Below are 57,671 nucleotides of genomic sequence, written 5' to 3' on the forward strand. Positions count from 1 at the left end.
GCAATTGTTGGTGATGAACCTCGAAAAGAGGCTCCGGCTTCTTTGGTTCATTTTTTTCAAGGTCCGTTTTGGGCTTGCTCATGGAACTTGGGGGGTTCGCTGAATCGGCTTTTTGAGGGCGTTTTCCCCTGTTCAGCGAACCCTAAATTATTGCTTTCTTTTTTCACTTCACATGGAAGCTCAGTTACTTGTTTTAATATGTCAAGATACCTGTTGATATGATGCTATACCTTATGATTTCGAGGGTTTACTGGTATATTTGATCTGCGAAAGTTGAGTAAGTTGAATTAAATTCCTTCATGTTTCCACTATGGAAGGCTTACGGGACATGATGGATATTTGAAATTTAATTCAATCTATCCCGGCGAAGCCGGAACCAAAAAGAACGGGGAGTTCAATGTAGCGATGAAGTAAGCCCAAAAGCGACCTCTCCCCGCTCCCCTCCCCGGTGCAGTAAATTTTGAGGGCTCATTCGACGGGGAGGGGTCAATCGTTTGAAACCAGGGCCAATGTTTGATGCCAAAAGGTAAGTCTTTACGCGAATCAACTACGGAAAATTCGGCCGGAGAGAAAACCCCAGAAATAGCTTCGCCGGGCCATATCCAGGAAAGATATAATCCGGCGGTTCACGGATGAAAACCGCCGGGGAGGGGATAGGGGGAAAATCAGTAGATGGCTTATATAGCAAGAGAATTTCTAATTTGAAAGACTTTATCACATGGCTTCTAACTATAACTTGAATAAAAAAGTGTAATTTGATACTATAATAGAAAAGGGAGAGGGTCCTAAGACCCCCTCTTGCTTCGGGATTTTGGAAAACGACTCGTGGGCTGGGTCGTTTTCCGCTTTTCAGGATCATGAAGTCCTTTCCAAGTACCATACAGAGCCAGCACTCCTGTCGCCAGGTGACCAGATCGATGAGTACCTTGAGCAGTTTCTCCAGGACCTTCAAAACGGTTTCCAATCCCACCACCTCCTTTCGGAAGTGTATTCAGCCTATAAGCTTTATACAGGCTGAACTAACCTTCGAAAGAAGCGCCGCTCCAAAACCCCTAAGGCAATTATAGCAAATTTTGGATGAAAAAGCAGTCCTCGTTCAAAGCTGTATTATTTCCAATTGCAAACCCATATTCCATAAATTTTTAGGATCTAAAAAGCCTCACTCCCGAATGAGCGAGGTCTTTATCCCTTTTTCAGCTCTCATGTCATTGCCGATCGCCGCACTCCCGGCAGGCTCTACTCCGGATGACAATTGCGGAAATTCAATCCCATGCAACTCACCGGCCGGACCAACCGGCGTGGTTCATGGTTGTTCCATCCCACTACTCTCCCTTGACTTTATGCGGTTTAACTGTACTTCCCCGACTTATCCACAGCCAAAATTCATTAACCCCATTCAACAATCCCGTTTATCCACAGGAATAGAACACTTATTCACAAAAAGAACTCATTTATTCACAAAATGAGCTTGTTCAACGACTGAATGAGCTCATTCTTCCGAAAAAGAGCTCATTCAGTCACAAAATGAGCTCGCTTATCCACAAAAAGAGCTTGCTGAATGACTGAGCGAGCTTGTTTATTCACAAAAAGAGCTCATTCATTCACAAAACAAGCTTGCTGAGCGACTGAACAAGCTCTTTTTCCACAAAAAGAGCTTACTCGGCGATTGAAAGAGCTCTTTCAGTCACCAAAAGAGATCGGTGATTCACAAAACGATCTCTTTCAGCTCCTCAACCCAAACGTTGATCCACAAAATTTTGACTAGGCCTAGCCCATCCTTCAGCGGATATTGATGTGCATCGCCTGATAGCGGCGGCGCAATTCCGAGGGGGTCATGCCGCGCTCCTTCCGGAACTGGCGCAGGAAGTGGCGGAGCGAGGCGAACCCGGTCTGACTGGCGATCTGCTGGACCGGCTGGTGGGTCTCCTGGAGCAATTGTTCGGCCAGCTTCAACCGCTGCTGCAAGATGTAGTTGCCCACCGACATGCCCATCACCGACCGGAACTGGCGGCCGATGTAATCGGGGTTGTGATTGAGATAGCCGGCAATGGATTTGACCGAAAGATTGGGGTCGGTCAGCTGCGCATTGATGGTGCCGACCGCCTCGTAGACCAGGCTGGAACCGGCCGAAAGGGTATCCGGGGGATGATAGGAGTTGATCGTCTCTTCGGTGATCCGGATCAGCAGGTTTTGAAACAGCAATTGAAACTGCCATTTCGTGTAGGAGGGCCGTTCCTGTTCGTTCAGGAGTTCGCGGAAGAGCAAGGCGATGCGGTCGGCGTCGCCCAGGTCCAATTCCATGGGTATCAACGCCGCCTCGTTCAGACGCAGGCGGGTGACGATCTGGTTGCTGAGGATGGGAGCGACCTCTTCCGCCGAGAGCAGGCTCGGCGGGCCGGGCAACCGGAAATGCAGCCAGTAATAAGAAGCCGGCGCGGCGATGGGCGCGGCGCCGTCGTGCAGGTGCTCCGCCGGCAGCAACACCAGCCGGTTGGGCCGGATCTCCAGCGGGACGCCGTTATCGGTCAATGTCACATTGCCTTTCCGCCCCAGAATCATCACGGACGAATCGAGCCGGCGGCGCGGGTGGCGCCAGCCCGACGGAAGAATGGCGCAGCCGCCGTTGTCGGCGTGCGGCGCGGGTTGAAACGGACAAAAAAGATAGGGCATGCGGCTCCTTTCCAGAATCCTTGTGGAATCCCCGACCGGAGGCCGGGGGTTCACAAGTGCAAAACTCGGATATACCTAATGAATTACCGCATGATACTCAACGGAGCCATGTCAAAAAATGATACCTACGGAATTGAAGCTGAAATTCTGAACTGAACTCACCCCCTCGGTCCCCCTCTCTTTTTAGGCGGTTTACCAGGCCTGTCTTGTCAGAAAGAGAGGGGGCGGGTAGGGTCAATCAAAATCCGCCAAAAGTCGCTAGGGGGTGAGTTCGATTTATCCATCCGCCTACTGAGCTATATATGTTGCAACAAGTCTTTGTACATTCAAAATCATAGCAACATATTTCCTTGATTCATAGATTGAACTTCACGACTTTGTTTGGTTTCGGTTTCGCCGGGATAACCGGGATAAGATGAATAGCTTGAAACGAAAAGCACGGTTCGGCCAAGCTCCCCCTTAGCTACCGAACTGCTCACAATCCAGCTTCGCGAGAAAGACCGTCTCCCATGGCCGCCAAACAAAGCGGAAAAAGACACTTCCGCGTTCGTTCCATCATCCCTATTATACATAAGATCTTTGGAATAGCGAAATTCTTTTTTGCCCGGTTACGCCGGGCCGCGCTCCCGATTCCGTCGGAATCCGTCACATTTTGTCATGGTTTGGGAGATTTCTTTCCGCAGCCAGCATGAGTATAATAAAATCGTAACAAATATGTTACCGTTAAATGAAATGGGCCATGGTTCAGCCGCTCAAAGGGTTGTTTCCGGACGGAATTCCCGCTGGCCCGCTGCAGAGGGAAGGCGGGAATCGAAAAAGAAATGGGGGTACAAAGTTGATGAAGAGAAGTTTTATGGTTGGATTGACATTCTTGTTCATCGCGGTACTGGTCATGCCGGTCATCTCCGCCGCCGGCCCGGTCAAGCTCACTTACTGTTATTGGGGAAGCCCCGCCGAGGACAGGGTGTTGAAAGAGGCCTTCAAGAATTTTGAAGCCGCGCATCCGGGGATCACCGTCGAGCCGATGTATATCCCGGGCGACATCACCGGCACCGAATACGCCGCCAAGATCAAGGCGCTCTCCCAAGCCGGCGAGCTGCCCGATCTCGGCTACTTCCGCCCCGATCACTTCGGGAGCTGGGCCACGGCCGGACTGTTCATGAATCTGAGCCCGCTCATCCAAAAAGAGAAGCTGGAGAAGGCCGTTCTGCCCCAAGTCTGGCTGAAGGTCAAGAACAAAGTCTACGGCTCCTATTCCGCCGCCGAATGCCAGGTCCTGTTCTACAATAAAGACGTCCTCCAAAAGGCGGGCGTGCCGCTGCCTCCGACCGATTACCGCAAAGGCTGGAGCTGGAATCAGTTCGTCGAGTACTGCAAAAAGATCACCACCGACCGGAACGGCAAACATCCCGGCGAGAGCGGCTTCGATCCCGGCAAGATCACTTGCTACGGGGTGAGCTACCAACTGTGGCACGCCATGCTGCTGCCGGCGATCTGGAGCAACAACGGCGATTTCATCTCCCCCGACGGCAAACAATTCAAGCTGGACCGGCCGGAGTCGGTGGAAGTCCTCCAAAAACTGGCCGACTTGATCAATAAAGACCACGTCTTCGCCTATACCAATCCTTCCTCGACCTCCGGCGCGGGCCTGCCCGCTCCGCCGGTGATGCTGGCCAACGGGCAGCTCGGCTTCTACGTCACCGGCCAATGGGAACTGCTGGACCTGGCCAAAATGAACTTCCCGCTGGGCATCGGCGCCCTGCCGATCTTCAAAAAGCCGGCCCAGATGTATGTCAGCGGCGCCTCGGTCATCTTTAAGTCCACCAAGCATCCCAAGGAAGCCTGGGAACTGCACAAATGGATGATGAACCCCGACAAGACGCTGGACCTCTACACCAGTGGCCTGTGGCTGCCCACCAAAGCCTCCTGGTACACCAATCCGGCCGACCTGAAGAAATGGACCGACAATCCGGTTCATCCCGCCGGATTCAAGGAAGCGGTGCTGGATTCGATGCAAATCGCCCGGGTGCACATGGAAGTGAAAGTCAAGAACTTCCCGCGGATCTGGGGCGAGGCGGTCGCGCCCGAGCTGGATCTGGTCTGGAGCGGCCAGAAAACCGCCGCCGAAGCCATGAAAGCCGCCAAAAAGCGGGTTCTCAGCCTGAAACTGTTGCAAGGCAATTACTAAAAGCGTTGTGATAAACCTCGTCCGAAGGCCGAGGCGATCACAAAAGCTCAGAGAAGCAGGTGATAAAGTGTTGAAAAGGTGATATTCGAATTTGAGAACTTTATCACCTGGCTTCTGAGGATCTTCCGCCCAGAACCCCGGGATGCCGGATGGCGTCCCGGGGTTCTTCTAAAAGCGTTGGGATCCCTAGCCACGGACTAAGGTCATCAAGCGATAATTACATATTCTGGAGTCAAATACTATCCACCCAATATACGGCTAAATATGAGAAAGTCTAAGATGTCTAAAACCAACCTCTCCCCCGGCCCCTCCCCGACGCGGCAATTCTGGCTGTCTTGTCGGCGGGGAGGGATGACGGAGCTTGAAACTTGGGTCCTTTGAAAGCTGCATTCAATGAACTAAAAAATGGGCCTGAGTTTCGGGCGATTCACCTCTCCCCGTCGAATACTCTTCTTCGAATCGGCATCGCCGGGGAGAGGCCGGGAGAGAGGTCGCTTTTGGAGTTCGTAGCTTGTCATGAAATATATTTTCCTTTTCATTCCACAATAGCTTGATGAGATTGAGCCGCAGGCTAAGGTCATCAAGACGTCGACCAGGCGATAAATCACTTGTAGCCGGGGCATTCATGCCCCGGTTGGCCCGGATGCACTCGCGATGCTTCAGGTCCCCGGGTTCATTCAATTCCAAGATTTGTAGCCATAACTTCATGATATTGCCCTAGCAGGCTAGAGTGAACAAAAAAACTATGAGAAGCAAGGGACAGAGTCGGTTTTAAACCTCTTCAGCTCGAATCCATTGGAAAGCGACTTTACATCCCGGCTTCCAAAACTCCGGCGCTTCATCAGCGCGGTTGCCGGTCTCATCCCGGGGCTGGTGCGGCGCCTCGTCCGAAAGGGTGGTTTACTATTGGAGACTGAAATCAACAAACGTAATTTGAAAAGGAGCGGCTTCCTCTCCCGGCAGCAGAACTTATGGGGGTGGCTGCTGATCTCCCCGGCCGTCCTCGGCTTGACCTTCTGGGTGGCGTTTCCGCTGGGGTTGAGCCTGGTCACCAGCTTCCTGCGCTGGGACATGATTCTGCCGCCCGAATTCGTCGGCGCCCAGAATTATGCCGACATGTTCCACGATCCGTTATTCTGGCGGTCGGTCTGGATCACCCTCTATTTTACCTTGGTGGGGGTTCCCATCCAGATCGTCGGCGCCTTCCTGGTGGCGATGCTGCTGAATGCCCGGGTCCGGGGCATGAAGTTCTTCCGCACCCTGTTTTACATCCCGTCCCTGATCCCCATCGCGGTCACCTCGGCCCTGTGGCTGTGGCTCTTCAACCAGCAGTTCGGCCTGTTCAACCTAATCCTTGACCGGCTGGGACTGCCGCCCCAATTGTGGGTCTTCGGCCCGGAAACAGTCATTCCCAGCCTGATCCTGATGAGCCTCTGGGGGATCGGCAGCACCATCATTATCTTTTTGGCGGGCCTCCAGAGCATCCCGGCGGAGCTATTGGAGGCGGTGGCCATCGACGGCGGCAAAGCCTGGCACCGTTTCCTTCACGTCATTCTGCCGCTCAGCAGCCCGGTGATCTTCTATAATGTGGTGATCGGCATCATCGGCAGCTTGCAAACCTTCACCCAGCCCTACCTGATGACCAGCGGCGGGCCGGCCAACGCCTCGCTCTTTTATGTGCTGCACCTGTACCGTCAGGCCTTCATGTACTCCAACATGGGTTACGCCTGCGCCATGGCCTGGTTCCTGTTCATCGTCACCGCGGTCATTGCCGGCGTCATCTTCAAAACTTCATCCCTTTGGGTATTTTACGACGGGGAGGGCAAAAAGTGATGGTTTCAGGGACCAAACAGCTTTCCAAGGCTTGCATCTACGGTTTGTTGATCCTGGGGGCGTTTTTCGCGGCGGCGCCGTTTCTGTGGCTCATCCGCAGCTCCTTCATGACGCTGAAGGAGATCTTCTCCATGCCGCCGCAATGGCTGCCGGCCGAACCGCAATGGCTCAATTACGGAAACGTCTTTACCATGCTCCCCTTCGGGCGCTTCTTTCTGAATACGATCCTGATCGTGCTGCTGAACCTGGCCGGAACCATACTCAGCAACACCATCATGGCCTATGCCTTCGCCCGGATCCGCTTCCGGGGGCGGACCATCATGTTCGGCCTGTGCATGGCCACGCTGATGCTGCCTTCCGCCGCCACCATGATCCCGTTGTTTATCGAGTGGAAATGGCTGGGCGGGCTGAATACCTTCCTGCCCCTGACCGTGCCGGCCTTTTTCGGAAACGCCTTTTATATCTTTATGCTGCATCAATTCTTTAAAACCATCCCCATGGAGTATGACGAGGCGGCCTTTGTGGATGGCGCGGGCTATCCGCAGATCATCTTTCAGTTGATCGCGCCCATGGCCAAGCCGGCCCTGGCGGTGGTAGCCATCTTCACCTTTATGAACTCCTGGAACGATTTCATGGGCCCGCTGCTGTACCTGAACAATCAGGACCTGTACACGGTTTCCCTGGGATTGAAGATGTTCCTGTCCATGTTCCGGGCGGAATGGAACACCTTGATGGCCGCCTCGACCCTGGCGGTCCTCCCGCTGGTGCTGCTATTCTTCGCGGCGCAGCGCTATTTCATCGAGGGACTGACCATGGGCGGGCTCAAAGGCTAAAACAAATACCGACGACTGGAGCAGACTTTCATGAAGAACCGATTGCATACCATCCCCCTGAAAGCGGTTACGGTCCGGGACCATTTTTGGACGGAACGGATCGCCCTGTTGGCCCGGGAGGTCATCCCCTATCAATGGGATGCCTTGAACGACAATATCGCGGGGGCCGAACCGAGCCACGCGGTGGAAAACTTGCGCATCGCCGCCGGAAAATCCGACGGCCGGTTCCAGGGCATGGTCTTTCAAGACAGCGATGTCGCCAAATGGATCGAGGCGGCGAGCTACAGCCTGATCGCCCATCCCAACCCCGGGCTGGAAGCAGTCATCGATGAGCTCGTCGAACTCATCGCAGCGGCCCAACAGTCCGACGGCTATCTGAATACGTATTATACCGTGGCCGAACCGGACCAGCGCTGGAAGAACTTCTCCTTCGGCCACGAGCTATATTCCGCCGGTCACCTGGCGGAAGCGGCGGTCGCCTACTATCAGGCCACCGGCAAACGCAAACTGCTGGACCGGGTCTGCCGCGCCATCGACTATATCGACTCGGTCATCGGCCCCGAAGCCTCGAAGCTGAAAGCCTATTGCGGCCACCCCGAGATCGAGCTGGCCCTGGTCAAACTGTACCGGGCCACCGGCGAACAGCGCTATCTGCGGCTCTGCCAATACTTCGTCGACGAGCGGGGCCAACAGCCTTGTTTTCTCGAGGCCGAACCGGCCTTCGGCAACGGGACCCCCGATCCCTGGTTCGCCGCGGACTACCATCAGGCCCACGCTCCCGTCCGCGAACAGCAGGCGGCCGACGGCCACGCGGTGCGGGCCATGTATCTCTATGCGGGCATGGCCGATCTGGCGCTGGAGACCGGGGACCCCGGCTTGATCGCGGCCCTGCGGCGCTTATGGGAGAACGTCACCGGACGCCGGATGTACATCACCGGCGCCATCGGCTCCCAAGCCCACGGAGAACGGTTTACCTTTGATTATGATCTGCCCAACGACACCGCCTACGCCGAGACCTGCGCCGCCATCGGCCTGATCTTCTGGGCTGGGCGGATGTTGCTCCTGGAGCCCGACCGCCGCTACGCCGACGTGCTGGAACGGGCGCTCTACAACGGAGTGTTGAGCGGGATTTCCCTGGACGGCCGCAAGTATTTTTACGTCAATCCGCTGGAGGTGCAGCCGGAAGCGGCGGCCCGCCGTTACGACCTCCGGCACGTCCGGCCGGAACGGCAGCAGTGGTTCGGTTGCGCCTGCTGCCCGCCGAACATCGCCCGGCTGGTCACCTCGCTGGGACAGTACCTTTATTCCCTGGACGACCAGACGCTCTATGTCCATTTGTACGTCGGCAGCCAGATCCGCGTCGCCCTGAACGGCACGCCGGTCGGCCTGGAGCTGCGCACCCGCTATCCCTGGGAAGAACAGGCGGTCCTGGAGGTGGAACCGGAGCAGCCCGCCGAATTCGCCATCGCCCTGCGCATCCCGGGCTGGTGCCGCCATTTCGAAATCCGCCTCAACGGCCAGCCGCTGGAAAACCCCCCGCTCGAAAAGGGTTATCTGAAGCTCTCCCGCCGCTGGACCCGGGGCGACCGGATCGAGCTGCGCCTGGCTATGCCGGTCGAATTGATTCGGGCCCATCCCCGGGTGCGGGAAGACGCCGGGAAAGTCGCCATCCAGCGGGGGCCGATCGTCTATTGTCTGGAAGAGGTCGACAACGGCGGCCGGCTCTGGGATGTCGCGCTGCCGGAAGGGGCCCAACTATCCTGCGAATTCTCGGAAGAGCTGGGCGGCATGGTCGCCATCACCGGCCAGGCCCTGCGCTCCGACACCGAGCACTGGGGCGAGGCGCTGTACCGCCCGGCCGGCGGGGGCTCCCAAGCGGCGCCCATCCGCGCCGTGCCGTATTGCCTGTGGGGCAACCGCAGGCCCGGCGAAATGACGGTGTGGATCGCCCAAAAATAAGGTCGCTGGATGGAGCCGCCGCAGTGGTATAATGGGATCGGGCCGTGTTCACCGCGGCCTCCCGGTTCCGGCGCTTATTTTCGGAAAATCACCACTGGCAAAGGAAGTCCGCCATGCATCACCCGTCGCACATCGCCCCGGTTCTGCGGGCGATCCCGCACACCGCGGTGACGATCGCCGATCGCTTTTGGACGCCGCGCTTGGAGAATAACCGCCGGCGCTCCTTGTTTCAGCAGTATCATTATTTGAATGAGACCGGGGTCCTCGCCAATTTCCGGAACGTCCACCAGCCGTGGGACGGGATCTATCACGGCTTGTTCTTCAGCGATTCCGACGCCTATAAATGGCTGGAGGCGGCCGGCTACTCCCTGGCGACCCACCCCGATCCCCGGCTGCGCCGCCTGACCGACGAGCTGATCCGGCTCATCGCCGCCGCCCAAATGGCGGACGGCTATCTCAACACCTATTTCCAGCTGGTCGAGCCCGAAAAACGCTTTACCAACTTCGGGGTCTGCCATGAGCTCTATACCGCCGGCCACCTGATCGAGGCCGGCGTGGTTCATTTCCAGGCCACCGGCCGGCCGGACCTGCTGAATGTCGCCCGCCGCCTGGCCGATCTGTTGACCCGGACGTTCGGTCCCGGCAAGCTGGAGGCGGTCGACGGCCACGCCGGGGTGGAGCTGGCTTTGATCCGCTTGCACCGGCTCACCGGCGCCGCCGCTTACCTGGATCTGGCGGCTTTCTTCATCAACGCGCGCGGCCGGAGCGATTCCCGGCTGCGCCTGGAATTGGCGCAGCTGGAGCGGATCGCGGGCCGGCCGGGGAAACCCGGCCAGAACAACCGGAAACACTTCGGCAGTTATGAAGCGTACGACGGCCGCTATGCCCAGGATCACCTGCCCGTCCGCGAGCAGAGCGAGGCGGTGGGCCATGCGGTGCGGGCCACCTATCTCTATTGCGCCATGGCCGATCTGGCCCAGGAGACCGGGGACTCCGCCCTGCTGGAGGCGCTGCGGCGGATCTGGCGCCATGTGACCGCCCGCCGCCTCTACGTCTCCGGCGGCATCGGCCCCTCCCGGGCCAACGAGGGTTTCACCCGCGACTACGATCTGCCCAACGATACCGCCTGCGCCGAAAGCTGCGCCGCGGTCGGAATGGTCTTCTGGAACCATCGCATGCTGCAGCTGACCGGGGAAGGCCGTTTCGCCGACCTGATGGAACGGGTGCTTTACAATGCCTTTCTGGCCGGCGTGTCGCTGGACGGCGGGAAATATTTTTACAACAACCCGCTGCAGAGCCAGGGCGACTGCCACCGCCGGGAATGGGACGAGTGTGCCTGCTGCCCGCCGAATATCGCCCGGCTCCTGGCCTCGCTGGGCGGCTACATCTATTCCCTGTCCCCCGGCGGCCTGGCGGTTCATCTGTATATCCAAAGCAGCGTCACGGCGCGGCTGGCCGGCGGCGCCGAATTCACCCTCCGCCAAACCGGCGACTATCCCTGGGAAGGGCGGATCAGTCTGGCGCTGGAGCTGGCGGAGCCGGCCGATTTCGAATTGCGGTTGCGGCTCCCGGGCTGGTGCCGTTCCCATCAGCTCCGGATCAACGGCATCCCGGCCGATCCGCCGCTGGCCGAGGGTTATCTGGTCATCGCCAGGCGCTGGTCCCCGGGCGACTCCCTCCTCCTTGAGCTGGCAATGCCGGCGGAGCGGGTCCAGGCCCATCCCCGGGTATGGCAGAACGCCCAAAAGGTCGCCTTGCAACGCGGGCCGTTGCTGTATTGCCTGGAAGCGGCCGACCACGCGGTCCCGGTGGAGCAGATCCTTTTGCCGGAAAACGCCCCTTTGACCGGTAGTTTTTACCCCGATTTATGCGGCGGGGTCGTGGCCCTCGAAGGGGAGGCCCTGGCTCCCAGCCTGGAGAATTGGGCGGACCGGCTCTACCGGTTCGCCGAACCGGCCGTGGCCCTCCGCCCCGTCCGGTTGCGGGCGGTTCCCTATTATTGTTGGGACAACCGGGAACCGGGAGCCATGACGGTCTGGATTCCCCGCCTGAATCCGTGAGGACCCTTTAGGGTCCTCCCACTTTGTAGCCGGGTGATGAATCGCCCGACCGGCGTTCATTTCAGGGGAAAACTTTTGCCACGATCGCGCGATGACATTGCCCTCCGGCCCACCGTTTGAGCGCGGCTGACCGCAGTGGTAAGATAGGGTTAAAAACAGCAAGGAGTGAAGCAGAATGCGCAGCGAAGCGGAAATGATGGGACTGATTCTCCGGGTGGCCGGGGCCGACGAGCGGATCCGGGCGGTGGCGCTGAACGGCTCCCGCGCCAATCCCCGGGCTCCCCGGGATCTCCTGCAGGACTACGATATCGTCTACCTGGTGACCGAGGTGGAACCGTTCACTCAGGACCCGGGTTGGGTGGATGTCTTCGGCGAACGGATCATCATGCAGACCCCGGACACGATGACCCTCATGCCATCGGATTCGGACGGGAGATTCCACTACCTGATGCAGTTCCGGGACGGCAACCGGATCGATCTCACCCTGATCCCCCTGTCCCAGCGGGAAGCGTATTGCCGCGAAGACAGCCTCACCGTCATCCTGCTGGATAAGGACGGGAGCCTACCGGAGCTCCCCGCCCCGGACGACACCGCTTACCGGATAAAGCCGCCGTCGCCGGTCCAGTTCGCCGATTGCTGCAACGAATTCTGGTGGATTGCCGTTTACGTGGCCAAAGGGCTATGGCGGCGCGAGATCCTCTACGCCAAAGAACATCTGGACGGCTACCTCCGCCCGATGCTCCGCCTGATGCTGGAGTGGCAGGCGGGCATCGCCACCGGTTTTACGGTGAGCGCCGGAAAATGCGGCAAGTACCTGGAGCGCTATCTACCCGGGGAGAGCTGGCGGGCGCTGCTGGCCACCTATGCCGGGGCCGGCTATGCCGAGACCTGGGAAGCGCTCTTCACCGCCTGCGGCCTGTTCCGCCGGACCGCCCGGGAGGTGGCCGGCCATTTCGGTTACGCCTACCCCGAGGCCGAAGATGAACGGGTGAGCGCCTATCTGCGGCGGATCCGGGAGTTGCCCCGCGGCGCCGTCAGTCCCGATTAGCTCGGACCGAAGGGCAGGGCGCTCTCTTCAGCCAGAGGATGCGGGGAGGGGAGCGCCTCTTCCGCCCCGGCCAGCGGCACCCGGAAATCAATGGCCGTCCCGCCGTGGAATTTGCTGCGGATCCGGATGGCGCTGGCCGGGCCATAGGTCAACAGCAACCGCTTATTGGTGTTGTAAAGGCCGATGCTGGGCCCGTCGTATTTGGCGGAGTCCAGATTCCACCGGATCTGTCGCAGCTTTTCCCCGGTCATCCCCAGGCCGTTGTCGATCACCGCGATCCTCAGGAACGCGCCTTGCCGCCGGATCTTGATCTTGATCAGGCTCGGGCCCGGTTTCTCCTTGATCCCGTGATAGATGCTGTTCTCCAGCAGCGGCTGGAAGAGCAGGCGGATGATGGGCAAGGTTTTGACGTCCTCGTCGTACTCCCAGATGATATCGAACTTGTTGCGGTAGCGAATCTTCTGGATCTCGAGGTAATTCTGGGTGTTGTGGATCTCCTCTTCGATCGTGACCTTCCGGCCGGGCGACTCCAACGAGTAATGGAGAATCTCCGCCAGGTCCTCCAGCATCTCGGTGGCCTCGTTGGGCTTGCCGGTGAACTGAAAGATCTTCCACTTCAGCGTCTCCAGGGTATTGAAGAGAAAATGGGGATTGATCTGCGCTTGCAGCGCCAGGAGCTCCATGAATTGCAGCCGGTATTTCCGCTCCGACAGCTGGATCTTCAGGTAGTTCTGCTCGATGAAGGTCTTCAGGATATTGTGCGTGATATAGCTGTATTCGTCCTTGATCGTCGAGGGAAACCTGGGGAACGGCCGGCCGTTCCGAACCGCGTCGATGATAGCGATGATCTCCTGGACCTGGTGGTGGTTCTTCTTGGTCAGGTAGTAGGTCAGGAGCAGCCCCAGGCCGAACGAGACCGCCAGAAGCAGCGCGGTCAGGCTTTGCAATTCCGTCGGCACCTTGTACAGCACCTTGTGGGGGATCACCGAGATATAGCGGAGCCGGTACTTCTCGGAATCGATCTGGGAGACCGCGTAGGAGACCCCGCCGAAGCGCAACGGCGACGAATCGCGCTTGGCGACGCACCGGTCGACCCACTCCCGTTCCAGGGAGTCCACCGGTTTGTTGCTGAAAACCACCCGGTCGTCCTCGTCGACGATCAGGAAGACCTGGCTGGGGGGGATCTCCACTGTCTCGAAGGACTGCCGCAAGTAATCGGTATAGATGTTCAAGACGATCACGCCGATGCTCTTCTTCGACCCGGAGGTGGAGTAGACCTTGCGGTAGATCGTCCAGACCTCGGTGGGGTTTTTTTTGAAGGGATACTCCCGGACCTGCCGGGCCTCGGACCAGAAGTTCAGGCCGTTGGACTGGTTCCGGAGATAGCTCTGATACCAGGTCCGGTCGAAGAATCGGTCCACGCTGGTCAGGCCGTCGATGGTAGTCAGCATCTTGCGCTGCCGGTTGTCGAAATAGACATAGATCGAATGGATATAAGGCCGGGCATTAGCCGGAGCGCCGATGAAATTGGCGATGGTCTGGAGCGAATGGTAGTCTTCCAAGCTCACCTTGGAGTCGGAGGCGTCGAAGATGCGCTTCAAGGCCACCAGGATCTCCGGGTTCATGCCCAGGCTCAAATTGAGCGAGTCCAGCTCGTCGAAGATCAGGTCCAGGTTCTTCTTGGTCTGCTGCAACAGGTTGAAGTTGTTCTGGTTGATCTCGTCCTGCACGTAATGCCGGGTGATGATGATGGAAAAAGCGCCCAGCAGTAACAGCGGGATCAACAGCGGCACCAGAAAGAGGATCAGATTCTTTTTAAAGGTATTGGTTTTGATCTCCATTCCACAACCTGCTTTGCCATAGATTCGCCGCGCCTGCCCGCGCTCGGGCCGGGAGGGGCGTTACGAAAAATTCCGGAACTCCTTGGGGGTTTTCCCGAAATACTTCTTAAAGGTGCGGGTAAAGTTCTTGGGATTGCTGTAGCCGACCATCTCGCTGATCTCATAGGTCTTATAGGCGATATCGTTCAAAAACCGGGCGGCCCGCTCCATGCGGACGGCGATCAGAAAATCCGAAAAATTCTCGCCCGTCTTATCCTTAAAGAATTTACTCAGATAAAACGGGTTCATGTGGACCAGTTGGGCCGCCTCCTCCAGCGTGGCGGTTTGGAAATTATCCTGGAGATAGTTCTTCACGGTCGCGATCACCTTTTCGTTATAGCCGATCCCCTCGCCCGCCTTCTCCGCCGGCTCCTTGGGGGCCTTTTCCCGATCGAGTTCGGCCTTGATCTTGGAAAACGACTTGATCAATTCATCGTATTTGGTGGGCTTAATGATGTAGTCCTTGACGCCGTACTCCAGCGCTTCCCGTGCGTAATCGAACTCCCGGTAGCCGCTGAGCAGCAGGATCTTCACCTGCGAGCCGCGGGCGTTCAATTCCTTGGCCAGTTCCAGGCCGCTCATGAAGGGCATCCTGATATCGCACAGCAGGACATCCACCGGGCAGCTTTCGATATATTCCAAGGCCTGCAGGCCGTTCTCAAACTGGCCCGCCACCTCGAAGCCCAATTGGTTCCAGGGGAAATAATTGCATAAGCCCGCCCGGATCTCCGCTTCGTCATCCACGATTATCAGTCGATACACGCTCTTCCCCTCCCATGATGGCCCCCGCACCTCCGGGCCTGCCGCGATGCATCCCGTCCCTCGCAAAAATTTGAATTGTAACGGTTTAATCATTCAATATTTAGCATCGACTCCCGCAAATCCTGCTTTCGGATATTGGAAGCATTACCAAACACAATTAATGATACTTTTTGTTAAAAAAAGATACGCCGTCTCCGAATCGCCCTAACAAATGATACCTTATCCAAAGCCCGGCCCCTTAAATCCAGCCGAATAATTTGTTACGATTACATCAACAAATATTAAGGGAGGTAAGGTCTTGAAACATTCATTCAAAGCGATCCTGGTTGTTTGTCTCTTCGCAGTGCTGTTCGGCAGCATGTCGAGCTATGCCGCGCCGCAGAAAACCTTGCGGTTCATGTGGTGGGGCGGCGAAACCCGGCACAAAGCCACCATTGACGCCATTGAACTGTATATGAAGAAAAATCCCGGCGTCAAGATCATCGGCGAGTACGGCGGCTTCAGCGGCTACCAACAGAAGCTGCTCACCCAATTGGTGGGCGGAACCGCCGCCGATATCATTCAGATCGACCAGCCGTGGGTGGCCGATCTCATGTCCCAGGGCGATCTCTTCGCCGATCTGTACCGGTTCAAGGAGCTGAAGCTGAACGGTTTCAACAAAAACTTCCTCAAGAGCCAGTGCGAATGGGATAAGAAGCTGGTGGGATTGCCGACCGGCATGAACGGCCTGATTTATGTGGCCAACACCGATTTCATGGCCAAACACAAGATTTCGCTCAATACCCGTTGGGACTGGGATAAGCTGGTGGAAGTCGGCGCGAAGGTCCACCGTCAAAACAGCAACGATTATCTCTTGGACATGGACCTGACCCAGATTCAACAGATGATCATCATGCACGTCAAACAGCATACCGGCGCCAAGTACTGGATCAATGCCGACTATACCCCCGGCTTTGACAAAGCCGGCCTGGCCGCGGCCTTCGCCTACTATCAAAAACTCCAATCCAGCGGCGCCATCTTGCCGCTCAAGGATTCAATCCTTTTCAACCTAAAGTCCGAGCAGAACCCGAGATGGGCCAATGGCCAGATCGGCATCAATCAGATTTACGTCTCGACCATCGCCCAATACTATCTCGACGGCAAAATGAAGCTCGAAGCGATGCTGCCCGCGCTGATGAGAGGCGCCAAGATCTCCGGCATCACCGTCCGGCCTTCGCAATTGCTGGTCATCAACAAAAAATCGGGCAATGCCAAAGAAGCCGCCCACTTCCTGAACTGGTTCTTCAATAGCAAAGAGGCGGCCGTCGCCCTCAAGACCGAACGGGGCATCCCCGCCACCACCTCGGCCATCAAGACGCTGGAACAGAATAAGCTCCTCGATTCCAACATGGCCAAAGGGATCAACCTGGCGGTGAAGAACGCCGGTCCTCCCGAGAACGACCTTTCCACCAACAAAGAGCTGACCACCACTTTCGAGGAGTACATCCAGCTGGTGGGCTATAACAAACTCTCCCCGGACGAAGCTGCGACCCAGATGCTGCGGGACACCCGGGCCAAGTTGGCGGAGCTGAAGTCGCAACGGTAAGCTTTTCCCCCTAAGTCAAGCAGTCGTTTCAAAGGATAGGTGCTGTCTCCGTCAATGCTGACAGCACCTATCTTATAAAATGCCAAAACGGTAGCCAAAGATTCAACCATCCTCTCCGGATGGAAACACCCGACAAACCCCCGGAGCCCAAGAAAGCCCTGCCGTGAAGTATTCGGTAGCAGCGGCAGCGACCTGAGGAACACCTCAACTCCGGATCAAGAAAATAGGCCGCAAGCCCCAGGGCTGCAACCTATTTGGAAATGGAGCAAAGCGATGAGTTTAGCAAATGCCGGCAAAAGCAAGGTAAAAAAGGCGCACCAGTACATCGGCTTGGCCTATATCGCGCCGTGGCTGATCGGTTTCCTGACGTTACAACTCTACCCGTTTCTGATTTCGTTCTGGTACTCGCTGACCGACTTGAATCTGTTCCGCGAGCCCCGTTTTATCGGCCTCGACAACTTCATCCAGATGTTCACCGCCAACGCGGATTTCTGGCAGTCTTTCAGGGTGACTTTCATCTATGTTCTGGCCGCCGTTCCCGCTAAAATCGCGTTTGCCTTGATCGTGGCCATGATTATGAACCAAAAGCTGCGCGGGATCAATTTTTTCCGGACCGTCTATTATCTCCCGTCGATCCTCGGCGGCAGCGTGGCCCTGGCGATCCTCTGGAAACTGCTGTTCATGAGCGAGGGCGTGGTCAATCATTACCTGTCCTTCCTCGGAATTCCCGGCCACAATTGGCTGGGCGATCCGGGTATGGCGCTCACCACCATCAGCCTGCTCCAGGTCTGGCAGTTCGGCTCCTCGATGGTCCTGTTCCTGGCGGGCTTGAAACAGATCCCCGCCGAACTGTACGAGGCGGGCCGGGTGGACGGCGCCTCCCGGCTGCGAATGTTCTTCCACATCACCATTCCGCAGTTGACGCCGATTATCCTGTTTAACCTGATTATGCAGATGGTGAACGCGTTCCAGGAATTCACCGCCGCCTTCGTCATCACCAACGGCGGACCGTTGAAATCCACTTATCTCTACGGTTATATGATCTACCAGTACGGCTTCGATTATCTCAAGATGGGATACGCCTCGGCCTTATCCTGGGTCCTCTTTATCGTGATCATGATCTTTACCGTGGTGATCTTTAAGTCCTCCTCCATGTGGGTCCATTATGAAGATGCGGGTGATTTTTAATGCAGAAAAAAATAGTAGCCACCGCAACCACTTATATTCTCATCAGCCTGCTGGGTTTGCTGATGATCTACCCGTTACTCTGGTTGGTCAGCGGTTCTTTCAAGTCGAACGCTGAGATTTTCAACTCCTTTCAACTGATTCCTTCCCGAATCAATTTCGACGCGTATATCCGGGGCTGGGTCGGGTTGGGCCAACAGACCTACAGCAACTTTTTTATAAACACCATCAAGATGGTGGTGCCGTCGGTCTTCTTCTGCCTGCTCTCCAGTTTTCTGACGGCCTACGGCTTTTCGCGGTTCCGCTTTCCGTTCAAAAAGCCCTTGTTCGCGCTGATGATCGCCACGTTGATGCTGCCCAAGACGGTCATCATCATCCCCCGCTACATGATCTTCAAGAACCTGGGCTGGCTGGACACTTTTCTGCCGTTTTACGCGCCGGAGCTCCTGGCGACACAGTCCTTCTTCATCTTCATGCTGGTCCAATTCATGCGGGGGCTCCCGCGCGAGCTGGATGAATCGGCGGAGATCGACGGCTGCAACAGCTTCCAGATTCTCTACCGAATCCTGTTGCCCCTGGCCAAGCCGGCGCTCTTTTCCGCCGCCATCTTCGATTTCATCTGGGCCTGGAACGACTTTTTCAACCCATTGATCTATATCAGCAGCGTCGCCAAATATCCACTGGCCCTGGGGCTGCGGATCGACCTCGACGTCGGAGCGGCGGTCAGCTGGGACAAGGTGATGGCTATGTCGGTGGTGACCATGCTGCCTCCGATCCTGATCTTCTTCTTCGCCCAGAAATATTTCGTGGAAGGCATCGCCACCACCGGCTTAAAAGGTTGACCTTCGAATAAACTTGGAAATGTGAGGCGCAGAAACATGAAGTTTGATAACAGGAAAGTAACCGACATCCGTATCGCCTACATCGGCGGCGGCTCGCGGCTTTGGGCCTGGAATCTCATCTCCGACATGGCTTTGGAAGAAGCGCTGGGCGGATCGGTCCGGCTGTACGACATCGATTTTGAAGCCGCTAAGGAGAACGAGGTCTTCGGCAACGAGCTGTCAGAGCGGCCCGAGGCCAAGGGAAAATGGCGTTATGAAGCGGTCAATACCCTAAAGGAGGCCCTGACCGGCGCCGACTTCGTGATCATCTCCATTCAGCCGGCGACTTTCAAAGAGATGGCCTCCGATGTCCATCTCCCCGAAAAGTACGGCATCTACCAAGCGGTGGGCGACACTGTCGGACCGGGCGGCCTGGTCCGGGCGCTCCGCACCATCCCCGCCTATGTCGAATTCGCCAACGCCATCCGGGACTACGCTCCCCAGGCTTGGGTCATCAATTACACCAATCCGATGACGCTTTGCACCCGGACCCTGTACGAAGTCTTCCCCCGGATTAAGGCTTTCGGCTGTTGCCACGAGGTCTTCGGCACCCAGAAACTCCTGGCCGCGATGCTCCAGGAGATGAATCTCGCCAGCGTCAGCCGCAGCGAGATCAAGACCAACGTGCTGGGCATCAACCATTTCACCTGGATCGACCAGGCCCATTGCCAGGGCATGGACCTCTTCCCGCTCTACCGGGAGTTCGCCGACAAGTATTACGAGTCGGGCTTCCGAATCCCCGGCGAGGAGGAATGGGACGCGACCCCCTTCCGCTTCGCCCACCGGATCAAATTCGACCTCTTCAAGCGCTACGGCATCATCGCCGCCGCCGGCGACCGGCATCTGGCGGAATTCCTGCCGCCATGGTATCTGAAAGATCCCGCGACCGTGAAACGCTGGAAGTTCAACCTGACCACGGTCGATTTCCGCATCAAGCGGTTCGAGGAATTCAACGAACGGCGCAAACGAATCATCGCCGGCCAGGAAGTTTTCCCATTGGAATCCTCCGGCGAGGAAGGGATCAAACAGATCAAAGCCCTGGTCGGTCTGGAAGAGCTGGTGACCAACATCAACTTCCCCAACCGCGGCCAGATGGAAGGGGTGCCCGATGGCGCGGTGGTGGAGACCAACGCCCACCTCTCGGACAATTCGGTCAAACCGGTCGTTTCCGGGAGATTGCCGGATGATGTCCAAAGCCTGGTGGCCCGGCATATCTATAATCAGGAGACCATTCTGCAAGCGGGTATCCGCAAGGATGCCGACCTGGCCTTCCGCGCCTTTATCAACGACCCGCTGGTCAATATCGACATCAGCAGCGCGAAAGAGCTTTTCCAGCAGATGCTGTGGAACACCCGGGAGTACCTGCCGGGCTGGAATCTTTGAAGAAGGCGAATTTTTTGCGAGGAACGATGAAAACCAGAGCGGCGGACCGCTCTGGTTTTCATTTCCATCCGCGGACGGCGGTCATGGTTTAAAAACCGGTTTTTCCAGCGGCGGACCCAGCCGGCCGATCCAAGGGTCGAATTCGGGATAAACATTCCAACCGCGCCGTACATCGGGGTGGTTCTCAAAGTACCGGTCCAACGCGGCGTTCCAGGTCTGATCCAGTTTTTTCAGTTCAGCTCTGGGGTCTCCGCCCCGGGTCAAAAGTCTCCGCAAGACGAGGAAGGGATTGTCAGCCGGAGCTTTCCAACCTGGCAGATTCGGGTAGGTTGCGATATAATCCTGATTCAAGCTATCGACGAACGCTCGAAACCCCTTCGAGGCCGGCATCCTTTTGACATACTTGCCCACGGAGGGGTCGGGATCGATGCACGCGCCCCGCTCGTAAAACTTGGCGCGGATCTCATAGCGGTTGAACCACTTCACGACTTCCCAGGCCTCGTATTTATGGCGACTCTGGCCGTTGATGCTCCAATGGCCGCCGATCATCATCGCCCGGGGTTTGCCGTGGAACTTGCCGTCGTAGGTCGGAATCGACGCGACCCCCCAGTCGCACTTGGCGGGAAACTGCTCGTTCAGAATCCCCACATCCCAGGCCTCGCCCATGAACATCCCGATCCGGCCTTCCGCGAACTGCGCCCGCAGCGCGTCATTGCTCAAACCGGCCGCCCCGGGAAACAGCGAACGGTCTTTCTCCAGGTCCAACAGCAGTTGAAAAACCCGGCCGTAGCCCTGAATGGCCCAGCGGCCGTTCTGCCAGTCCCAATACGCCCGGTCGCCGTTGGCCTCCGCCCATTGTCCGGGCATCCACTCCAGCCACCAGGAATCTCCGCCGCAAAAAGCGAAGCCATAGATCCGGCCCTTCCCGGCGGCGGTGATCTGCCGGGCGACCGCCCGTAATTCGGCGTAAGAGGCTGGCGGCCGTTCCGGATCGCGGCCGATCAGCCGGAAGAGATCCTTGTTATAGATCAGCCGGGAGTTGATCACCTGCGCCGGAATGGCGATCACCCGGCCCCGGTAGGTGGTCACTCCTTCCATCCAGTACCAAGGGGGCCATTGCTTCTTCCATTCCCGAAAACCGGGGAGATCGTCAAACCAGGTCTGCGCCCCGGCCTTGAAAGGATCGGGATAGCCGGTGATGAAGTTGCTGCTGTAAAGGTCCGGACCTTCGCCGGACTTCTGGGCCTCCTGAAAGATCTGCGAGGAATCGTCCCCCAGGATCCGCAGGTATAATTGGATGCCCTTCTTCCGGCCAGTACCGGCGTTGAATTCGTTCACCAAATATTTGAGGAGATTCGCCATATGGCGGTGGTGCGACCACATCGTCAGCTTCACTTCGGGCTGCGGCGCCGCCCAGGCCAGGGCTTGGGCCGGCAGCAGCAGGGCCAGCAGCAGCCAGCGCCACCGGCCTTGGAATGGTTTCCTAGCGGAAAGACCCGCATCGGTCATCCTCAGATCGACCCCCTCAATATCGCCGGATTCGTCTTTCCCGGTCCAGCAAGTTTTTTTCCAACCTTTTATCTTTCATTGTATACGAAGTTATCGCAAAATAAAATACCGGACCCTTCCGGGACGGCTGTTGCTGCGGCTGCCGCCGTACGATAGCGGCATTTCATAGCAAAGAGGGCTAACGCCCACAGCGTTAGCCCCGTGATGGATGACTGATCTCAAAACCCTTATTTCTTCTTGCTCTTGGCCTGCCATTCATTCAGCTGTTTTTGGGCCTCGGCGATGATCTTGTCGATGCCGGCGGCTTTGAAGCGGGCGATCACATCCGGCAAGGTCTTGGGATCGGCGGCGCCGCAGACCAGCGGTTGCACGCCGGAGATCCAGACGTTCATGCAAGCCGAAACTTCGTTTCGGACCGGAGTGCTGTCGAAGTTGAAGCCCAGGCTCTTGGCAGAGGTGGAAGAAGCGTTAAACTTCTTGAAGGCGTCCCATTTCTTCTGGTTCTCGCCCTTCCAGAAATAGTTCAGGTACTGGTTCCCGAACATCCAGGGAGTGCCCGGTTTGTACCCGGAATTCTGGGCGGTGACGCCCGGGGCGTAGTCGATGACGTTGGCGGATACCTTCACATAGTGCTTGCCTTGGATACCGAAGTTGATCAGGTTGTTCAGATACTTGTCGGTATTGAACAGCTCCAGGAACCTCAGCGCCAGAGCCGGGTTCTTTGAGGTCTTGGAGATGGCCTGCATCGAACCGGTGCAATCGCGGGTCTGGACGACCGGGTTGGTCAGCTCCACCTGGACGCAGGGAATGCCCCAGGAAGCGGCCCGTTCCTCATCGGCAAACGGTTTCAGGGATTCGATCTTGCTGAAAACCTTGCCGGCTTTGATGTCGGTGACGAACTCGGTGACGGTGGCGGCGTCGGCCGGAACGTAACCGGCTTGATACCATTTGCGCGCCAATTCCAGGTAATCCTTGAACTCCTTGGTCTCCAGCAGATTGAAGACCTTCATATCCTTGCTGTCGTTATAGAGCGCGGCCGGGATATAGTCGTCGGCGAACCGGTCATAGTCGAGGATCCGCATGGCATTCTCATTGCCGAGGTTTTGGAAGGGGATGATGCCCGGCTCCTTCTCCTTGATCACCTTCAGCATCGGCTCGATGTCCTTCAGCGTTTTAATGCTGGAGATATCGAATTTATATTTGTCGATAAAATTCTTGTTGATCCAGAAGCCCCATTGGTGCGCCAATTCCTTGTTGGCCGGAATGGCGTAGTTGCGGCCATCAATCGCCGAACCGGAGATGAACGCCGGATGCAGCTGAGCCCGGGATTTGGGGGCGTACTTCTTCCAGAGGTCGGTGATGTCCAGGAACGCGCCGCGGGCGACGTTCACCTTGTAGAGATTGGCCCAGGAAGCGGTGAAGCAGATATCGTACGGTTCGCCGGAAGCGATAATGGTCCGCAAGCGGTTGTCGTACTCATCGCCCCAGGTGTAGCATTGGAGCTTCAGCGTGGCCCGGAGCCCTTTCTTTTGAATGTACTTGCTGGCCGCGTCCTCGATCAGCTTCACATCCGGTTGCTGGCCGTTGCCGATGAAATACCACTTGATCTCATACGGCGCGGCTGCGAAGGCACTGGCTCCCAGAATAAATACTCCGACCAACAGCAACAAGGCGAGCATTCTATGGATGCGCTTCATGAAAAAATTCCTCCCTTTCGGTTTTTTATCGCTACACCGGATGATGACGACCGCCCCCAGCGCAGGGATGCAACCGCCGGAATCGCTGAATCCATCGAACCGGCGGTCGGATTCCGGAGCGGGACGCCGCCCAACGGTCCGGTTTTAGCCCTTGATAGCGCCGACCGTCAAACCTTTCACGAAATACTTCTGGAAGAACGGGAAGGTAATGACGATGGGCAGGACGCTGATGACCACCATCGCCATCCGGGCGGCCTCCGACGGCATGGTCGCCATGATATCCCCGGCCCGGCCCCCGATATTGCTGGAATTCTGCATTAAATATTGCATCGAGGTCTGGACCTGATACAACAGATAGGCCAGCGGGACCAGCTTAGGATCGTTGATATATAGCGCGGCCAGGAACCAGTCGTTCCAGTATTGCAACATGGCGAACAGGCCGATGGTGGCGATGCCCGGCAAAGCCAGCGGGAAGACGATCCGGAAGAAAGCCATGAATTCCCCGGCGCCGTCGATCTTCGCCGATTCGATCAGGGAGTCCGGGATATTGGTCCGGTAAAAAGTGCGCAGGATGATGACCCAGAAGGCATTCATCAAGTACGGGAAGATCAAGCCCCAGAGGTTATCCTTCAAATGCAGGACATTGACCCCGATCAGATAGGTCGATACCAGTCCGCCGTTGAAAAGCATGGTAAAGATCAGGAAGAAGGTGAAAAAATTCTTATACTTAAAATCCTTGCGGGAGATGGGGAAGGCGTACAGTGCCATCACCACCACGCTGAGGGCCGTCCCGATCACCGTGACCAGGATGGTGATAATGTAGGCGGTGATCACCTGATTACCCATGGAGATGATGAACTGGTAGGCAAAAGCGCTCAGTTTCTGCGGCCAAAAACTATAGCCGTTGATGGCCAGCATCCGCTCATCGGTGAATGAAACCGCGATCACCAGCAGCAGCGGCACGATACAGAGCAGCGAATAACAGAGCAGGATGGCGTTGAGGATGAAATTGGACTTGGGGGAGATGCTGTTCAGCCGGTTCAGTTCGGTCTTGGTTTGCTTGCCCATGCGGTTACCTCCTAAAGGATGAGTCCAAAGGGAAAGTCGAAAGTTCAAGGTCGAAAGTTCAAAGTCAAGGGTCCAAGGTCGAAAGTTCAAGGTCGAAAGTTCAAGGTCAAGGATCCAAGGTCGAAGGTCCAAAGTCAAAAGTCCCAGGTATAAAGTCCCCCAGCGCCGGTTCCCTTCCTTTACTTGTACACTTTTGACCTTATGACTTTTTAACTTTTAACTTTGGACTTTAGACTTTTAGACTTTGGACGGATTCCTTACGACTATCAATTGCTTTCAAAATATACTCGATTCGGGGTCGATCTTCTTTACGGCCAGGTTCGCCAGGACGATGGTGATGAATCCCACCACCGACTGGTAGAGCGCGGCAGCCGAGGACATTCCGATATCACCCATGCGGATCAGGGTATTGTACACATAAACATCGATAGTCTGGGTGACGGGGTAGAGCAGCCCCGAATTGCGCGGCACCAGGAAGAACAGTCCCAAGTCGGTGTTGAAGATCCGGCCGACGAAGACCAGAAACATCACGATGATCACCGGCATGATCTGGGGCAGCGTGATGTGGGTGATCTGGTGCCAGCGCCCGGCGCCGTCGATCCGCGCCGCCTCGTACAGTTCCTGGTCGATGGCCATGATCGAGGCCAGATAGATGATACAGTTGTTGCCGATCCACTTCCACCCGTTGACCAGCACGATAATCAGCGGCCAGTACCGGGTCTCGTTGTACCAGGAGACCGGCGGAATCCCGAAGAACTTGAAGATCGTCATGTTAATGAAGCCCTTATCCGGACTGATGTAGGCATAGACCAGATAGGTGAAGACGATCCAGGAGAGGAAGTACGGCAGGAACATGGCGCTTTGATAGAACTTGGCCAGTTTGCGGCTGAAGATCTCGTTGAGCATGATCGCGAAGGCGATCGCGATGACGGTACAGGAGAAGATGAAGGCCAGATTGTATAATAGCGTGTTGCGAATAATCGTATAGGCGTCCGGCGAGCGGAACAAAAATTCAAAATTCTTCAAACCCACCCATTCGCTCTTGAACAGGCTGATGATGAAGTTGCCGTCGGAGAAGTAGAAATTTTTAAATGCAACGATCGAGCCGAACATCGGCAGATAATTGTATAGGAACAGCACCAACGCCCCGGGCAGCAACATCAGAAACAAGGCCTTGTTCTTCTTCAACTCGTACCAAAATCCGCTCATCTTTGGAACACCGATATTCATCATGGATGTTTCCAATTTGTTCACATTGCTTCGCTCCCATCTCTACAAAGTTGCGCGCCGCCGCCAAATCCACCTTGCCTTTTATCAAGCTTGCGGCATATTCCCGTGTTTCATTTCCGTTTCATCCATTACGGAAGACTTAAATCGGTTTTAATTCCAAGTTAATTATGACACAGAATAAAAAAACGCCTAGGCGGAAATTTCCTAGGCGTTTTGAATGAAATGGCGACCGGTAAGTTACGCGATGTTGAGATTTTCTCGACAACGCAATATAACCTCAGCGGTGGTGCCGCCACCGGGCTTGCTGCGCAGATTGATGTAACCGCGATGCGCCTTGACGACGCGGTGGCAATAGGTCAGACCCAGTCCCCAGTTAGTCTTGGCCGGCTTGGTGGTGAAAAAGGGCCGGAATACCTTGTGCAGATTCTCCTTGGGGATCCCCGGCCCGTTATCGGTGATCCGGACGCAACCCCATTCATACTCGCGGCTGATCTCGATGACCAATTTTTGCGGCTCCCCGCCCTCCGGGCGGCCCGCCATGGCGTCCAGGGCGTTCTGGATCAAGTTTTCCAACACTTTGAGCAGATTCTCGTGGTCTCCCCACACCCATATCTTGCCATTGGCGTACCGTTTGGACAGAATAATGTCGTCCATGGCCTGGCAGCAATGGCAGTTATGCAGCGCCTGTTCAACCAGTTCCTGCAGGGACAGCCATTGCGGATTGACTTGCAGCCGTTTGGCCTGGGCATGCAGTTTATCCAGGCCGGTCAGGGCGTCCTGGCAAACATCCATGGCGGAGCGGATCTGGTGCCGCGCCTTGGCGACCGGCTCGCCCGCCACCCCTTCCAGTTGCAACTGGGCCATATTCATCGCCATCTGCGCCGCCAGAAACTGGTTCTTGAAAGAATGCAACGCCAGGCGGACCGCTTGATTGGCCAGATTGATCTGCTGTTCCAGCTGCCCCGCGCCGATCCGCCAAGTCCCCAGGAAGCCGTAGCGGAGGATCGCCAGGAGCACCATGCTCATGACGATCATCGTCGCCAGGGGGACGGCCTTCAGATAGACCGAATCGAAGACCGGGTATTTGGAGCCGGTCGGCAACAGTGAGGTGGCCATGGTATAGGCATTCAGAACCGTTCCCCGGCCCAGGCAGAAGAGGAGCAGGAAAAAGACGCTCAGGATGAAGCTGCCGATGCCCACACACAGTGCCTGGACCCGTTTCTGCACAATCGTCGAATGAAAAAAGACCGTCAGAATGCGTTGCACCGCCCAGACCAGGGTGAAGATCATAAGGGCCAACGCCACCAGGTCGATGAGGGATAGTTGCTGCTCCCAGCGGCCGCGGGCCGCCGGATCGTTCAATAGCATGGCTCCTCTCATATAGACCGCGTAAAGGTGTTCGGGATCGTAATTCCAGAAGAGAAACGCGTCCACCAGGCAGAACACCCCCAGGACGAAGGCGTCGCCAAAGCTCCAGCGTTCAAAGGAGTAAGAAAAGGCGAAACCCACCACAGCAACGATGAAGCCGATGGCGCTCCACAACCGGAAACGCATGAACTCATAGAGCGACAGATTCTCCAGCAAGCGCCAGGCCCAGTTGGGCTGGTCCAGGGGCAGGCTGAAGATCCCGTCCAGCTGGTAATTGCCGAAGCGGGGGATCAGTCCGGCCAATCCCAGAATGCAACACCCGAAGGTGAACAGGATCAGGCTCAGCCAGACCGCTTGATACCCGCGCAAGATGCGGCCGATGATAAACAGCGCAAAGATCAGGAAAATCATTGCAATGAAAAGCACGGCCGTTCCTCCTATAAAGAGCGGTGCCGGTAACCGATTTCGCAATTTACAGCCGGCGGCGGCGCAAGAGTCCAGCGCCCGCCGCCGCTTCTTTCTATCTGCAATGACATGAATCCTAAGATTCGAATCGGATCATTGCATATAGTATAATTGAAAAATTTTCCTTTGAAAAGATTGGATCTCGAAGAGCCGACGCCCGGATGCCGCCTCGAACTTTCGGGCGAGCGGCTCAGGCATGGGAAGGCGTCGTCGGCTCTCAGCCGCTTCCCAAACCACCTCCAGCGGACCGGTCTTCCCGGCGCGAATCCATATCACTGTCATTGTAATCAAAAATCTCCGGCGATGCTCGCCAGAGATTGCGATGGACTTCTCAAAAATTGCTTTTTCGAAGGAGAACGGGCCCATCCGTCCGCTCTTCCTTCCCGCTTATTCCGTTTCCAAAAACCGTTTCCGGTATTGGCTGGGAGAACATCCTTTGAGCTGTTTAAAGACCCGGTTGAAGCTTTGGATGCTGTCGAATCCCGATTGCAGCGCGATATCGATCACCGGCTCGGTGGTCGTTCCCAAGGAACGGGCGGCCCTGGCGATCCGGTAATGATGAAGGTACTGCAGAAACGTCATGCCGGTCGCATCTTTAAAAAACCGCGTGAAATGAAAGACGCTGAAGCCGGCGGCGGCGGCCGCTTCCGCCAGTTGGACGGGTTCGGCGTAATGGGCGGCGACAAACCGGAATACCAGCTCCAAACGTTCCAGCTGTTTCCAATGTTTATCGCTTTCCAGCCGGGAGTGACGCTCCAGGGGAACCCGCCGGATTAAACCGGTGTACAGATCACACAGCCGGGCCATCATCGCAATTTTGTAGCCGGCCTCCCGCGCGGTATATTCCCGGTCCAACGCCAGGATCTGCTCCTCCAAATCGCGATGGAGCGCCGCCGCTTCGCCAAAATCGAAGACGCCGGACGCCGGCCCCCGGATGAGCGGCACCTGCCAGCGGTATTCCTGAAACTCTGGCGAAATGCTCTCCAACATCGCCAGGTCGAAATGGATAATGATCTTGCGGATGGCGCCGGAGTGCGGCAGAAAGTAATGGACTTCGCCCTTGCCCGCCAGGAAGATGTCGCGGGAGCGCAGCGTGTAGATGCGGCTATTCAGGCCCATATCCACCATGCCTTCCAGGACATAGACGATCTCCAGCTCTTTGTGCCAGTGCGGCGGAAATTCGCTTTCGTCGTCGATGAACATGTTGAACGGAAATTGCTGATCCACCAAGTTCTTTTGTTGCGTCGCTTCCAAACGGTACCGCCCCATCGTTACGAATCGGAGCCCATAGGACCGGCACGGACCCGGACGCTCCCAAGTCCATTAAATCACAAATCCCGGCCGGTGTTAAGACTGAGGTTTCGCAGCGGCCAAACTCCCGATCCATTCGGTGGCCTTTAATACCTTGGCGAAGCGCGACGCCTGAGTCACCAGGATCGCCCGGTGCAGTTCCTCAGCGGTCACGCTGCCGGCCGAATTGGCGAAAGCCAGGGTCCCGGTGGCGTCAGCCAGGAATTCCACCCGGTAGCCCAGGTGAAAAGCCTGCCTGGACGCGGTATCGCAGCACATCTGGGTCATGTAGCCGCAGATCGTCACCGTGTCCGCCCCCTCGTCGCGCAGGATGGCTTCGAGGCCGGTTCCGGTAAAGCTGCCGGGCAGATGCTTCTCAATGCGGTAATTCACCGCTCTGGCCGCCAACTCCGGATGCAGCTCCCAGCCGGAGCTGCCTTTGCGGAAGGTGGCCGCCTGGGGATCCCTGGAAGTATGCTGTATGACGATCACCGGAATGTGGTTCGCCCGGGCCGCATCGACCGCTTGCAGAATATTGGCCAAACTTCCCTCGGGGTAGGTAACCAGCCGCTTTTCGCTAAAATACTCATTCTGGACATCGATCACCAACAAAGCGCGTTTCATCGACTGCTCGCTCCTTTTTCACTATTTTTCCGTTGGCTCCGGTGTTATACTTATTCTAACGGAAAAGGCGCTTGGACCGCCCAAGAATGCGGGAAGAAAGACTTGGCTGATGAAAGGATGGCCGGACCGATGCTTGATAAAACCGATCGGGAGATCATCGGGTGTCTGAAGGAAGATGCCAAGCTGCAGCTGCGGGAGATCGGCGAGCGGGTCCACCTGACCGGTCAGGCGGTGGCCAACCGGATCCAGCGGCTGGAGCGTCAGGGAATCATCAAGGGGTATACGGCGGTGCTGGACGAGAACAAGCTGGGGATGGGCATCACGGCATATATCACCGTCTTCATGAAGACCGCCGATCACCGCTCCTTGCAGCAATTCCTGCAAGCCAGCCCCGGCGTCAGCGAGGCCCACCGGATCAGCGGCGACGGCTGTTACCTGCTGAAAGCGGCGTTCGCTACGGAACAGGAGCTGAACCAGCTCCTCGATCAGCTCCTGCAATTCGGCAATTACCGGCTCAGTATCAGCATCGGGAAGATCAGATAATAGCTATTGGAAGATCCGGAGCGCCCGGGCCAGCGTCCCGGCGTCGCCGAACGAACCCGCCTTGGTGACGAGCGGCAGTCCCGCGAACGGGCCGCCCCGCAAACTGCCGAGGCAGACTCCGGGAGCAAGCTCGGCTCGGACCGCCAAGCCCCAGCCGTCCAGCGCCGCCACGGCGGCGGCCGCGATATCCCCGCCGCTCAGGTAGAACGCCTTGAATCGCCCGGTCTCCGCCAGCTTCCGGGCGACCGCTCCCAAGCCGGCGGCCAGCGCCGAGGCGTCCACCGCTCCCGGATCCAGCGCCGGGTCGGCATCCAGCCGGACCAGTACCCCCTTTTTGCCGGAAGCCAGCGCCTGCCCGGCCGCGGCGGCGATCCGCTCCGCCTCCGGCGGCCGCTTCCCGATGGCAGCGAGCGCAATCCGTTCCGCCTCGATCTCGGCCAGCCACGGCAGATCCGCCAGCGCCCGCTCCATCTGCAGCCGGGCGTTCCGGCTCTTGCTGCCGATTAGCGCCGCCACCGGTCCTACCAGATCCGCTTCAAAGGGAGTCGCCGGTGCCGGTCCGGGAAAGAGCCGGCGCGCCAGGGCCCCGGCCAATCCCGCCGTCCCGCAGGGCAGAATAGCGGCGGACGCCAGGCAGAGCCGGGCCAGCATATCGAGATGCTCCGCCCGGGTGGCGTCGGCCGCCACGATCCGGCAGCCGGCGGCGATCTGCTCATTCAAGGCCGCGGCCGCTCGCTCCGGTCCTCCATCGATCATGGCGAGCGGCAAGTAGCCCACCCGGTGGCGGCTGGCGGCAGCCAGCAAGGTGGGGAGGTGGGACTCCCGCACCGGCGTCACCGGGTCGGCCGCCATCTCCGTCTCATGCACCGGCACGCCGTTCAACAGCTGATAGCCGCCGGCGGTGATCCGCCCGTTCTCCGGCAGCGCCGGAGCCACCAGCGCCGTCCATCCCCTCCCCAATCCGTCCAACATCGCATCCAGCTCCGGACCGATATTGCCCCGCAGCGCCGAATCAATCTTCTTATAAAGCAGATCGCCGGCGGCCGGGCCCAACTGTTGCAGGGCGGCGCGAGTCAGCCGGTAAGCTTCCTCCCGGGGCACCCCCCGGGAATTGACGCTGAAGGCCACCGCCTGGCAGGAGTCCAGGCGCTCCTTGGGAAACAGCGGGTCGAAGAGCGTGAGCGACCGGGCCCCGGCCGCGGCGAAACGAACGATGCTGTCATTGGCCCCGGTAAAATCATCGGCGATGATCCAGACGGCCATCGTTTACGCTCCTTCGGCCAGCCCGGCCAGGCGGACCGCCAGGCGGATGGCATCGACCATGCTTTGGGCGCTGGCTGTACCCCGCCCCGCCTGGTCGAAAGCGGTGCCGTGATCCACCGAGGTCCGGATGATCGGCAGCCCCAGGGTGACATTGACCCCGGCGATGTTCATGCTTCCGCCGTCGCAGGTGAACCCGGCCAGTTTCAGCGGAATGTGTCCCTGATCGTGATACATGGCGATGGCGAAGTCGTAGATCCCGCTGCGCGCCTTGACGAAAACGGTGTCCGGCGGTACCGGCCCTTCCACCGCGATCCCCTCGGCGGCGGCCCGTTCGATGGCGGGGATGATCTCCCGCAGTTCCTCGTCGCCGAAGAGCCCGCCCTCGCCCGAGTGGGGATTCAATCCGGCCACGCCGATCCGGATCCGGGGCAATTTCAACTGTTGGCCGGCGGCGTAGGCCAGCTTGATCACCCGGTAAACCCGTTCCCGGGTGACCAGATCGCAGGCTTTCCGCAATGCCACATGGGTGGTGACGTGGACCACCCGGAATGAACCCTCTGCCAGCATCATGGCATAGTCGGCGGCGCCGGTGAGCCGGGCGAAGATCTCGGTATGGCCGCTGTAATGATGGCCGGCCTGATTGAGCGCGGCCTTATTGAGGGGCGCGGTCACTACCGCCGCCACCTTTTGCTCCAGCGCCAGCCCGATGGCTGATTCCAGATACTGATAGGCGGCCCGGCCGGCCAGAGGCGATATCTGACCGTAAGGAATCAAGGCCGGATCGGCATTCCCCAGATCCAACACTGTAATGCTCCCCGCCTCGGGCTCAACCCCGTCGAGCGCGGCCACGCTTTTGACGGGCATCGCCAGTCCGCAGACGGCTACTGCCTGCCGGATAAACCGGCTGTCCCCGATCACCAGGAGCCCGGCCGGAAGTTTGCCCGCCAGTTCCTGCAGCGCTTTCACGGTTACCTCGGCGCCGACCCCGGCCGGGTCGCCCATGGTCACGGCAATCCATTGTTGTTTCATCTGTTGTTTCATCTTCACTCACCCGTCCGTCGATTTTTTCGCCAGAAGCTTCCGGTAGAGGGCCAGCGCGTCGACTGCGGTTAACGGCCTGGGATTGTTGGCCAGCAGCCGTTCCTGCTTCATGGCCTCGGCAGCCAGCTCCGGCAGGCATTCCGCTTCGATGCCCACTTCGTCCAGGGTCTGCGGCACCGGCAAGGTATGGACATATTCGAAGGTCAAGTCCACGATGTCAGCGGCGCTCTCCAGCGGTTTCACGCTCTGGAGGTATGGCGCCAACGCCATCAGCCGCTCGGCGCAGGCCGGCAGATTGTACTCCAGGATCCAGGGCAGCAGCATGCCGTTGGCCACGCCGTGGGGCACGCCCCGCTTGCCCAGCGGGTAGGATAAGGCATGGACCGCCGTGGTGCCGGCGATGGTCAACGCCAAACCGCCCAGGAAGCTGCCCAACAGCATGGCGCCGCGAACTTCCAGGTCGGCGCCGTCCGCCACCGCCGCTTCGATATTCTCGCTCAGCAGTTTGATGCCATGATAGGAGTAAGCCAGACTGAATGGATTGGCATGGACCGAGAGCGCGGACTCGACGCAGTGGCAGAGCGCGTCCATTCCGGTGCTGGCGGTGATGGCCGCCGGCAATGACAACGTCAGCTCGGCATCGAGCACCACCCAATCGGGGATCAGTTCCTTGCTGATTACCGCTTTTTTGACGCCGTCGGCGCTGTCCTTGACGATACTGTTGGGCGTCGCCTCCGATCCCGTCCCGGCGGTGGTGGGGATCAGCCCCATCCGGGTGCGGCGCGGGCCGAGCAGGTCTTTGCCGAAGACCTCGGCCACGGTTTCACGGGAGCCATGTAAAGCCGCCACCACTTTGGCCGTGTCCAGCGCGCTGCCGCCGCCGAGTCCGATCACCAGATCGTAACGGCTGCGGCGGCTGAATTCCAGCGCCGCATCCACCATCGCCGAGGTCGGCTCGCCGCTCAGTTCCCCGTAGATATCGGCTTTGGGAAACAGCCGGGTGATTTTGGCGATATTTTCGGTATGTAACAAGCCCCGGTCGGTGATGATCAAGACCTTCCCGGCTTCCCGATCCCACTCCAGCCGCGCCAGGGCGCCGGCACCGACCATCACTTGGGCCGGAAAGGCATTATTGATAAGATAAAAATCCATGGTCTGTTCTCCTTTGCCACGTCAATCGGACGGACCGGCATTCCGGGCCGGCCGCCGGCCTGATGCAGGGGGAACCCTGCACCGACTATCGCACCCCTTGATAATATTGCTCCAAGGTCCTGCGGATCTCCGCCTCCGCCTTCGCGCTCAACCCCGAAAACGGCCTCCGGCAGGGGCCCACCGGATAACCCAGCAGGTTGGCGGCTTTTTTGACCACCGTGTTGGGATTGCCCAATTTCAGACAGTCCCGGATCGGCCGGATCGAATCCTGAACCTGCTTCGCCCCAGCGAAATCCCCTTGCCGCCACAACTCATAGATCCGGGCCATGGTCGCCGGGAACAGATTGGCGATCCCCGAGATTCCTCCCGTCCCGCCCGCCTGGAGGGTCCAGAGGATCAGCGAGTCATTGCCCGAAAGCACCGCGAACCGGCCGGGAGCGGTGGACTCCAGGTAGCGCAGGATATTGTCGAAATTGCCGCTGCTGTCCTTCACCCCGACGATGTTGGGGAGCTCCGCCAGCCTGGCCACGGTGGTGTAATCAATGGCGTTGCCGGTCCGGGCCGGGATGTTGTACAGCACGATCGGCAACCCCACCGCCTCAGCCACGCTTTTAAAATGTTCATACAACTCATCCTGGGAGAGCGCCGCGAAATACGGCGTGATCACCGACAGGGCGTCCACGCCCAGGGCCGCGGCCTTCCGGGACAGCTCGATCGTCTCGCCGGTCCCGACGCAGCCGGTTCCGGCATACACCGGCAGCCTGCCCCGGTTCTCCGCCACCACGATCCGGATGACCGCCAGTTTCTCGTCCCGGCTCAGGATATAGCTTTCGCCGTTGGTGCCCAGACAGAACAGGCCGTGGACTCCAGCGGCGATCTGCCGGTTCACTTGTGCCCGCAACTCGGCTTCGTTGATGGTTTCATCCTCGTTCAGCGGCGTAACCAACGCCGCAATGATGCCTTCCGGTTTGAACATGTCTTTCTCCACCTTCCGGTTCCAAAGATTTCTCCGAAAAAACGGCCCGTTTCAAGCCCGGGCAATAGTCCGCCATTGGTCGACGCCGTCCGCCGTCCGGCGCAATTCGATGGAACACTGCCAGTCTTTACTCGGGGACGGATAATCGCTGCGGCAATGCGAGCCGCGGGATTCGCAGCGCAGCCTGGCGCCGCGGACCATCAGCCAAGCGGCTAAGACGCTCTGGCGCGCCAGGGTATCGGGCTTCGCTTCCAGAAGCTTCAGGATGTCCCGCAGCTGCCGCTCGCCCTCGGCCAGCCGGCTGCCATGGCGCTCCGCGCCGAGGACCTCGCCGACGATCTGACGCACTTGCGGAATGAGCTGACGCCGGAGTTCGGGACGATGCTGGAAGGCTGGCGCCGGTCCGCCGCAAGCCTTGTGATGAGGCGGGAAATCCCTCCGCAGCACGCCTTCGGCTCCCAAGATCCCCGAGGCCAAAGCCTGGCTGGCGGCGTTCCCGGCCATCCGGCAAGCGCCATGCATGCCGCCCATGGCCTCGCCCACCGCGAACAGGCCGGCCACGGACGTCTGATAGTCGGAATCCACCCTCAGGCCACCGGAATGACTGTGGGCCATCGGACCTACCTCCAGCAAATCCCGGGCCGGATTCAGGCCGGCCTGGACGATCCGGTTGTAAAACCAGGGATACCCTTGCAGCACCGTCGTCGGAATATGCCGCAGATCAACGTAGACTCCGCCGTGGGGCGATCCCTTGCCGGCGGCCAGCTCTTTCCGGATCGCCTGGTTGATCAGAGATTTCGGGCTGCCCGCCTCTCCCTGGGGTCGCTGTTGCAACAGGAAGCGTTCGCCCGCATGGTTCAGCAAATGGGCTCCCTCTCCCAGCATCGCGGTGGGGCAGGGTTCGCCCCTGGCCGCGGCCGGCCAGTAAAGGACCATCGGCTCGAACTCCAGAAACTCCAGGTCGATGAGCCCGGCACCCGCTTCATAGGCCATCGCCAGCCCCCGACCGTCGATGTCCCCCGGATAGGTGGACTCGGGAAAAAGATTTCCGCAGCCGCCCCAGGCGGCGATGACTGCCGGAGCGTACAACTCGCGGCAATGCGAGCCGGCTTCATCAGTCACGGCAATTCCGTAAACCGAACCATCTGCCACCAGCAGCTGAACGCAGCGGGTTTGCGAATAAAAAGTCACGCCGGCCGCGGCGAGAGCCGCGCCCAGCTTGGCGACGATCTGCTCACCCAATAAACCCGAGGTTTGACAGAGCGAGCGCGGATAGCGGGAACCGGAGGCATGCCTCCGGCGCGGTTGCCCGTCCTCCGTGGCAAACTCAACCCCCCAACGCATCAACAGGTCGACGCCGCGGAGCACGGCTTGGCACATCTCCTCCACTAGCAGCCGGTCATTGATCTCATAGCCCGCCGCCAACATATCCCGGGCGTGTTGGGCGACAGTATCGCCCCACGGGTTGGGAGCGACCACCGCGTTCATGGCCGCTACATACGGACTCCCGCCCACCCCCAGACTCACCACGGCGATCCTCTTCTCGCCCTCTTCCACCAAGCGGGCGGCAGCGCTCAGCCCGGCCAGGCCCGAGCCGACAATGATAATCCGATAGGGTTGTTCCAAAATCAAGTCCCCCTTTGGTCGAGAATTGTTCAGGCTTCCGCGCCGGTTCAATTAACCTTTAATTGCGCCGGCTCCGTAACCTTTGATTAATGAACGCTGCGTCACCAGGAAAATAACGACCGCCGGAATGCTCACAATGATGCTGCCGCTCAAAATATACTCCCAATACACATCGAAAGATGTTACGAAGCTTTCCAGGCCCACCGGGAAGGTGCGTTTGGCGTCGCTATTGATGAATACCAGGGCAAACAGGTATTCGTTCCAGACATACGTAAAGGTAAAAACGATTACCGCGATGATCCCCGGGATTAACATCGGCAACGCGACGTGAAACAGCGCCCTGACCCTGCCGCAGCCATCAATAAAAGCCGACTCCTCCAATTCGATGGGGAGCGTTTCAAAGAATGAGCATAGGACCCAGATACAATACGGAAGGCACAATGCCACGTAAGCCAGGACCAGGCCCGAGAGCTTATCGGTGAGTTTCAGTTGGACCGCGATCAGATATAAGGGGATCACCAGCAGTATCGATGGCAACATATACGCGAACAGCGAGAAGACCGAGAACAGTTTGCGCCCCCGGTACTGAAACCGGGTCAAGCTGTATGCGGCCGATACTCCGACCACCGTGCTGATAACGATCGCGCCGATGGAGATCCAGATGCTATTCATCAGGAAGCGGACAAACTCCGTTTCACGGAAGACGCTGAAATAATTCTCCAATGTCCAACGCTTCGGGAGAAAAGTCGGGGGAATGGCGAAAAACTCGACTTTGGGCCGGAGCGAAGAGAGGAGCATCCAGATGATCGGACCGATCGAGAAAAGCACTAGGCCAATCACAAGCAAATAAAATACGGCTCTGCCCAATCTTTTTGAAGCATTCATGCGCTAGACCCTCCCTTTCGACGCCTGGCTGGTCGTTCGGATATAAATCAGAATAAATGCCAGTACAATAAGGAATTGGATGATCGCGTTCGCCGAGCCCCTTCCAAGCTGCATTCCTTCAAACGCATAGCTGTAAGCCTGGACCGGCAGCGTAAGCGTGCTGGTGCCGGGGCCACCTTTGGTCAAAAGCAGGATAATATCCACTTTATTGAACATAAACAGGCTGCGCAGCAGAATCACCACCGCGAGCACGCCTTTGATCTCCGGGAGCGTTATGTACCAGAATTTCTTCCAGGAATTTGCCCCGTCGATACTGGCGGCCTCGTAGAGTTCCTGCTGGATGGTTTGCAACCGGGACAACACGTTAATGGTTACAAAGGGGAAATAACGCCAGATTCCGATAAAAACGATCGAGGCCATGGCCAGCGAGGAAGTGCCCAGCCAACTGATGGGTTTTTCGATGACGTGCAAGGACATCAGCAAATAATTGACGAAGCCGTATTGCTCATTCAGCAGCCATTTCCACATCAAGGTCACGGCGACTGTCGGCATAAAAAAAGGCAACATCACAAAGGCCCTGGCTAAGCCGCGTCCTTTGAAATCGGCGTGCAGAATGAGCGCGGCCGCCACTCCGATCACGACTTGCCCGGCGATCGTGGTGACCGTCCAAATGAGACTCAACTTAAACGCTTGCCAAAAACCCGGATCATACAGTATTTTCAGATAGTTTTGAAAACCGACATACACTCCCTGAGTCTCATAGATCAGTTGCCGGTAAAAGCTCAACGTGAACGAATTTACCAAGGGATACACGATCAGAATTGCCATGAAAATTATAGCCGGTACCAAAAATGCGATCCCGATGAGATGATCCTTTTTATACACCGCATCCACCCCATTATCGGGATCGGGCGTGAAAACGCCCGATCCCTGTTTCCAAGTTTTGATTCGCTAGCTATCGGAGCATTGATCCGATGCCGCGATATCCTTTCAAACATCAAACTTATTTGATGCCGAACATCTCCCGCCAGGCCTCACCCGTGGCGGTGAGCGCCTGCTTGGCGGATGACTCTCCGGATATAAAGCGGTTCATCTCCCGCGAGAAGGTCGGATCGGCGGTAGCCCGGCCCACATAGGGATCGACGATGCCCGGATGCCGGAAAAGAAAATCGGTGCCGTATTTAAAGGAATAATCCATGGATTCTTTCACCAGGTCCTTCCATTTGGCAATCGCCGGATCCGCAAAATAATCGGGGTTTTTCAACCAGCCATTGCGCACCGGCAAGCTATGCCCGGGGGCGGAACCGACCAGGAAGGCCAAGTACTGTTTGTCCTGCATGTAGAAGGTCACGAATTCCTTGGCGGCTTTCACATTTTTGGAAGTTTTAAAGATGATGAAATTGTTGATCGCAGTATGGGTAAGCGGTTTTTTGCTCTCGTTCCCCGGACCGTAGGGAACCGGTACGATCCCGACTTTGGGAGCGAGTCCCGGATTGTAGCGGTCGATATTGAGCAGCATCCGCCCCGGATAAAGGGCCATGGCCGCCACGCCGTTGGCAAAATTGACGGAGACGTCCTTATACGTGGTATTGGCCACGCCCGGCGGCGAGAATTCCTTCAGCTTGCCCAAGAACTCCAACGCCTCAACGGCTTTGGGGGAATCGATCGCCACCCGCAGTTTGGAATCGAACAATTCGGCGCCGTTGGCCCACAATAAACAGGCAAAGTCATAGCTGACTTCCGGAGGAGCTCCGGTGACCGAGATGCCATACTGATCGATCTTGCCGTCATTGTTGGTATCCACGGTCAACGCTTTCGCCGCTTTCAGCCATTGATCGAAAGTGGTCGGGGGCTTGATTCCGGCCGCTGTGAAAAGGTCTTTCCGATAATACAGCAACCGGACTTCCTGCGCGGCCGGGATGTCATAGATCCGGCCCTTGCTGTTGACGGTCACGAATTTGCGGGGAATATCGCCCAATTTCTTAAACACGTCGTCCATCGTCACCAGCTGACCCTGATCCACCAGGGGCGGCACAAACTTGGGCGAACTGTAGGCCAGATCCGGGGCAGTTCCGGCCCGCAACATCGCCGACAACTTCGGCAGGACATCATTCAAATTGGCGTGGGTCAATTTGACTTTTACGCCCGGATGGCTTTTTTCAAAAGCAGCGATGATGCTATTGTCTACCTTAATGGAACTGGGATCGGTCTCCGGCGACAAAAAGGTGATGACCGCCGGAGCGGCGAAAGTCTGCGCGGTCAAGAGCAGCACCAGCGTCAGCAGACCCAACAGCGACATTTTTTTCAACATGTTTTTCCCTCCCTCGAATTGCTACCTCTTTTTTTACAACCCCTTGACTGATGGCTCCTCTTCCATCGCCCCCTTTATCAAAAGTTTCTTCTAATGGGTTTGGGTTTGTACTGTCGTAACAATTTGAACTTCATTATAAATTGTCGACAATCAACAAGCATATTGCAAAAAAAATAACGGTAAACCGGGAGCGCTGTCTTTGACGGGCGGTCTTTAGGCCGGAAGGCTATTTCAAAGCCGGGATTCGTCCGGCTCCTTTTCGGGGTTCTCTTTTTCTTCATCCCCGGCCAGATATTCCAATAACAGGTTTCCCGAGGTAATGATGTGGGCGCGGATCGTCTGCTCGGCCGCTTCGGGATTCCGCTCCCGAAAGGCGTCCAAGATCGGCTGATGGGCATTCATTTCCCGATTCAGCTGCGAATGGGCCACGAGGTTCCATTTCGACATGATCATGTATAAACGGGTCTGGACCCGCACTCCCTCCAACATCTTGATTAATTGGGCATGATCGCAGCGATGGCAGATCAAGTCATGGAAAGCCAGGTCCGATTCGATGAAGGCCAAGGCGTCGTTTTTCAAGGTCGCTTCGCCCATTTTGAAATTGAGCAGATACAACTGATTCAAGTCGGCCTCGGTCAGCCATTCGGTGGCGAGGCGGGCGGCCAGCCCTTCCAGGCAGCTGCGGAGGAGATAGACTTCTTGAACATTCTTGGGATTCAAGGGGGCGATATAAGCGCCCTTGCGCGGCAGAAACTTGATGATATCCTGCGCCACCAGCTCGCGGATGGCCTCGCGGACCGGAGCCCGGCTGATCTGCATCTGCTCGGCGATATGCTGTTCGATGATACGGTCGCCGGGCTTCAACGAGCCGGAAACGATGGCGTTAATGATCGCGTTGATCACTTCAATATGCAATAAATTGCTTTTCGGGGGATTGAAAACGGTCATCTGAAAAACTCCCAATATAAAATTGTCGACAATCTACATATTCATTTCGAGCCGCTTCTCAAAATTCCTGCCGGTTACAAAAATTTTGTTAAAAAACGTTACCATCCGACTCCCAGGGGCTAAAGCACGGAATGACATCAAAAAAGAGCGTCACGCCCGGCCAAACAAAAAGCCCCGGAACGGTTGCTCCCGGAGCCTTTATTTCAGCTTCTTCCAGTCCTATGGCATAATCTGCGCCAATAACTTCCGGATCTTCAGGGCCAATTGCAGATTGAAACAATCTTCGGCGCTGCTCATGCTGAATCCGGAAATGCTCTCGATCTTCTGCAGCCGGTAGGCCAGGGTGTTGCGATGGATGAACAGCCGGCGGGCGGCGGTGATCTGGTTCCCTTGTTCCTCCAGGAAGACCTCCAGCGTCCCCAGCAGGTCGGTGCCGTTCAGCCGGTCGTACTGGACCAGCTCCCCCAGCATCTCCCGGAAAATGCTCTCCAGCTCCGGGCGGTTGTCATAGCCCAGCAAGATCCGGTAGATGCCCAAATTCTGATAGAAGCGGGTCGAATTCTTGGCCCGGTCCCGCTTGGCCACTTGCAACGCCTGCTCCGCCTGATGCAGGCTTTTTTTCATCTCTTTCAGCTCGCGGTAGCAGTTGCCAATCCCCACGCTCACGGTGAGTCCCAGCCGCTCGGCCACGCCCTTCCGGATCTGGTCGACCAGTTTTTTTACGATGTTGTCATCGTCCACCGGAGCGGGCAGCAAAATGATGATCGAATCGCTGCGCGGCATGGATAGGGCTTTCAGGTTGTAACGGGCCAGGGCGTTCTGGACCACCTTTTGAAACCGCTGTTTCAGCTCGATGACTTCCTTCTCTCCCCCCAGCGCCCGGCTCTTGAGGAAGCTCTCAAAATCGTCGATATCGGCGATCAGCACCCGGTGCGGTTCGGCCAGATTATAGCCGTACAGCGCGGTGATCTGCCGGAAATTGTCGGAGGAATCGAAATGGCTGAAGAGGATGTTCTCCAGCAGGTTATGGAGCGACCGTTCTTCCATCTCCTTCATAATGATGGCGCTGCAGATCTCATGAGTGACCTCGACCAGCTTGACCTCCCACGGCAATTCGAAGAGGGGGATCTTCAGCTCGTCGGCTGCGTTCGCGGCCGCCGCGGCGATGCTCTTGACATACGGCCCGGTGAAGACGACCAGGCCGGCGATGTTTTTCGCCGCCACGCTCCGGATCAGCTCCGGCAGCAGTTGCGCGTCCTCTTTCAGGCCGATCCCGGTCAGAAAGAGCAATTCGCCGCCGTTGAGCCAGGTCGATACCTGCAAGGTATCCTCCAAAACCTCGACGGCATAGACCCAACGCACATTGCGGTCCAAACCGTCCGCCCCGGCCACCAGGCGGATCTTTTGCAGGGAGGGGAGATTGATGATATCGCCACAACGAACAGCCATTGGTTTTCCTCTCAGGTTGCGGGATTTCCGTGATAATTTATGTTGAAGGCCGATGGGAGGCTATTCCTGCCTCCCACACCCTCCAGGACCAAAGAGTGTAGTGGGACACCCTTTGGATTCCGCCCAGTTGGATTCAGCTTTTCCATTCATGGGGCCTCATCTTTAGGGCGTCCTGCCCCTGAGAACCGAGGTTCCAAGCCCTCCTCATTCATCCGGGGTTCTAGCATGCCGTCGCCATCCATGACACTCTGACTGGCAACCAACTGTAGGCTCCCGATGACGACCGCAGTTTTTCATCCTCGAAATATGCGCCGTCCGCCTTCTTACCTGAAAGCAGGGGTTTACGAAAGTTATGATTTTGATCCTAAATTGAGTTTAGCAGCACAAACTCACGAATAGCACCCGTCTCCATGGAGGGAGACGGGTGCCGCTTCTTTTCCCGGAGGAAAAACAGCGGTCGCCCCGCGGAGGGGACATCGAAAGCCAAGACCCGGTTGCCAGACAGAAGGCCAGGGATGGCGAAGACGATGACTCGGATGCATAAAGGGAGGTCTGGAAGCCGTAGGTTCCAGCGCCTTTTTGGTTACTTTTGGGGCGCTCCAAAAGTAACCCGCCGCCGGAACCGTGGGCATACAGAAAAAACCTTCTTAAACTCCATAAAGTTCTACCAGGATTCAATCTTTGATCGTAATTTCAAACATTTGATCTTTAACTTCCACATCAATCACTCCACGCACTGCCCGATCGCCTCTTCCAAAATATCCATCGCCAGCTCCACCTGTTCCGCGGTGGCCACCAGCGGCGGCAGGAAGCGGATGACGTTGCCGAGCATGCCGGCGCCGAGCAGGATCAGCCCGCGTTGCAGCGCCAGTCCGATCACCTTTTTGACGATGGCCGCGTCCGGTTCCTTGGTGCGGCGGTCTTTGACGAATTCCACGGCGCGCATCGCGCCCAGGCCCCGGACGTCGCCGATGACGCTGTAACGTTCCTTCATCCGTTCCAGCCGGTCCGCCATGACCGCACCGATCCGGGCCGCCTTGGCCGCTAGATCCTCTTTCTGAATGAACCGGATCACTTCCAGGGCGGCGACGCAGCCCAACGGGCTGCCGCCATAGGTCCCGCCGATCTCGCCCGGATCCGGCGCATCCATGATCTCGGCCTTTCCGACCACCGCGCTGATGGGCACGCCGGCGCCCAGCGACTTGGAGAGGGTCATCAGATCCGGCTCGATATCATAGTATTCGGAGGCGAAGAGCTTGCCGGTCCGGGCGAAGCCGGTCTGGATCTCATCCACCACGAAGACGATCCCGTACTCGCGGCAGAGCGACTGGACAGCCGGGAGAAACTCCGGTGGGGCGACGATGAAGCCGCCTTCGCCCTGGAGCGGCTCGGCGATGAGCGCCGCGATGTTGTCCGAGGCCAGCTCGGTTTTTAACAGATGGCGCAACTTTTCCACGCAGGCCATGCCGCACTGGGGATAACCCGTCCCCGCGCTACAGCGGTAACAGTAGGGGGAAGGGATCTTAAACGTCTCCGGGCAAAAGGGCCCGAAGCGGTTCTTATAGGGTTTGACCTTGCTGGTGAGGGTCATGGTCATGTAGGTCCGGCCGTGGAAAGCGTTCTCCAGCGAGAGGATCCCGGTCTTCCCGGTATAACGGCGGGCGATCTTCACCGCGTTCTCGACGGCCTCGGCGCCGCTGTTGGCGAACATCGCCTTTTTGGGGAACGCGCCCGGAGTCAGGCCGGCCAGCCGCTCGGCCAGGGCCACATACGGTTCGTACATCGCCACATGAAAACAGGGATGGAGATACCGCTCGGCCTGCGCCCGGATGGCTGCGACCACTCCCGGGTGGCAGTGGCCGACATTCTGCACGCCGATGGCGGCGGCGAAATCGATGAAGACATTGCCGTCCACATCCTTGAGCAACGCGCCGTCGGCTTCGGCCACGAACACTCCGGTACTGTTGCTGACGCCCCGGGCCACGAAATCCCCCCGTCTGGCCGCCAGCTCCCGCGACTTCGGACCCGGCAACTGGGGCGTCACGATCTGGGCGAGTTTTTCATTGATCATCAGTTATGCACCTTCAATATGCGAATTTATTCGGACCGGCCGCGCGATCACGGGCCGGTCCCAACCCAATTTCATTCCTGCGAAGCCGAAGCCTTCCGCCAGTTCCCCGGGGACCCGGCATCACAGACACTTCAAATAGAGCGCCTTGATCTCCTCCCTGCCGGCGGCCCTGGGATTGTTGCCCAAGGCATAGGCCATGGTGCGCAGGCTGTTTTCAGAGAGCCATTCCACCTGTTCCCAGGTGACCCCCAGGTCGCGGAGGCGCGGCGTGAGCCGCAGCCGTTCCAATAGCCGCCGGACCGCGTCGACGCTCAGGGCCGCGGCCGCGGCGTCGGTCCTGCCGGCGGTGTCTTCGCCCAGGGCCGCGGCGATGGCCTTGAACTTTCCGGCCGCCGCCTCCAGGCTGAACTCCATGAAGGGAATCAGCATGGCGGCCAGCCCCTGGCCGTGAGTCACGTCCAGCAGGCCGCTGACCGGATGCTCCAGCCCGTGCAGCAGCGCCACGCCGGCGCAATCGATGACCATGCCGCCCAGGGTGTTGGCCAGGGCCACCTTCTCCCAGGCCGCGACATCGCCAGGGTCCTCATAGACGGCCGGCAGGTTCCGGCCGATCAGTGCGATGGCTTGCAGGGCCATGGCGTCGCTAATGGGTTGGGAACGCCGGCCGATGAAGCCCTCCATGGCGTGGCAGAGCACATCGATACCGGTGGCGGCGATCAGCGCCGGCGAGAGCGTGGTCAGGAGTTCCGGATCGATGATCGACGCTTTGGGGTAAATGAAAGGCGACTTCAGTGACTTTTTGTCCTTGGTCGCCGGATTGGTGAAGACCGCCAGGCTGTCGCCTTCGCTGCCCGTGCCCGCCGTGGTGGTGACCGCGACGATGGGCAGCGCGCCCGCGCCGGGCTTGCCGAAGATATATTCGCTGATGTCGCCGGGATTGACCGCGGCGAAGGCGATCCCCTTGGCCGTATCCAGGGCGCTGCCGCCGCCCAGCCCGATAACGACGTCGCAAGCCTCGGCCCGGGCCAGTTCCGCTCCGGCATGCACCGTGGTGGTCAGCGGGTTGGGTTCCACCCGGTCGAAGACCACGGTCGCCAGCCCGGTCCCCTCCAGCAACGCCAGGCTCCTGTCCAACAAGCCGGTGGCCCGGGCGCTGTGCTTGCCGGTGACGAGCAATGCCTTCCGGCCGTATCCGGCGGCGATCTCGCCCAGCCGTTCCAACTTGGCGCGGCCGAAGATCAGCCGCACCGGCAGATGATATTCAAAGTCCATCCAGTGAACACTCCTAACCGATAGCTGTCGCCGGCGTTTCCGGTCGAATGGAAAGCCGCGACGGATTTTATCTCTCCCAACAATCTCCCTTCCCTGCGGAGCATGGCGGCGACCGCTCAAAGGATTCCCCCGCCAGGGCTTTGAAGTGTGAAATTCCAAATTCCAGGCCGGAAACCGTTGCTTCGGAAGCCGCCGTATCTCGGAACTGCTCCATCCCGCCGGTTTCACTCCTTCGTCCTTCATCCCGGCCCACCTAATATATTAGTAAATTCCCTCTCATGTAAGGTATGGTCTTTCGTCCAACTCGGATCTTCTTCATCCTTGTTAGGATGAAAGCCATCCTTGTAAGGGATGCCGCGATCCTTTTATCGGATCTTTCGATCCTTGTAAGGGATGTCATGATCCGTGTTAGGGATGGTTTTCATCCTTGTAAGGGATCCGCTGATCCTTTCAGAGGATCTTCGGATCCTTTCTTCCCGAAAGATCATCCTAGATACCCGGAGGCTTCGGGAACCATCCCCAAGGTTCCGGGATAGGGGACCGAAGCTTCGGGATGCTTCCCCAAGGTTCCGGGAAAGAGGACGAATCCTTCGGGAAGCCTCGACAAGCCTTGCGGATGCTTCCCCAAACCTTGGGGAAGCATCCCCGGTTTCCATCCCGGCGAATCGGGCCGATCCCCTCCGGCATCATTCAGACCCAATGCCAAACCTGGTTCGCGGCGCGGACCGCCCGGCCCGGCAGGGCCGTCTCCCGGACCGCGCCTTCCTCGGCCACCACCACGCCATTCACGATGACCGCCCGGATGCCCGCGGGGGCGGCGTCGGGCTGCCCGAAGCCGGGATAGCCTGCCCGGTCGGCGATAGTCTCCGGGTCGAAGATGACCAGGTCGGCGTCGGCGCCGACCCGCAGCCGGCCCTTGTTCTTCAGGCCGAGCCGTTCGGCCGGGAGCAGCGTGCAGCGGCGGACCGCCTCCAGCAGGGACAGCGTTCCGGTCTCCCGGACCGCCTTCTGGAAAAAGCGCGGAAAGGTTCCCACATCCTGGGGATGGCCGTTACCCGGCCCGGGGCGCCCCACCGCGCCGTCGCTGGAAACCATCACGTACTCCGGCAGCAAGGCCTCATAGACCTCGGCCTCCCGGCCCGCGAAGGCCACCACCACGTCCCGGCCGCGGCCGGCCCGTAACTCCCGGTAGATCGCCTCGGTCAACGGCTTCCCGGCGTAGGGGCCGGTGGCCGCGTACAAGTCCTGATAGCCGCAGCCCCATTTGGCCACGCAGCCTTCGTCAAAGACCGCGCTGCCGATATAGGTGGCGAAAGCGTGGTACATCCCGCTGTCGGCGGTCACGTCCCGGCCCCCGGCCACCGCCGCGTCGAGCATCCCGACCGCCTCGGTCATCATTCCCATGCCCAGCTGGTACGCGAGATGGGAGATCTGCAGCGCGGCTCCGGTCCGCTCGTTGAGTCGCAGCGCTTCCCGGAGCGCGTCGAGCCCGGCCCAGCCGTCGGTGCGCAGGTGGATGGCGACCAGTTTGCCGTGGCGGGCCGCCAATTGGCTCAGGGCCAGCACCTCCTCCCAGGAGGAGCCCGGCGCGTATTCCAGGCCGAAGGAGATTCCGGCCGCCCCGGCCGCCAGCGCCTTTTCGGCCAGCGCCAGCATGGTCCGGATCTGCTCCGGCGTGGCCGGCCGCCGGGGATTGCGGGCCCCCGCCGCCTCGCGCAAGGCGAAGGAGTGCCCGACCAGCATCGCCTGGTGAATCGGGAAGCCCCGCCGGTCGAGCCCGGCGAAGCAGTCTTCCAGATCCAGCGGCCCCATGCCGCAGTTGCCGCCCACCGTGGTGGTCACGCCCTGCCCGGCCATGCGCCGGGCCGAGTAGGGATGGCCGTCCACATGGGCGTGGATGTCGATGAATCCGGGACAGACCGCCCGCAGCCCGGCGTCGATCTCCCGCTCCCCCGCCAGCTCGGCGCGGGTCAGGGCGGCGATCCGCCCGTTTTGGACGCCGAGATTGCCGACCGTGACCCGGCGGCGCTCGGGGTCGATCAACGTCCCGTTCCGGATCACCAGCTCAAAATCGCTCATGGCGACCGCTCAGTTCTGCTTGATCTCCGACCAGATCTGGTCGTAGACCCGGGTGGCGGCGCCCACGTCCTTCAGGTACTCGCCCTTGTCCAGCTCCGCCTGGGGCGGATTGGCGGCGACATCCTCCCGGTACGTCTTATCCACATACTTCATGGCCGCCTGGTTGGGATTGGTATACGGCAGTTCCTTGGAGATCATCGCGCTCGTCTGCGGGTCCAGCAGGAAGTTGACGAACAGCTCCGCCTCTTTCTTATGGGGCGAACCCTTCGGAATGAAGAAATTGTCCTGCCACAGGTACATTCCTTCGGCCGGGAAGACGATCTGGATGTTCTTATTCTCCCGTTTGGCCAGCGACGCCTCGGCGCTCCAGATCATGCCCACCGCGGCCTCGCCGTTGATGAGCAGCGTCTTGGGGCTGTCGCTGTCATAGGCCTTGATATTGGGGAGCACCTTGACCAGCTCGGCCTGGGCTTGCTTCAACCGTTTGGGATCGGTCTCGTTCAGCGAGTAGCCCAGCTTCTTGAGGGCCATGCCGATGATCGCCCGCTGGTCGTCCAGAACCACCAGCGCATCTTTGAGCCGGGGATCCCAGAGGTCCTTATAGCTCTTGATCGGCCATTTGACCTTGGCGGTATTGACGGCGATCAGCGCGGTGCCGCACATGTAGGGCACGGTGTACTTGTTCCTGGGATCGAAGAAAAGGTTCTTGCGCAGCGGCGCGATATTGGCGAAATTGGGAATATTCTTGAGGTTGATCGGCTGCAGCAGCAGGTTCTTCTGCTTCAGCATGATCTGGATCATGTAATCGCTGGCCACCGCCAGATCGTACTGGGAGGCGCCGCCGGCCTGAATCTTGGCCAGCATCTCCTCGTTCGACGAAAAAGTGCTGTAATTGACCTTGATGCCGTACTTCTGCTTGAATTTATCCAGCACCGACTGGGGCATGTAGTTGGACCAGTTGAAAAAGTTCAGTTCCTTGGCCGCGGCATGGGCCGTTCCGGTCCGGTAGCCGGCGGAGAAAACTCCCACCGCCAGCAGCATCCCCGCCAACAGGGCCCCCCAGACCCGCCGTCTGGTCTTCATTGCGCATTCGCTCATCTCGATCCCTCCATTAAAATAATTTGAAGTGTATTTTCGGACAGATGCTAAACCGTCAGATTCGCCAGTACCTTGGCCAGCGTCTCGCAGACCCGGTCGCACTGTTCCCGGGTGATGGTCAGGGGCGGTTCGATCCGGATGGTCTTGGCGTTGATCAGCGTCCCCGCCACCAGCACGCCGTTGTCGAAGAGTCCCTTGGAGGCGTCGTAGCCGATCTGGTCGTCCACGAATTCGACGCCGATCAACAAGCCTTTGCCCCGTACCTCCAGGACCTTGTCGGGATAGGGCTTCACCACTTCCTTCAGGTTGGCCAGCAGGTAGGCGCCGGTCTCCAGCGCCCGTTCCGGCAGCTTCTCCTCGATCAGCACGTTGATGGTGGCGATCGCCGCCGCGCAGGCCAGCGGATTGCCGCCAAAAGTCGTGGTATGCAGGAACGGATTCTCAAACAAACAGGAGAAGACCTCCTCGGTGGCGATGGTGGCGCCCGCCGGCATCACCCCGCCCCCGAACGCTTTGGCCAGGCAGAGGATGTCCGGCACGACTCCGTAATGTTCGCAGCAGAACATCTTGCCGGTCCGGCCCATTCCGGTCTGGACCTCGTCCAGGATCAGCAGCGCCCCGAAGCGGTTGCACAGGTCGCGCAGCTCGGCCAGGTAATTGTCGGGCGGCAGGATCACGCCGCCTTCGCCCTGGATCGGCTCGACCAGCACCGCCGCCACATCGTCGCCGGTCATGGCGCAGGCTTGCATGGTCTTGTACATCATGTCGATATCGCCGAACATCACATGGCGGAAGTTGGGAATGAACGGCATGAACGGCTTGCGGAAGGCGCCCTTGGCGGTGCCGGAGAGCGAGCCCAGACTCTTGCCGTGAAAGGCCCGGGTGGCGGCGATGAAGGTCTGCTTGCCGCGCCGGTTCTGATAGGCCTTGGCCAGCTTCAATCCGGCTTCCACCGATTCGGTGCCGCTGTTGGTGAAGAAACTGTATTTCAGATCGCCGGGGGTCAGATCGGCCAAGATTTTGGCGAGGATCGCCCGCAACGGGTCGAGCAGGTCCTGGCTGTGCAGGGGCTGCCGCTCCATCTGGGCCTTGACCGCCCGGAGCACCTTGGGATGGCTGTGGCCCACATTGTAGATGCCGAACCCGCCCAGACAGTCGATATACTCCTTGCCGCCGATATCCGTGAAGCAGCTGGGTCCGGAGTCTTTCCACTCCACCGCCGCGTATTGGCCGCCCTTGGTCACCGATTTCCGGTACTCCAGGAAACCGGGGTTGACATGCTCCCGGAACCCGTCCACCGTCTGGCGGGTGATCCACGCGCCGATCTCCGGCGTGACCTCCTTGCGTTCGATAATCTCCAGCACCTTGGCGGTATACTCTTGAATCTCGCGATAATCGGTACTGCTGCTCAAACTATCCCATCCTTTCCAATTTGAAACCATTGCGGTAGCCCGCGGAAAAAGCTACGCTTCCTTCTTATACCGGATGCTCTCCGCGATCACCACCACGCTCAGCGTAATCACCAGCATGATGGTGGACAGGGCGTTGATCTCCGGCGAAACTCCGAATTTGACCATGGAGAAGACCTTCAGCGGCAGCGTGGTGCTCTGGGGCCCGGCCACGAAGAAGCTGATCACCACGTCGTCCAGGGAGAGGGTGAAAGCCAGCATCGCGCCGGAGATGATCCCCGGCATGATCACCGGCAGCGTCACCCGGAGGAAGGTCTGCCACGGATTGGCCCCCAGATCCATCGCGGCCTCCTCGATCGAGCGGTTGAACCCGTCCAGCCGCGCCTTGACCACCAGCACCACGAAGGGGATGCTGAAGGCCACATGGGCGCAGATCAGGGTGAACATCCCCAGCGCCACCTGGAACTGGGCAAAGAGCGCCAGGAGCGCGATGCCCATGACGATCTCCGGAATGACCACCGGGATATAGAGCAGGGCGTCGAGCACGCTCTTGCCCTTGAAGCGATAGCGGTACATCCCCACCGCGGCCAGGGTGCCGATCATCGCCGACACCACCGTGCTGATGACCGCCAGGATCAGGCTGTTCTTGAAGGCGCTCAGCACGTCCTCGTTGCGCAGCAGCGAGCCGTACCAGTCCAGGGTGAAGCCGGTCCAAATCACATTCAGCTTGGACTGGTTGAACGAATAGACCACCAGCACCACGATGGGCACGTAGAGCACCAGATAGATCAGCATGGTATAGAGGAGCGAGGTCCAGCGAAACAGTTTCCGTTTCATGCGCCGAAGACCTCCATATCGCTCTGGGACCGGGCCAGCCGCATATAGAACCCGATCAGCACCAGCGTCAGCAGGATCAGCAGGATCGAGAGCGCCGAGCCGAACGGCCAATCGCGCGCCGTAAGGAACTGGTTCTTGATCAGGTTGCTGATCAGCATGGTCTTGCTCCCGCCCATCAGGTCGGGGATGAAGAAGTAGCCCAGAGTCGGGATGAAGACCAGAATCGATCCGGCGACGATCCCCGGCATCGTCAGCGGCAGGGTGATCCGGACGAAGCGCTTCCAGGCGACCGCCCCCAAGTCGCTCGCGGCTTCCAGGAGCGACGGGTTGAGCTTTTCGATCGAGGTGTACAGGGGCAGCACCATAAAGGGAAACAGCGTGTAGACCATGCCGATCAACACCCCGGTCTCATTATAAAGCAGCTTCAGCGGTTCGGTGATCAGGCCCAGCTGAATCAGGACCGTATTAATGATCCCTTCGGTCCGGAGCAGCACGATCCAGGCGTAGGTCCGCACCAGCGAGTTGCTCCAGAACGGAATGATGATCAGCATCAGCAGGATCGACCGGATCTTTTGGGGCGCCCGGGCCACGAAATAAGCGAAGGGATAACCCAACAGCAGGCAGAAGAGGGTCGTAAAGAACGAGACGCTCAAGGAAGACCCGAGAATCTTGAAATAGAGCGGATTGAACATCCGGACGTAGTTTTCCAGCGTAAAGAGGTAGTCGATGCCGCCGTACAGGCCCCGGGTGAAGAAACTGACCAGGACGATGATGGCCAGCGGCGCGGCGACAAAACAGATCATCCAGAAAAACACCGGCGACAGGGTCCAGAGCGGTCCCCAGTCCCGCCGCTTGCGCTTACCGGCGGCCCCGGCCGCCAGCTCCCGTTCCTGGGCCAGCGCCGCCTGCTCTTCCATTCCGGCGGAAGCAATCATCGGTTCATTCATACACGGTCACCCCCAAAATTACAACTCGCGGATACCCCATCGCTACACCCGCAGCCGCAGCGGCGCCAGCGCCGCCTCGGGCCCTTCCTGCCGGGCTTTCATGACGACGGCGTGCTCGGGGTCCCAGCTCAAATAGATTTCTTTGCCCTCTTCGAGCAGTTCCGACGGCGTCTGGCCGGCCATCTCGTTGACCACGACCTCCTGCGAATTGGGCAGGCTGACAATGGTTTTGAGCACCGATCCGGCATAAATCCGTTCCTTAAACCAGCCGCGCAAAACCGGGCCATGCTCTTCCCGGTCAAAACCGCAGCGGATCCGCTCCGGCCGGACGGCCAGGTAGACCGCATCGCCGACGCGCAGGTCGCGGTCGACCACCGGGACCCGGCCGTTTTCGAAATCCACCAGCACATACCGGCCGTCGATCGCCCCCACCACGCCCTCGAAGAGATTGGTCTCTCCGATGAAGCCGGCCACGAACCGGGTCTCCGGCCGTTCGTAGATCTGGTCCGGCGTCCCGATCTGCTCGATGACGCCCCGGTTCATGACGGCGATCCGGTCGGACATGGTCAGGGCTTCCTCCTGGTCATGGGTGACGTAGACAAAGGTGATTCCCAGCCGCTTTTGAAGGTGTTTCAGTTCGACCTGCATCTGTTTGCGCAGTTTCAGGTCGAGCGCGCCCAAGGGCTCATCCAGCAGTAATACCTTGGGACTGTTGACGATGGCCCGGGCGATCGCCACCCGCTGGCACTGCCCGCCGCTCAGCTGATCGGGCATGCGCTTTTCAAAACCGGTCAGTTGCACCAGGGCAATGGCCTCCCCCACCTTCCGGCTCACCTCGGCCTTGGGAACATTCTTCATCACCAGGCCGAAGGCGATATTGTGATAGACATTCATATGCGGAAAAAGGGCGTAGTTCTGAAAAACCGTATTCACGTTGCGCTCATGCGGCTGTTTGTCCTCGACCGGTCGGCCCTCCAGCAGGATCCGGCCGCTGGTCGGCTCCTCGAACCCGGCGATCATCCGCAGCGTTGTGGTCTTGCCGCAGCCGCTCGGCCCCAGCAAGGTGAGGAACTCTCCCTGCTTGATGTCGAGCGAAATATTCTTCACCGCCTTGAAAGAACCGAAGTCCTTGACCACATTCACCAATTGGACCATGTTATCCGCCATCTTCAGCAACCCTTTCCCAATCGCTGCCGCAATCCGTTTCCCGAACGCCAACCCGGATTGTGGCATGTTCCTCGCTTGATAATTTGATAAAACAGTCCCATCGCCGGCTTATTCGGAGAACCACCCGATGGGCTCCACTTTCAGATTGATATTGATCTGCTTGACCTCGGTATACTGCTCGTAACCGTAGGTCCCCAGCTCCCGGCCGATGCCGCTCTGTTTGTAACCGCCCCAGGGGGCTTCGTTATAGGTGGGGTGATAGGCGTTGATCCAGGTGATGCCCGCCCGCAACTGTTTGATGACGCGCAGCGCCTTGGCCCCGTCGCCGGTGAAAACCGCGCCCGCCAGGCCGTAAATGGAGTTGTTGGCCATCCGGACCGCCTCGGCCTCATCCTTGAATTTCAGCACCGCCAGCACCGGGCCGAAGATCTCTTCCTGGACGATCCGCATCTCCTCGCGGGCATCGACGAAAATGGTCGGGGCCATGAAATACCCCTTTTCCAGGCCGTTTTCGGCGATCCGGCCGCCGCCGCAGGCCAGCTTGGCCCCTTCGGCGATCCCGATCCCGATATAGTCCAGCACTTTCTGGAGATGGGCCTCGGAGACCAACGGCCCCATCTCGCTCCCTTCATCCAGCCCCGGACCGACCCGGATCTTGTTGGCCCGTTCCACCAGCCGCGCGATGAAGCGGTCGTAAATCCCCTCCTCAACCAGCAACCGGGAGCCGGCCGAACAGACCTGGCCCTGGTTGCAGAAGATGCCGAATAACGCGTAATCGACGGCAGTCTCGAAATCGGCGTCGGCGAAGACGATGTTGGGGGATTTACCGCCGAGTTCGAGGGAGATCTTTTTCAGATTGCCCACCGCCGCGCTCATGATGCTCCGGCCGGTCTTGGTCCCGCCGGTGAAGGCCACCTTATCCACGTCGTGGCTGGCGGCGATCGCCTGGCCGACCGTAGCCCCGGCGCCCAGCACCAGATTGGCGACGCCGGGCGGGAAGCCCACCTGCTCCAGGATCTCGAAGAGCCGGACCGCGTTCACCGGCGTCAGCTCCGAAGGCTTAAAGACCACCGTGTTGCCGGCGGCCAGCGCCGGCGCAAGTTTCCAGGCGGCCATCAGCAGCGGGTAATTCCAGGGGATGATCTGGCCGCAGACGCCGATCGGCTCGCGGACCGTCATCGCCTGCATCGGGTCGGCCACCTCGTAGGTCTGGCCCTGGGGCTTGGTGGCCAAACCGGCGTAATAACGGAAACAGGCACAGGCGTCATTCACGTCGAACTGCGACTCCCGCAACGGCTTGCCGTTGTCCAGGGTCTCATTCCGGGCGAACTCGGCCCCGGCCGCTTCCAAACGGTCCGCCACCGCCAACAGCATCCGGGCCCGTTCCGCCGCAGGGACCGTCCGCCATAGAGAGGCGTCGAAAGCCGCCCGCGCCGCGGCGATCGCTTTTTGGGCATCCGCCGCGTCGCCTTCGGCGGCGACGGCAATCTTCTCGCCGTTGGCGGGATTGACAATCGCCCGGGTCGCGCCGGACTGCGCGAGAACCCATTGGCCGTTGATATACATCTTCAAAATTTCGGACATAATCTCCCTCCATTCCTAAAAATCCTATCGTACCGGCTTTCAGACTCACCATCGAAGACATTTCATTTCATTTGATAGTCATTTTAATGTTAGTATTTATTACACAATTGCTCAATCAAGTGATATAATTATAATATATTTCGAAGTTATATAACATAAACATTACATTAACGAATTGCCCTTATTATAGCATACCTTGTTGCAAATTGTACACAAACAGGAACGACCAAACCTCTTGTGCAGAATGCACAATTGCAATGTCCCGAATGCACATTGACTTCAACCCGGATCTCAATTATTTTTAGATTTAAAAAGTCAATCGTCCGATTGCACAGAATGCGGACGATCGACTGCGCCGTTTCATCTGCTCAAAGCTAACATCACCAGGAGGATGTCATGACAACTCCCACGGATCTGAATTTCCGAATGCCGGCCGAATGGACCCGCCATGCCTGCACCTTTATGGAATGGCCCGTGAACCAAAGCATCTGGCCGGAGCATATCGAATTGGCCCGGCGGGCTTATGCCGCGGCCGCCAAAGCCATCGCCGTCTTTGAGCCGGTTTTCATGCTGGCCAGGCCGGAGGAATTGGACCGGGCCGCGCAATACTGCGGCCCCACGGTCCGTCCCCTGGCCATCCCGCATGATGATTCATGGATGCGCGACAACGGTCCCACTTTCGTGGTCGACGACCGGAACCGCTTGGCCGGCATCAATTGGCGGTTTAACGCCTGGGGCGGCAAGACCGGGGCGTGGGATGACGATGACCGGGTCGCGCCCACCCTCCTGCAACGGTTGGGAATTCCTTGTTTCAACGCCCCCATGGTCCTGGAGGGGGGTTCCATCCATGTGGACGGCGAGGGGACTTTATTGGTCACCGCGGAGTGCCTGCTGAACCGGAACCGCAACCCCCATCTGACCAAGGCGGAGATCGCGGCGCTGTTGGGCAAGTATCTCAACATCCAGAAAGTGATCTGGCTGAAACGGGGCCTGGCCGGGGACGAAACCGACGGCCACGTGGACAACGTCGCCTGTTTCGCCCGGCCCGGCGCCGTGCTGATCCAGTCGTGCGACGATCCGGCCGATCCCAATTTCGCGATTTACCGGGAAAACCGGCGCATTCTGGCGGCCGAGACGGATGCGCGGGGCCGCAACCTGACGGTGATCCCCATCGGACAACCGCCGCCAACCTACTCTCAGTCCAAACGGCTGCCGATGAGTTATATCAATTTCTACCTGGTCAACGGCGGACTGATCTTCCCGGTCTTCGGCGGTCCTTGCCGGGAAAGCGACGAGCAAGCCCGGTTGACGCTGGAACAGGCTTTCCCCGGCAGGAAGGTCGTGGGCGTCGACGGAATGACGATCATCAAAGGCGGGGGCAATATTCACTGCATTACGCAGCAGATGCCGGTCTCCGCCGACCATCCGGTCATGGAGGAGGGGTTTTGGGATGCGCGAGGTACGAGTGGCCGCGGTGCAGATGAGTTGCAGCTGGTCTACGGCTGAGAATATCGCCAAGGCGGAACGGTGGGTGCGCGCGGCTCACGCCGCCGGAGCGCAGATTGTGCTGTTGCAGGAGCTTTTCGAGACGCCGTATTTTTGCCAAAAGGAACTGCCGGCCTTCTTCAAGCTTGCCGCGGAGCTGGAGGAGGATGAAGCGGTGCGGCATTTTCAAGCCGTGGCCCGGGAACTCGGGGTAGTTCTGCCGGTCAGCTTTTTTGAACGCCGCAATCAAGCGCGTTATAATTCGGTGGCGGTGATCGACGCCGACGGCACCGTATTGGGAGTGTACCGCAAGACGCATATTCCCGACGGTCCGGGCTATGAGGAGAAATACTATTTTAATCCGGGCGATACCGGTTTCAAGGTCTGGCCGACCCGTTACGCCCGGATCGGGGTGGGGATCTGCTGGGATCAGTGGTTCCCGGAAGCGGCCCGCTCCATGGCGCTGCTCGGAGCGGAACTGCTCTTTTATCCGACCGCCATCGGCTCGGAGCCCGGCGACGCGGCCATCGACTCTCAGCCGCACTGGCAACGGACCATGCAGGGGCATGCCGCGGCCAACATCATGCCGCTGGTGGCCGCCAACCGGGTCGGCACGGAGCGGATTGACGGCTCGGAGCTGACCTTCTACGGTTCTTCGTTCATCGCCGGACCTACCGGGGAGATCGTAGCCGCCGCCGACCGGACCGCGGAGAGCTTCGTCAGCGCCTCCTTCGACCTGGACGCCATCGCCGCCTACCGGCACTACTGGGGCGTCTTCCGCGACCGGCGGCCGCACCAGTATGGGATCCTCCTGACCAGCGACGGCGGGCCGGCTAGATAACCGCCGGCCCGCTAAACCGGAAAACTCGAATCATCATTAGGAAAGGGTCGCTCCACCCGCGGCCGCGTTTCCGGCCGTCTGCCGCGCGGCGGAGTCCGCTTTCCGGTCGGAAACCAGTCCGGAGAGCTCTTCGATCGCCTCCATCAGCTTTTGCGCCTGGGCATTTAATTTCTCGGCCGCGGCGGAGTTCTCTGCGGCGGCCACGGCGCTTTGCTGGGTCACCACCTCCATCTGGGCGATGGCCTTATGGACCTGTTCGATGCCGAGGGTCTGCTCCTGGCTGGCCGTCTCGATCTCGGCCATCAGTTCGTCGAGCTTCTTCACCTGGATATCGATCTCCCGCAACATCTCTTGGACCATGGCCGTATCGGTCATGCCCCGGTTGGTCAGCTCGATGTTGCTCTCCACCATGATCGCGCTCTCCCGGGCAGCCTCCGCGCTGCGCTGCGCCAGGCTGCGCACCTCTTCGGCCACCACCGCGAAGCCCAACCCGGACTCCCCGGCCCGCGCCGCCTCGACCGCGGCATTCAAGGCCAGGATGTTGGTTTGAAAGGCGATATCGTCGATCATCTTGATGATCTTATTAATCTGGGCGCTGGAGCGCTTGATCTCGTTCATCGAATCCGCCAGTTGCCGCATCCGGTCGTTGCTGCGGTCCGAAAAATCTTTCACCTGCTTGGAGAGGGAAGCGGCCAGTTTCGTATTCTCGCTGGTCTGGCGGATCATCGCCGCCGACTGTTCCAGCGTGGCCGAGGTCTGCTCAATCGCGGCCGCCTGCTCGCTGCTGCCGCTGGACAATTGTTCACTGCCGGAAGTCAATTCGTCCGAGGCCGCGACCGCCTGTCCGGCGATGCCCCGCAGCCCGGCGATGACCGACCGGACCGGGCGAACCACCGAACGGTTGAAATACAGCGAAATCCCCATGCCGATCAGGATCAGCAAGAGCGAAAAGGCGCCGGCCAGAAAATTGATCGCCTTTACCTTGCGGTTGACCTCCGCCACGCGGATGCCCACAAACCACATTCCCACCACTTTGCCCCGGGCGTCTTTCAACGGAAGGTATTGGGTGCGGCATTCCGTTCCGGCCACCACCGCCCGGCCCCGGAAGAGTTTCCCCCGCTTTAGCACTGCCTCCACCACCTCGGGGGAGGCCTGGGTCCCCACCGCCC

The 57,671-nt window shown here is 58.7% G+C and carries 44 protein-coding genes and 1 pseudogene (1 of these 45 running past the window's edge); 14 read left to right on the plus strand and 31 right to left on the minus strand.

The genetic code is table 11. From position 1 onward, the window contains the following. On the plus strand, positions 1-222 hold a 222-nt coding region (locus EDC14_RS27065), incomplete at its 5' end, for a hypothetical protein (RefSeq protein ID WP_207930730.1). A 325-nt stretch (positions 223-547) separates the two neighbouring features. On the opposite strand, the gene EDC14_RS09755 is transcribed toward EDC14_RS27065, so the two are convergent. Beyond that, positions 548-964, minus strand: a complete 417-nt coding sequence (locus EDC14_RS09755; protein ID WP_132014104.1) for a hypothetical protein — start codon at positions 962-964, stop codon at positions 548-550. An 815-nt stretch (positions 965-1,779) separates the two neighbouring features. Continuing rightward, positions 1,780-2,670, minus strand: coding sequence for a helix-turn-helix transcriptional regulator (locus tag EDC14_RS09760; RefSeq protein ID WP_132014105.1), 891 nt, complete (start codon positions 2,668-2,670; stop codon positions 1,780-1,782). Between the two features lie 838 nt (positions 2,671-3,508). Here EDC14_RS09760 and EDC14_RS09765 point away from each other — a divergent pair. The 6 genes from EDC14_RS09765 to EDC14_RS09790 all read left to right on the plus strand — a co-directional run bounded on the left by EDC14_RS09765 (position 3,509) and on the right by EDC14_RS09790 (position 12,591). Further along, positions 3,509-4,858: an ABC transporter substrate-binding protein gene (locus EDC14_RS09765; protein WP_165907918.1), complete on the plus strand. Its 1,350-nt coding sequence runs from the start codon at positions 3,509-3,511 to the stop codon at positions 4,856-4,858. Between the two features lie 906 nt (positions 4,859-5,764). Then, positions 5,765-6,691: a carbohydrate ABC transporter permease gene (locus EDC14_RS09770; RefSeq protein WP_243662879.1), complete on the plus strand. Its 927-nt coding sequence runs from the start codon at positions 5,765-5,767 to the stop codon at positions 6,689-6,691. After that, the gene (locus EDC14_RS09775; RefSeq protein WP_132014209.1) at positions 6,691-7,524 is read left to right on the plus strand and encodes a carbohydrate ABC transporter permease; all 834 of its coding nucleotides are present in this window, start codon (positions 6,691-6,693) and stop codon (positions 7,522-7,524) included. Before EDC14_RS09770 ends, EDC14_RS09775 begins: the two co-directional genes overlap by 1 nt. Before the next feature lie 30 nt (positions 7,525-7,554). Beyond that, positions 7,555-9,483 (plus strand): glycoside hydrolase family 127 protein, encoded by a 1,929-nt coding sequence (locus tag EDC14_RS09780; protein WP_132014107.1) that lies wholly within the window; start codon positions 7,555-7,557, stop codon positions 9,481-9,483. Positions 9,484-9,596: 113 nt separating this feature from the next. After that, positions 9,597-11,543: a glycoside hydrolase family 127 protein gene (locus tag EDC14_RS09785; RefSeq protein WP_132014108.1), complete on the plus strand. Its 1,947-nt coding sequence runs from the start codon at positions 9,597-9,599 to the stop codon at positions 11,541-11,543. Positions 11,544-11,718: 175 nt separating this feature from the next. Next, a complete protein-coding gene (locus tag EDC14_RS09790) occupies positions 11,719-12,591 on the plus strand; it encodes an aminoglycoside 6-adenylyltransferase (protein WP_132014109.1) in 873 nt (290 codons plus the stop codon). On the opposite strand, the gene EDC14_RS09795 is transcribed toward EDC14_RS09790, so the two are convergent. Both EDC14_RS09795 and EDC14_RS09800 read right to left on the minus strand, forming a co-directional pair. After that, the gene (locus EDC14_RS09795) at positions 12,588-14,432 is read right to left on the minus strand and encodes a sensor histidine kinase (RefSeq protein WP_132014110.1); all 1,845 of its coding nucleotides are present in this window, start codon (positions 14,430-14,432) and stop codon (positions 12,588-12,590) included. The genes EDC14_RS09790 and EDC14_RS09795 overlap by 4 nt on opposite strands. 60 nt (positions 14,433-14,492) lie before the next feature. Then, the gene (locus tag EDC14_RS09800; RefSeq protein ID WP_132014111.1) at positions 14,493-15,233 is read right to left on the minus strand and encodes a response regulator transcription factor; all 741 of its coding nucleotides are present in this window, start codon (positions 15,231-15,233) and stop codon (positions 14,493-14,495) included. A gap of 298 nt (positions 15,234-15,531) precedes the next feature. On the opposite strand from EDC14_RS09800, the gene EDC14_RS09805 reads away from it, so the two are divergent. From EDC14_RS09805 to EDC14_RS09820, 4 genes are all read left to right on the plus strand, one after another. Further along, the gene (locus EDC14_RS09805; protein WP_132014112.1) at positions 15,532-16,818 is read left to right on the plus strand and encodes an ABC transporter substrate-binding protein; all 1,287 of its coding nucleotides are present in this window, start codon (positions 15,532-15,534) and stop codon (positions 16,816-16,818) included. A 273-nt stretch (positions 16,819-17,091) separates the two neighbouring features. Further along, a complete protein-coding gene (locus EDC14_RS09810) occupies positions 17,092-18,006 on the plus strand; it encodes a carbohydrate ABC transporter permease (RefSeq protein WP_132014113.1) in 915 nt (304 codons plus the stop codon). Beyond that, positions 18,006-18,845, plus strand: coding sequence for a carbohydrate ABC transporter permease (locus tag EDC14_RS09815; protein ID WP_132014114.1), 840 nt, complete (start codon positions 18,006-18,008; stop codon positions 18,843-18,845). Before EDC14_RS09810 ends, EDC14_RS09815 begins: the two co-directional genes overlap by 1 nt. 36 nt (positions 18,846-18,881) lie before the next feature. Next, positions 18,882-20,267, plus strand: a complete 1,386-nt coding sequence (locus EDC14_RS09820; protein WP_132014115.1) for a family 4 glycosyl hydrolase — start codon at positions 18,882-18,884, stop codon at positions 20,265-20,267. Between the two features lie 81 nt (positions 20,268-20,348). Here EDC14_RS09820 and EDC14_RS09825 read toward each other — a convergent pair whose 3' ends face one another. The 7 genes from EDC14_RS09825 to EDC14_RS09855 form a co-directional block, all read right to left on the minus strand. Further along, complete coding sequence (locus tag EDC14_RS09825) at positions 20,349-21,776, minus strand: ABC transporter substrate-binding protein (protein ID WP_132014116.1); 1,428 nt, start codon at positions 21,774-21,776, stop codon at positions 20,349-20,351. A 227-nt stretch (positions 21,777-22,003) separates the two neighbouring features. Next, positions 22,004-23,473, minus strand: a complete 1,470-nt coding sequence (locus EDC14_RS09830) for an ABC transporter substrate-binding protein (protein ID WP_132014117.1) — start codon at positions 23,471-23,473, stop codon at positions 22,004-22,006. Positions 23,474-23,617: 144 nt separating this feature from the next. Continuing rightward, positions 23,618-24,541 (minus strand): carbohydrate ABC transporter permease, encoded by a 924-nt coding sequence (locus EDC14_RS09835; RefSeq protein ID WP_132014118.1) that lies wholly within the window; start codon positions 24,539-24,541, stop codon positions 23,618-23,620. A gap of 276 nt (positions 24,542-24,817) precedes the next feature. After that, positions 24,818-25,750 carry an ABC transporter permease gene (locus EDC14_RS09840; protein ID WP_132014119.1) on the minus strand — a complete coding sequence of 311 codons (933 nt, stop codon included), beginning with the start codon at positions 25,748-25,750 and terminating at the stop codon, positions 24,818-24,820. 258 nt (positions 25,751-26,008) lie between these two features. Beyond that, complete coding sequence (locus EDC14_RS09845; protein WP_132014120.1) at positions 26,009-27,565, minus strand: sensor histidine kinase; 1,557 nt, start codon at positions 27,563-27,565, stop codon at positions 26,009-26,011. Between the two features lie 426 nt (positions 27,566-27,991). Continuing rightward, positions 27,992-28,858 (minus strand): helix-turn-helix transcriptional regulator, encoded by an 867-nt coding sequence (locus EDC14_RS09850; RefSeq protein ID WP_165907919.1) that lies wholly within the window; start codon positions 28,856-28,858, stop codon positions 27,992-27,994. Positions 28,859-28,951: 93 nt separating this feature from the next. After that, on the minus strand, positions 28,952-29,518 hold the full coding sequence (locus EDC14_RS09855; protein WP_132014122.1) for a cysteine hydrolase family protein: 567 nt from the start codon (positions 29,516-29,518) through the stop codon (positions 28,952-28,954). Positions 29,519-29,647: 129 nt separating this feature from the next. Between EDC14_RS09855 and EDC14_RS09860 the strand changes: the two genes are divergently transcribed. Next, positions 29,648-30,061 (plus strand): Lrp/AsnC family transcriptional regulator, encoded by a 414-nt coding sequence (locus tag EDC14_RS09860; protein ID WP_132014123.1) that lies wholly within the window; start codon positions 29,648-29,650, stop codon positions 30,059-30,061. A 3-nt stretch (positions 30,062-30,064) separates the two neighbouring features. On the opposite strand, the gene EDC14_RS09865 is transcribed toward EDC14_RS09860, so the two are convergent. The 19 genes and pseudogenes from EDC14_RS09865 to EDC14_RS09955 all read right to left on the minus strand — a co-directional run bounded on the left by EDC14_RS09865 (position 30,065) and on the right by EDC14_RS09955 (position 54,176). Further along, positions 30,065-31,324: a four-carbon acid sugar kinase family protein gene (locus tag EDC14_RS09865; RefSeq protein WP_132014124.1), complete on the minus strand. Its 1,260-nt coding sequence runs from the start codon at positions 31,322-31,324 to the stop codon at positions 30,065-30,067. A 3-nt stretch (positions 31,325-31,327) separates the two neighbouring features. Continuing rightward, positions 31,328-32,365, minus strand: a complete 1,038-nt coding sequence (gene pdxA / locus EDC14_RS09870; RefSeq protein ID WP_132014125.1) for a 4-hydroxythreonine-4-phosphate dehydrogenase PdxA — start codon at positions 32,363-32,365, stop codon at positions 31,328-31,330. Between the two features lie 6 nt (positions 32,366-32,371). Further along, positions 32,372-33,517 carry an iron-containing alcohol dehydrogenase gene (locus tag EDC14_RS09875; RefSeq protein ID WP_132014126.1) on the minus strand — a complete coding sequence of 382 codons (1,146 nt, stop codon included), beginning with the start codon at positions 33,515-33,517 and terminating at the stop codon, positions 32,372-32,374. Between the two features lie 85 nt (positions 33,518-33,602). Next, the gene (dapA, locus tag EDC14_RS09880) at positions 33,603-34,493 is read right to left on the minus strand and encodes a 4-hydroxy-tetrahydrodipicolinate synthase (RefSeq protein WP_132014127.1); all 891 of its coding nucleotides are present in this window, start codon (positions 34,491-34,493) and stop codon (positions 33,603-33,605) included. A 51-nt stretch (positions 34,494-34,544) separates the two neighbouring features. Next, entirely contained in the window at positions 34,545-36,119 is a 1,575-nt protein-coding gene (locus EDC14_RS09885) for an FAD-binding protein (protein WP_132014128.1), read from the minus strand. A gap of 51 nt (positions 36,120-36,170) precedes the next feature. Next, positions 36,171-37,004 (minus strand): carbohydrate ABC transporter permease, encoded by an 834-nt coding sequence (locus tag EDC14_RS09890; protein WP_132014129.1) that lies wholly within the window; start codon positions 37,002-37,004, stop codon positions 36,171-36,173. Positions 37,005-37,007: 3 nt separating this feature from the next. Further along, complete coding sequence (locus EDC14_RS09895) at positions 37,008-37,889, minus strand: carbohydrate ABC transporter permease (RefSeq protein WP_132014130.1); 882 nt, start codon at positions 37,887-37,889, stop codon at positions 37,008-37,010. Positions 37,890-38,007: 118 nt separating this feature from the next. After that, positions 38,008-39,315: an ABC transporter substrate-binding protein gene (locus EDC14_RS09900; protein WP_132014131.1), complete on the minus strand. Its 1,308-nt coding sequence runs from the start codon at positions 39,313-39,315 to the stop codon at positions 38,008-38,010. Positions 39,316-39,546: 231 nt separating this feature from the next. Further along, positions 39,547-40,263 carry a GntR family transcriptional regulator gene (locus EDC14_RS09905; RefSeq protein WP_132014132.1) on the minus strand — a complete coding sequence of 239 codons (717 nt, stop codon included), beginning with the start codon at positions 40,261-40,263 and terminating at the stop codon, positions 39,547-39,549. A gap of 219 nt (positions 40,264-40,482) precedes the next feature. Then, a complete protein-coding gene (locus EDC14_RS09910; RefSeq protein ID WP_132014133.1) occupies positions 40,483-41,712 on the minus strand; it encodes a PucR family transcriptional regulator in 1,230 nt (409 codons plus the stop codon). 724 nt (positions 41,713-42,436) lie between these two features. Then, positions 42,437-43,783: a 4-aminobutyrate--2-oxoglutarate transaminase gene (gene gabT, locus EDC14_RS09915; protein ID WP_132014134.1), complete on the minus strand. Its 1,347-nt coding sequence runs from the start codon at positions 43,781-43,783 to the stop codon at positions 42,437-42,439. A gap of 120 nt (positions 43,784-43,903) precedes the next feature. Then, the gene (locus tag EDC14_RS09920; protein WP_132014135.1) at positions 43,904-45,055 is read right to left on the minus strand and encodes an iron-containing alcohol dehydrogenase; all 1,152 of its coding nucleotides are present in this window, start codon (positions 45,053-45,055) and stop codon (positions 43,904-43,906) included. 690 nt (positions 45,056-45,745) lie between these two features. Next, positions 45,746-47,134 carry an N-acyl-D-amino-acid deacylase family protein gene (locus EDC14_RS09925; RefSeq protein WP_132014136.1) on the minus strand — a complete coding sequence of 463 codons (1,389 nt, stop codon included), beginning with the start codon at positions 47,132-47,134 and terminating at the stop codon, positions 45,746-45,748. A 9-nt stretch (positions 47,135-47,143) separates the two neighbouring features. Continuing rightward, positions 47,144-48,232, minus strand: a complete 1,089-nt coding sequence (locus EDC14_RS09930) for a polyamine ABC transporter substrate-binding protein (RefSeq protein WP_132014137.1) — start codon at positions 48,230-48,232, stop codon at positions 47,144-47,146. 47 nt (positions 48,233-48,279) lie between these two features. Continuing rightward, entirely contained in the window at positions 48,280-49,674 is a 1,395-nt protein-coding gene (locus tag EDC14_RS09935) for a putrescine aminotransferase (protein ID WP_132014138.1), read from the minus strand. A gap of 39 nt (positions 49,675-49,713) precedes the next feature. Further along, positions 49,714-50,478, minus strand: a pseudogene (locus EDC14_RS09940) (ABC transporter permease); the annotation flags it as partial. Then, positions 50,475-51,395 carry an ABC transporter permease gene (locus EDC14_RS09945; RefSeq protein ID WP_132014210.1) on the minus strand — a complete coding sequence of 307 codons (921 nt, stop codon included), beginning with the start codon at positions 51,393-51,395 and terminating at the stop codon, positions 50,475-50,477. The gene EDC14_RS09945 and the pseudogene EDC14_RS09940, both read right to left, overlap by 4 nt. Positions 51,396-51,467: 72 nt before the next feature. Further along, complete coding sequence (locus tag EDC14_RS09950; protein ID WP_132014140.1) at positions 51,468-52,592, minus strand: ABC transporter ATP-binding protein; 1,125 nt, start codon at positions 52,590-52,592, stop codon at positions 51,468-51,470. Between the two features lie 108 nt (positions 52,593-52,700). Further along, a complete protein-coding gene (locus EDC14_RS09955; RefSeq protein ID WP_132014141.1) occupies positions 52,701-54,176 on the minus strand; it encodes an aldehyde dehydrogenase family protein in 1,476 nt (491 codons plus the stop codon). 396 nt (positions 54,177-54,572) lie between these two features. Here EDC14_RS09955 and EDC14_RS09960 point away from each other — a divergent pair, with 396 nt between their 5' ends. Together EDC14_RS09960 and aguB are read left to right on the plus strand one after the other, a co-directional pair. Beyond that, complete coding sequence (locus tag EDC14_RS09960; RefSeq protein WP_132014142.1) at positions 54,573-55,682, plus strand: agmatine deiminase family protein; 1,110 nt, start codon at positions 54,573-54,575, stop codon at positions 55,680-55,682. After that, entirely contained in the window at positions 55,627-56,502 is an 876-nt protein-coding gene (gene aguB, locus EDC14_RS09965) for an N-carbamoylputrescine amidase (RefSeq protein WP_132014143.1), read from the plus strand. The genes EDC14_RS09960 and aguB overlap by 56 nt, the downstream gene beginning before the upstream one ends. A gap of 36 nt (positions 56,503-56,538) precedes the next feature. Here aguB and EDC14_RS09970 read toward each other — a convergent pair whose 3' ends face one another. Next, positions 56,539-57,671 carry the 3' portion of a methyl-accepting chemotaxis protein gene (locus EDC14_RS09970; RefSeq protein WP_132014144.1) on the minus strand. It continues 340 nt past the right edge of the window, so 1,133 of the gene's 1,473 nt are visible here — the last part of the coding sequence; the start codon falls outside the window, past its right edge — the gene reads right to left on this strand; its stop codon occupies positions 56,539-56,541.

It is taken from the genome of Hydrogenispora ethanolica, from assembly GCF_004340685.1.
GTDB classification, from domain to species: domain Bacteria; phylum Bacillota; class UBA4882; order UBA8346; family UBA8346; genus Hydrogenispora; species Hydrogenispora ethanolica.

What these genes read in the sequence shown, in the direction of transcription:
- EDC14_RS09820 (WP_132014115.1), top strand. Translation starts at nt 18,882, where the DNA reads ATGAAGTTTGATAACAGGAAAGTAACCGACATCCGTATCGCCTACATC.
- EDC14_RS09890 (WP_132014129.1), bottom strand. Translation starts at nt 37,004, where the DNA reads ATGAATGCTTCAAAAAGATTGGGCAGAGCCGTATTTTATTTGCTTGTG.
- EDC14_RS09765 (WP_165907918.1), top strand. Translation starts at nt 3,509, where the DNA reads ATGAAGAGAAGTTTTATGGTTGGATTGACATTCTTGTTCATCGCGGTA.
- EDC14_RS09855 (WP_132014122.1), bottom strand. Translation starts at nt 29,518, where the DNA reads ATGAAACGCGCTTTGTTGGTGATCGATGTCCAGAATGAGTATTTTAGC.
- EDC14_RS09785 (WP_132014108.1), top strand. Translation starts at nt 9,597, where the DNA reads ATGCATCACCCGTCGCACATCGCCCCGGTTCTGCGGGCGATCCCGCAC.
- EDC14_RS09825 (WP_132014116.1), bottom strand. Translation starts at nt 21,776, where the DNA reads ATGACCGATGCGGGTCTTTCCGCTAGGAAACCATTCCAAGGCCGGTGG.
- EDC14_RS09760 (WP_132014105.1), bottom strand. Translation starts at nt 2,670, where the DNA reads ATGCCCTATCTTTTTTGTCCGTTTCAACCCGCGCCGCACGCCGACAAC.
- EDC14_RS09835 (WP_132014118.1), bottom strand. Translation starts at nt 24,541, where the DNA reads ATGGGCAAGCAAACCAAGACCGAACTGAACCGGCTGAACAGCATCTCC.
- EDC14_RS09900 (WP_132014131.1), bottom strand. Translation starts at nt 39,315, where the DNA reads ATGTTGAAAAAAATGTCGCTGTTGGGTCTGCTGACGCTGGTGCTGCTC.
- EDC14_RS09840 (WP_132014119.1), bottom strand. Translation starts at nt 25,750, where the DNA reads ATGAGCGGATTTTGGTACGAGTTGAAGAAGAACAAGGCCTTGTTTCTG.
- EDC14_RS09905 (WP_132014132.1), bottom strand. Translation starts at nt 40,263, where the DNA reads ATGACCGTTTTCAATCCCCCGAAAAGCAATTTATTGCATATTGAAGTG.
- EDC14_RS09830 (WP_132014117.1), bottom strand. Translation starts at nt 23,473, where the DNA reads ATGAAGCGCATCCATAGAATGCTCGCCTTGTTGCTGTTGGTCGGAGTA.
- EDC14_RS09865 (WP_132014124.1), bottom strand. Translation starts at nt 31,324, where the DNA reads ATGGCCGTCTGGATCATCGCCGATGATTTTACCGGGGCCAATGACAGC.
- EDC14_RS09860 (WP_132014123.1), top strand. Translation starts at nt 29,648, where the DNA reads ATGCTTGATAAAACCGATCGGGAGATCATCGGGTGTCTGAAGGAAGAT.
- aguB (WP_132014143.1), top strand. Translation starts at nt 55,627, where the DNA reads ATGCGCGAGGTACGAGTGGCCGCGGTGCAGATGAGTTGCAGCTGGTCT.
- EDC14_RS09810 (WP_132014113.1), top strand. Translation starts at nt 17,092, where the DNA reads ATGAGTTTAGCAAATGCCGGCAAAAGCAAGGTAAAAAAGGCGCACCAG.
- EDC14_RS09775 (WP_132014209.1), top strand. Translation starts at nt 6,691, where the DNA reads ATGGTTTCAGGGACCAAACAGCTTTCCAAGGCTTGCATCTACGGTTTG.
- EDC14_RS09935 (WP_132014138.1), bottom strand. Translation starts at nt 49,674, where the DNA reads ATGGTTTCAAATTGGAAAGGATGGGATAGTTTGAGCAGCAGTACCGAT.
- EDC14_RS09950 (WP_132014140.1), bottom strand. Translation starts at nt 52,592, where the DNA reads ATGGCGGATAACATGGTCCAATTGGTGAATGTGGTCAAGGACTTCGGT.
- EDC14_RS09790 (WP_132014109.1), top strand. Translation starts at nt 11,719, where the DNA reads ATGCGCAGCGAAGCGGAAATGATGGGACTGATTCTCCGGGTGGCCGGG.
- EDC14_RS09910 (WP_132014133.1), bottom strand. Translation starts at nt 41,712, where the DNA reads ATGGCTGTTCGTTGTGGCGATATCATCAATCTCCCCTCCCTGCAAAAG.
- EDC14_RS09945 (WP_132014210.1), bottom strand. Translation starts at nt 51,395, where the DNA reads ATGGAAGAGCAGGCGGCGCTGGCCCAGGAACGGGAGCTGGCGGCCGGG.
- EDC14_RS09815 (WP_132014114.1), top strand. Translation starts at nt 18,006, where the DNA reads ATGCAGAAAAAAATAGTAGCCACCGCAACCACTTATATTCTCATCAGC.
- gabT (WP_132014134.1), bottom strand. Translation starts at nt 43,783, where the DNA reads ATGATCAATGAAAAACTCGCCCAGATCGTGACGCCCCAGTTGCCGGGT.
- dapA (WP_132014127.1), bottom strand. Translation starts at nt 34,493, where the DNA reads ATGTTCAAACCGGAAGGCATCATTGCGGCGTTGGTTACGCCGCTGAAC.
- EDC14_RS09960 (WP_132014142.1), top strand. Translation starts at nt 54,573, where the DNA reads ATGACAACTCCCACGGATCTGAATTTCCGAATGCCGGCCGAATGGACC.
- EDC14_RS09875 (WP_132014126.1), bottom strand. Translation starts at nt 33,517, where the DNA reads ATGGATTTTTATCTTATCAATAATGCCTTTCCGGCCCAAGTGATGGTC.
- EDC14_RS09780 (WP_132014107.1), top strand. Translation starts at nt 7,555, where the DNA reads ATGAAGAACCGATTGCATACCATCCCCCTGAAAGCGGTTACGGTCCGG.
- EDC14_RS09930 (WP_132014137.1), bottom strand. Translation starts at nt 48,232, where the DNA reads ATGAGCGAATGCGCAATGAAGACCAGACGGCGGGTCTGGGGGGCCCTG.
- EDC14_RS09955 (WP_132014141.1), bottom strand. Translation starts at nt 54,176, where the DNA reads ATGTCCGAAATTTTGAAGATGTATATCAACGGCCAATGGGTTCTCGCG.
- EDC14_RS09920 (WP_132014135.1), bottom strand. Translation starts at nt 45,055, where the DNA reads ATGGACTTTGAATATCATCTGCCGGTGCGGCTGATCTTCGGCCGCGCC.
- pdxA (WP_132014125.1), bottom strand. Translation starts at nt 32,365, where the DNA reads ATGAAACAACAGATGAAACAACAATGGATTGCCGTGACCATGGGCGAC.
- EDC14_RS09925 (WP_132014136.1), bottom strand. Translation starts at nt 47,134, where the DNA reads ATGAGCGATTTTGAGCTGGTGATCCGGAACGGGACGTTGATCGACCCC.
- EDC14_RS09795 (WP_132014110.1), bottom strand. Translation starts at nt 14,432, where the DNA reads ATGGAGATCAAAACCAATACCTTTAAAAAGAATCTGATCCTCTTTCTG.